This is a genomic window from Amycolatopsis sp. NPDC051061, from assembly GCF_040682935.1.
In the GTDB taxonomy this organism is placed as follows: Bacteria; Actinomycetota; Actinomycetes; order Mycobacteriales; family Pseudonocardiaceae; genus Amycolatopsis.
Genome location: NZ_JBFBBZ010000029.1, coordinates 1 through 51,024 on the forward strand (window position 1 = coordinate 1; position 51,024 = coordinate 51,024).

A 51,024-nucleotide genomic window follows, 5' to 3' on the forward strand; every position below is an offset into this window, starting at 1 on the left:
TGTGGCCTTGGTTGCGTTCAACGCACCGAAGGGGCCCTTGGGTGCGTTGAACGCAACCAAGGCCACATTGGGGCGCTCGGGACGAGCGTCAGCCCTGCTGGCCGGGCTGCTGCGGGTACTGCTGCTGCGGCGCCTGGGCCTGACCCGGGTACTGCTGCTGGCCCGGGAACTGCTGGCCCGGCGCCGGCGGCTGCTGGGCGAACTGCTGCTGCGGCTGCGGCGCGGACTTGGCGCGGCTCATCGCCACCGAACCACCGATCAGCGCGAGGCCGACGACGCCCAGCACGATGCCGAAGCCGGGCTGCATGTCGGTCGCCCAGGACAGGAGCCGGAACTCGTAGTCGAACTGCTCGAGGACGAGCGAGCCGAAGCCGAGGACGGCGAACAGGATGCCGATGCGCATCATGATCGAAGACACGGAAAACCCCCAACGGGAAACGGAAACAGGAGCCGGCCGCCCCGACGGCCCGCAATGGGACTCGAACAGTAGCGACCGGTTCCCGGGCTGTCCCCGGTTTTCCCGTTTTGTTACCTCACGTCCGCTGGAGCGAGTCCGGGCCCAGGTCGGCGAGGGTGCGGTGGCCGGAAAGTCCCATGGTCAGGTCGAAGTCGGCCAGCAGGCTCCGCAGCACGTGGCGGACGCCGTCCTCGCCCGCGTGCGCCAGGCCGTACACCCACGGGCGGCCCACCAGCACCGCCCGCGCGCCCAGCGCGATCGCCTTCAGCACGTCCGCGCCGGTGCGGATGCCCGAGTCGAAGAGCACCTCGATGCGGTCGCCGACCGCCGCGACGATGCCGGGCAGCGCTTCCAGAGCGCCGATCGCGCCGTCGACCTGGCGGCCGCCGTGGTTGGAGACGACGATGCCGTCCATTCCGGCCTCGGCCGCGCGGCGCGCGTCGGCGACGTGCTGGATGCCCTTGAGCACGATCGGGCCGTCCCAGTGCTCGCGCAGGAACGGCAGCTGGTCCCAGGTCCGGTCGGTGCCGGTGATCATGCCGATCCAGGTCAGGATCGCCGTGCCGCGGTCTTCCTCCGGCGTCTTCTCCAGCCGGGACAGGAACACGGGGTCCGTGAACGGGACGGCGAGGCCCTCACCCTGCAGGAACGGCAGGTAGGACTGGTCCAGATCGGACGGTCGCCAGGCCAGCGTCCACGTGTCGAGCGTGACGACCAGCGCCGTGAAGCCGGCCGCCTTCGCCCGGGCCAGGAGACTCGCGCAGACGTCCGGGTCGCCGGGCCAGTACAGCTGGAACCAGCGCGGGCCGTCGCCGTTGGCCGCGGCGGCGTCCTCGATGCCGGTCGAGGACGCCGTGGACAGGATGAACGGGAGCCCCACCGAGGCGGCGGCGCGGGCGGTCGCGGACTCGGCGTCGGGGTGGACGATCGACTGGACGCCGACGGGCGCGACGGCCACCGGCGCGGCCAGCCGGGTGCCGAGCACCGTGGTCGAGAGGTCGCGGTCGGTGGCGCCGGTCAGCATCCGCGGCACCACGCGCCAGCGGTCGAACGCCTCGCGGTTGGCGCGGGCGGTCGCCCCGGAGCCGGCCGAGCCCGCGACGTAGGAGAACGGACCGGGCGCCATGACCTCGCGGGCCGACGCTTCGAGCTTCGTCGCGTCGGTCGAGCACGGCGGCAGCACCCCACCGAGTCCCTGCAGGTAGAGCTCGTTCTGGTAGCTGCCGAAGCGTTCGGTCACGGCTTCCTCCTCGCGTTCGAACGCGCACTGTACTCGTCGGTAACGGCTCAGGCCGGAGCACGCCGCATCGGCTGCATCGGCGGCCCGCCGGGCGGGTGGAACGCGGGCCCGTGGTCGCGGAAGCCGAGCCGCCGGTAGAGCCGCGTGCTGTCCGGCGAGCTGGCCTCCAGGTAGGTGGGCACGCCCTCGGCGTCGGCTCGGGCGAGGCCGTGGCGCATTAGTTGCCCGCCGATGCCCCGGCCCTGGAGCCCGGGCCGGACGCCGATGAACTGCGCGTGCCAGAGCGGTCCCGCCGGTTCGACGGCGGCCATCAGGCCGAGCAGGGCACCGAGCCGGTCCGCTTCGGCCGGCTCGAGCCCTTCCACCGGCTCGTCGTCCCCGCCTGCGGGGAGCCAGATCACCGCCGCCGCGTGGTCCTCGGTCACGTCGACGTGCCCGGTCGCGAAGCCGGCTTCGAGGAGCGCGCCGAAGAACGCGGGGTGCGAGACGGCCCGGCGGCGCTCGTCGTCCGGGAACACCCAGCGGCTCATCGGGTCGTCCTGGAACGCCTCGACCAGGATCCCGATCACCGTGTCCACTTCGGACGGATCGGCGGCGCGGACGTCGCTCACGACGTCTCCACGAGTTCGTCGTCCCGGAGCGGGCCGCCGATCCCCGCGTAGACGTCCGGACGCCGGGTGCGCAGCGCCTCGGCCCGCAGGAAGCCGACGAGGCCGGCGAGCACCAGCAGCCCCGGCAGGCCCCAGCGCAGCAGCGGGATCGAGCCCGCCGGGCCGAGCAGGACGTCGAAGTTGACGATGATCAGCACCAGGATCGCGGTCAGCGTCACCGCCGCGAGCGCGGGCGCGCCGAAGCGCCGCCACCACGTCTCCCGGCCGGGACGGCGGCGGAAGAACCCGATGACCGAGAGCGAAACCGCGATCATGATGATCGTGACGCCCGTCGAGGCGGTGACGCCGGTCCAGGTGAAGAGATCGGTGAACGGGTCGCGCCCGGCCAGCGCGAAGACCGCGACGACGACGATCCCGATCGACGTCTGGACCAGCGAGCCGCCGATCGGCGCGCCGGTGCGCTTGCTGGTCCGGCTGAAGCCCTCCGGCAGCAGCCCTTCCCGGCCCAGCGCGAAGAAGTACCGCGCGACGGCGTTGTGGAGGCTCAGCAGCGCGGCGCACTGGCTGGTCAGGAAGAGCACGTACGCCGTGTCGGCGAACGCCGTGCCGAGGTACTGCCCGCCGAGCCCGAACAGCAGGCCCGGTCCCTCGGCGGTGGCGCGCTCGGCGATGTGGTCCGGACCGGTCGCGACCGCCATCCCGAGCGAGGAGACGACGTAGAGCACCGCGGTCAGGCCGATCGCGATGAACGTCGCGCGCCCGACCGTCCGGCGCGGGTCGCGGCACTCCTCGCCGTAGGTGGCGGCGCCTTCGAAGCCGACGAAAACCGCGATGGAGAAAGCGAAAACGGCCCCGACACCCGCCGTGAACAGGCTGGACGGCTCGAGCGGGACGAGCGAAACGGATCCCCCGGCCGGGTGGCTGAACATCCCGACGTTCAAGACGACGAGCACCACGACCTCGAGGCCGAGCGCGACGCCGAGCACCTTCGCGTTGAGGTCGATCCGCAGCACGCCGCCGGCACCGACGACCAGCACCATCAGCAGCCCGATCGGCCACCACGGCAGGTGCCAGCCGAACGTCGTGTTCAGCCAGGTGGACACGGAAAGTCCGAACAGGCCGAAGACGCCGGTCTGGATGGAGCTGTAGGCAAGCACCGTCACGTACGCGACGGCGGTGCCCGCGGACCGCCCGATCCCGTGCGCCACGTAGGGGTAGAAGGCACCGGCGTTCGTGATGTACCGGCTCATCGCGGCGTACCCGACGCCGAACAGCGCGAGCACCGGGGCCAGCAGGACGAACGACAGCGGCACGCCGACGCTGCCTGTTACCGCGTAGGTCGCCGAGACCCCGCCGGCGATCGCGTACAACGGGCCGGCCGCCGCGACGACGAAGAAGACGATCTGAGCGGCGCCGAGCCGCCTCTTTCCGAGGCCGCGCCCCGGTGACTGGGTACCCATGAACCTTCCCCCGCGCCGTAGGTGATCTTGGCGGCGGCGCCCCAGAGTAGGGGGTCGGCCACCGGCGACGGTACGTCCGTTCGGGGTAAACCGTGACGGCTCCGAAAGCCCGATGAAGCCGGACCGCTATCTTCGGCATCCTCACCGCGACCGCCCAGGGGGCCTTTTTCCGTCATGCGCCGGCTCACCTTGGTCGATTCCTTCTTCTTCCTCGGGCACGACGAGTTCACCGGCCGCCCGTCGCTGAGCCGGACGTCGCTGGGCATCGGTCTCGCCGGCGCCGCGTTGTGCGATCTGCTCTTCACCGACCGGATCACGGTCGAAGAGCGGAAGGTGCGCGCGATCGCGGGCCGGCCGCCGGGTATTCCGACCGCCGATCACGTGTTTTCCGAAATCGTTTCGGAAACGGGACGGCACAGCGTGCGCGACTGGGTGGACCACCTGCGCGGGGAACTGCCGTCGGTCGCCGCCGACAACCTCGTCGCGCTCGGGCTCGTCCGGCGGACCCCCGAACGGGCGCTCCTGCGGCGACGGCACCGCTACCCGCCGAAGGACCTGCTGGTGTCGACGGCGGCGCGCAGCAAGGCGCGCGCGGCCGTGTTCGGCATCGACCGGCCCGACCCGCACGCGGCGTGCCTGGCGCTGCTGGCCTGGACCGCGGGCGTCGACGACCTGTGCGAGCCGGAACTCGGCCGGGCGCAGGTGCGGGAGTGGATGGCCGACACCCACCACGCCCTGCCGCGGCGCATCTCCGACGTGATCAGCGGCGTCGCGGCGGTGGCGGCGGCCGTCGTCTACACCGGCGACCGGAAGTGACCGGCGGGTAACCTGGGCGCGTCCGCCGTCGACGTCCCCAGGAGGAGACATGCGCGCGCACGACGTGGTCCTGTTCGGCGCCACCGGGTTCACCGGCGGGCTGACGGCCGAATACCTCGCCCGCCACGCTCCCGCGGACCTGCGCTGGGCCCTGGCCGGCCGCAACCGGGGCAAGCTCGAAGCCGTCCGGGCGCGGCTCGCCGGGATCGACGACCGGTTCGCCGAGCTCGACCTGCTCGTCGCCGACTCCGGCGACCCGGCGTCGCTGCGAGCCGTCGCGGAGGCCACGAAGGTGGTGATCACGACCGTCGGCCCGTACCTCACCCAGGGCGAGCCGCTGGTGGCGGCGTGCGCCGAGGCCGGCACCGACTACGTCGACCTGACCGGCGAGCCCGAGTTCGTCGACCGCATGTACCTCGCGCACGACCGGCGGGCCCGCGAAACCGGCGCCCGCCTGGTGCACGCGTGCGGCTTCGACTCCATCCCGCACGACCTCGGCGCGTACTTCACCGTGAAGCAGCTGCCTGAGGGCGTGCCGCTGAAGATCGACGGCTACGTCCGGGCGAGCGGGATGCCCTCGGGCGGCACGTTCCTCAGCGCGCTGACCGTCATGTCCCGGCTCCCGGCGGGCGCCCGGGTCGCGCGCGAGCGGGCGGCCGCCGAGCCGCGGCCGGCCGGACGGTTCGCCCACGCGCCGCTCGGCCGCCCGCACCGGGTCGCCGAACCGGGTTGGTGGGCCGTGCCGCTGCCGACGATCGACCCCGAGGTCGTCCGCCGGTCGGCGGCCGCGTCCGAGCGCTACGGACCGGACTTCACCTACCGGCACTTCGCCGCGGTCAAGCACCTGCCGGTGCTGGCGGGCGGCGCGCTCGGGGTCGGCGCGCTGTTCGCGGCCGCCCAGGTGCCGCCGGCGCGGCGCGGGCTTTCCCGCCTGCTGGCGCCCGGCAACGGGCCGAGCCCCGAACGCCGGGCCCGGTCGTGGTTCTCGGTGCGGTTCATCGGCGAAGGCGGCGGTTCACGGGTCGTGACGGAGGTGTCCGGCGGCGACCCCGGCTACGACGAAACGGCGAAGATGCTCGCGGAATCGGCGTTGTGCCTCGCGACGGACGAGCTCCCGGAAACGGCGGGCCAGGTGACCACGGCGACCGCGATGGGCGACGTGCTGATCGACCGCCTCACGAAAGCCGGGATGCGGTTCGCCACCCTCTGACCGCCGGCGCGCCCCCGGCGTCGCGAATGACTCATTCGCGGCGCCGGAGGTCCCGAATGAGTCATTCGCGACCTCGGTTTTCACGCTTTCACAGTGCCGCAGCGTGAAAGTTTGCCGCTGTGATGAATCTTCTGCCGCTCCTCGGCCGCGGTTAGCGTCGATCGGGTTCTCCCTTCCCCCATCGCGTTTTCGCAAGGAGCGTCATGAGATTGCCCCAACGGTTCGCCGCGCTCGGCGGAGCGACGGCGGCGGGCATGGTGGTGGTCGGCATCGCCGTCGCCGCGCCCGCGCAGCCCGCCCCCGAGCCACCGCCGTCCGCCGCACAGGCCCAGGCCAACGCCACGAGCGCCGCGGCCGGGCTCGTCAACGCCCGGCCCGCCGCCCTCCACGCCGGGGCGCACGACAAGTTCGTCCAGCGTGACGTGCGTTCGGCGGCCGGGCTGTCGTACGTCGTCTACGACCGCACCTACGACGGCGTGCCCGTGGTCGGCGGCGACCTGGTCATCGCCACCGACGCCGCCGGCACCGTGAAGACCACCTCCGTCGCACAGGAACAGACGCTCGGCGACCTCGACGTCCACGGCGCGAAGCTCACCGCCGCGCAAGCCGAAGCCGTGGCACGCAAGCAGGTCCGCGGCCCGAAGAGCCTGCCCGGCGGCAAGCTCGTCGTCGTCGCCGACGGCACTGGGCGCCTCGCGTACGAGAGCAACGTCGAAGGCACCGACGAGCACGGCGAGCCGAGCAGCCTGAGCGTCTACGTCGACGCCGTGGACGGCCGGGTGCTGCGGACCGTGCAGCACGTCGCCGCGGGCACCGGCACCGGCAAGTGGAACGGGCCGTCGCCGCTGCCGCTGAACACGACCAAGTCCGGCAGCACGTACTCGATGGCCGACCCGAACACGGCCAACCTGGACTGCCGCACCTACAACTCCGACACCGTCCTCACCGGATCGGACGACAGCTGGGGCAACGGCACCGGCACGAACATCGAGACCGGCTGCGCCGACGCGCTGTTCGTCGCGCAGACCGAAAAGAAGATGCTGTCGGAGTGGGTGGGCCGCAACGGCTTCACCGGCAACGGCGGCGCGTGGAAGATCCGCGTCGGCCTCGACGACGAGAACGCGTACTACTACAGCTCCCGGCCCGCGTACGTGAACCTCGGCCACAACCCGAGCGGCGAGTGGGTCGGCTCGCTCGACATCCTCGGCCACGAGATGGGCCACGGCGTCGACGACTACTCCGGCTCCGGCGGCTTCTCCGGCGGCGGCACGCAGGAGTTCATCGCCGACACCTTCGGCACCGCGACGGAGTTCTACGCGAACGAGCCGTCCCAGTACGACCCGCCGGACTACGCGATCGGCGAGGAAGTCAACCTGGTCGGCACCGGCGCGATCCGCTACATGTACGACCCGTCGAAGGTCGGCGACCCGAGCTGCTACTCCAGCTCGACCCCGAACGCCGAGGTGCACAAGGCGGCCGGGCCCGGCGACCACTGGTTCTACCTGCTGGCCGAGGGCAGCAACCCGGCGAACGGGCAGCCGGCCAGCTCCACGTGCAACGGCAGCACGGTGGCCGGCCTCGGCATCCGCAAGGCGATCAACATCATGCACGGCGCGGTGCAGCTGAAGACGTCCGGCAGCACCTACCTGCGGTACCGGACGTGGACGCTGCAGGCCGCGAAGAACCTGTACCCGGACAGCTGCACCGAGTTCGACGCCGTGAAGGCGGCGTGGAACGCGGTGAGCGTCCCGGCGCAGTCCGGCGAGCCGACGTGCACCGGCACGCCGCCGACCACCACGACCACGCCGCCGACGACCACCCCCACCACTCCCCCGGGCGGGTGCGGTGGCCAGCTGGTGCAGAACCCGGGCTTCGAGTCGGGCAAGGCGTCGTGGACCGACCCGAACACGACGATCGGCCAGTGGGCCGGCCAGGCGCCGGCGCGCTCGGGCAGCTACGACTCCTGGCTCGGCGGCCGGGGTTCGGCGCACACGGACACGCTCACGCAATCGGTCACCATCCCCGCCGGCTGCCGGGCGAGCCTGACCTTCTGGCTGCGCGTGTGGACGGCCGAGACCGAGGACGTCGCGTACGACAAGCTCGTCGTGTCCGCCGGTTCGACGACGCTGGCGACGTACTCGAACCTCGACCGGAACTCGGCCTACGCGCAGAAGACGCTGGACCTGTCTTCGTACGCCGGCCAGACGATCACGCTGAAGTTCGCCGGGACGGAGGACCAGTCGCTGCAGACGTCGTTCGCCGTGGACGACACGGCGGTCACGGTCAGCTGATCCCCCGACGAGGCCTGCCCCCTACTTTGGTGGCAGGCCTCGTTGCGCCGGCCGCGTCCGGTATTCATGCTTACCCGAATGGAAGCGTTCTCCGCGGAAGTCGCCGCGGCGGTCCGGGAAGGACCGTTCGAGGTGGCCTTCGACCTGGTGATCCGGCACCACGGGCTGAGCCTGGAGGCCCTGCAGCGGCGGATGGCGAGCCGGGGCGCCCACGTCAGCCTCGCGACGCTGAGCTACTGGCGCCGCGGCCGGCGGCACCCCGAAGGACACCGTTCGCTGCACGCGGTGGGCGTGGCCGAAGGCTGCCTCGGCCTGCCCGCCGAGGCGTTGACCCGGCTCGTCGCGCGGCCGCGGGTGCGTTCCGCCGAGCCGTGGCCGGGTGGGGTCAGCCTGGCCAGCGCGCTCGGCTCCGAGCCGACGGAGCTCGCGTCGTGCGACGGCATCGACCTCGACGGCAACGCGCGGCTGGCGCTGGCGTCGGTGCACCAGCGGGCGACGCTGGGCGCGGACCGCACCGAGCGGTCGGTGCGCACGGAACTGGTGGTGACCAGCCGCGCGGACGGCGTCGACCGCTGGGTGTCGTTCTTCCGCCCCCAGCACGGCGGCGGCCACCAGCCGGTGCTGCGCTCGGCGCGCTGCTGCCGCCCGGGCCGCGTCCGCCGCGACGCGGATTCCGAGCTGGTGGCGCTGGAGCTGCGCTTCGACTACCCGCTGCGGGCGGGCGAGACGTACGTGTTCGACTTCGAGTTCGGCTACGACGGAACGCCCCCGGAGACGAGCTACCTGCAGTTCGGCGTGCGGGCCCCGGCCCGGCAGATCGTCCTGCAGGCGTGCTTCGACCCGGCGGCGGTACCGGCGCGGTGTTACCGCTATCACCGGCCGCACGAGGGCGGGCCGGCCGCGGACCGGCCGGAGCTGCCGGTCGGGCCGAGCTCGACGAGCCACATCGCGGTGCTCGACGCCCAGCCGGGCGTCTACGGCATGTGCTGGGAGTGGGACTGACCGATCTCGTAGTCCGCCTCGTCGAATGAACCCACCGTCGAGCGCAGCCGTCCTGTCGAGAAAGGCCAGCTGAAACTGTTGCGCCCGTTGACATCCGTGTAGTAGCTCGAACACCCGCCGGACTGGTACACCGTCCCCGGCAGCGCGGCCTGCACCTCCGCGTTGAACGCGGCCTGTGCCTCAGGACGCACCGACACCGACGCCCACCCCGAGCGCAAAGTCCGGGTCACCGCCGAAACCGTGTGCTTCACCTGAGCCTCCAGGATCATGAACGCCGACGAGTGCCCGGTCCCCAGGCTCGGCCCCAGCAGCAGGTACAGGTTCGGGAACCCGGCCACCGTCGTCCCCGCGTACGCCTGCGGGCTGCCCTTCCAGTGGTCGTCGAGGCTGCGGCCGTCGGCGTCGAAGACCCGCGAAGACACCGGCATGTCGAGGATGTGGAAGCCCGTCCCGAAGACGATCGCGTCGACCTCGGCCGCCGAACCGTCCGCGCCGAGCACCCGGCGTCCGTCGACCGCGCGCACCGCCGTCGGGTGAACGTCCACATGGGATTTGGTCAACGAAGGATAGTAGGTGTTGGACATCAGGAGCCGCTTGCAGCCGAGTGTGTAGTCCGGCGTCAACGCACCGCGCAGCGCGGGATCCCGCACCGCCAGCCGCAGGTGCGCCAGCCCGATCTTCTGCACCTGCCGCAGCAGCCACGGGTGCCGGAACCCGAACCCGAGCGTCTCCATCGCCCCGTATTCGGCACTGCGCAACGCCCGCTGCACCGCCGGGAACCGCCGCAGCAGGAACCGTTCGACGCCGGGGACGTGGTGGTCCGGCTTCGGCAGCACCCACTGGGCCGTGCGCTGGAACAGGTGCAGCCTCGCCACTTCCCCCGCGATGCGCGGGACGAACTGCACCGCCGACGCGCCGGTGCCGATCACCGCGACCCGCCGGCCCGCCAGGTCGTAGTCGTGGTTCCAGCGCGCGGAGTGGAAGACCTCGCCCGGGAAGTCGCGCAGCCCCGGCAGGTCCGGGATCAGCGGCTCGTGCCACGGCCCGGTGCCGGCGACCAGGATCCGCGCGGTGTACGGGCCGCGGGACGTCTCCAGCTCCCACAAAGAACCGGTCCACTGGGCCCGCGTCACCTCGACGCCGTAGCGGATCTTGTCCGTGACCCCGAACCGCGACGCGGTGTCCGCCAGGTACGCACGGATCTCGGCCTGTCCCGCGAACGCCCGCGTCCAGCCGGGGTTGGGCGCGAACGAGTACGAGTACAGCGCGGACGGGACGTCGCAGGCGCAGCCCGGGTAGGTGTTGTCGCGCCAGGTCCCGCCGAGCGCGCCGGCCTTCTCCAGCACGGCGAGGTCGTCGACGCCGGCCTGGCCCAGCCGGATGGCCGCACCGAGCCCGGACGCCCCGGCACCGATGACGAGGACCGCGAAGTGGCGTTGTTCCATTTTCGGAGACTAACAGTATCTCAATACCGTTGGCACCCCGATTCCGGGCCTGGCTAAAGTGGCCACCATGGCCCGACTCACCCGCGCGGAAAGCCAGGCGCGCACCCGCGAGCAGCTGATCGAGACCGCCAAGCAGCTCTTCCTGCGCGACGGCTACTCCCTGACGTCGCTGGAGAAGGTCGCGGACGAAGCCGGGTACTCGAAGGGCGCGGTGTACTCGAACTTCCGCAACAAGGACGAGCTCTGCCTCGCGGTGCTCGACCGGATCCACGACGAACAGGTCGAACTGGTCGCCGCGGCGCTGGTCGGCGCCGACGGCATCGACGGGCTGCTCGCCGCGCTCCAGACCTGGGCCGAGCGCAGCATCGGCGACGAGGCGTGGACCGCACTGGAGGTCGAGTTCGCCACGAACGCCCGGCGCAACCCGCACGTGCGCGCCGAACTGGCTACCCGCGACAAGGCCATCCGCGACACCATCGCGGGCCTGCTCACCGGGTACGCCGAGCGGTTCGGGATCACGCTCCCGATGTCGGCCGACGACGCCGCGACGGCGTTGCTCAGCCTCGGCATCGGTCTCGGCGTCCAGCGGGCGATCGACCCGACGATCCCGGTGAACGTGCTGCCGGACGTCCTGCGCATCTTCACCGGGACCCGCTGAGCACCGGCTCGAAATAGTCTGTGTTCCCTTCTCCGATTTACCTAATTGCCGAATCCGAGTCCTTTGAGGACGGAAACGCGCTGTTCAGGAACGTGAACATCTTCCGCCTCTTGTGAAGCACCTCACCCTTCGCTACCGTGGCGCTACGCCGCAGCACCACCCGATGCCCCGAAGGCGCCGTCCGAAAGGCCGACGAATTCCGGGCCTCGTCCGCCATGCCCGAAGGCCGTGCTCCCCCACGGCCGACCCCGCGGAAAGGTTTTCCCCCATGAGCAAGAAGTTGCGGCCGGTCCTCATCGGCGCACTCGGCGCGGCCTCCGTCGCCGCCCTCGTGATCACCACTCCCGCACTCTCCTCGGCAGCACCCGCGCCACTGGCCGCGAGCAGCGCGTCCGTGCTCGCCACCGGCGACCTTTCGGTCGCGGCGAAGAAGGAGATCGCGATGAAGCTGGTCTCCAGCGCGGAAAACTCCTCGCTGGACTGGAAGGCGCAGTACAAGTACATCGAGGACATCGGTGACGGCCGTGGCTACACCGCGGGCATCATCGGGTTCTGTTCCGGCACCGGCGACATGCTCGAGCTCGTCGAGGCGTACACGGACTCCGTCCCGGACAACCCGCTGGCGAAGTACCTCCCCGCGCTGCGCAAGGTGAACGGCACCGACTCGCACAGCGGGCTCGGCTCGGCGTTCGAGAGCGCGTGGAAGCAGGCCGCGGCCACCACCGCGTTCCAGAACGCCCAGAACAGCGAACGCGACCGCGTCTACTTCAACCCCACGGTGAGCCAGGGCAAGTCCGACGGCCTCAGCAACCTCGGCCAGTTCGCCTACTACGACGCCATCGTCATGCACGGCCCCGGCGACAGCTCCGACAGCTTCGGCGGCATCCGCAAGTCCGCGATGAAGAAGGCGAAGACGCCGGCCCAGGGCGGCGACGAGGCGACCTACCTCAAGGCGTTCTTCGCCGCCCGCAAGGTCATCATGAAGCAGGAGGACGCGCACTCCGACACGTCCCGCGTCGACACCGAGCAGCTGGTGTTCCTCAACGCGGGCAACTTCGACCTGCACACCCCGCTCAAGTGGAAGGTCTACGGGGATTCCTACACCATCAACTGATGAGCAGGCAGGTGGTGGCCGTCGTCGCGGAGCACGCGACGGCGGCCACCGCCGTCCTCACGGCCTGGGAGCACACCGGCGGCGACCGGATCCGGGTGCACGGCCCGATCCCCGCGTGGATCGGGCGGGACGGCGTCGGCCGGGCCAGTGAATCGACCGCGCGCACCCCGGCCGGCCGGTGGCCGCTGACCGAGGCGTTCGGCACCGAGCCCGCACGAACCCGGCTGCCCTACCGCTTAATCACCACGTCGGACTGGTGGGTGTCCGACGTCGGATCTCCTTACTACAACACGCCTTTCTCCGGCGCTCCCGGCACGTGCCCGTTCGACGAGGCCGCCGGCGAGAACCTCGGCGCGGTCGGCCCGGCCTACGCTCGCGCCGTCGTCATCGGCTACAACCGCGACCCGGTGGTCCCCGGCGCCGGCTCGGCGTTCTTCCTGCACGTCACCGACGGCGAGCCGACCGCGGGCTGCGTCGCGATCCCGAAACCCGACCTCGAAGTCCTCCTGCGCTGGCTCGATCCGGCGAAGGACCCCGTCATCGAGATCGGCTGAGCAGTTCCTCCGCCGGGCGGGTGTTGATGATCCGCTCCGGTCCGATCCCCGCCTTGATCGCGCGCTCGCAGCCGTAGCCCTGCCAGTCGAGCTGGCCCGGCGCGTGCGCGTCGCTGTCGATGGCGAACTCGCAGCCGAGCTCCGCGGCCAGGCACAGCAGCTTCATCGGCGGGTCGAGCCGCTCCGGGCGCGAGTTGATCTCGACCGCGACGCCGTTCTCGCGGCACGCGGTGAACACGGCTTCGGCGTCGAACTCCGACTCGGGACGGCCGCGCCCGACGACCAGCCGTCCGGTGCAGTGTCCCAGCACCCGGACGTGCGGGTTCCGGACCGCGGCGAGCATCCGCGGGGTCATGTCCTTCGACGGCATCCGCAGTTTCGAGTGCACGCTCGCGACGACGAAGTCCAGCTGGTCCAGCAGTTCTTCTTCCTGGTCGAGGGAGCCGTCGTCGAGGATGTCGACCTCGATGCCGTGCAGCAGCCGGAAGGGCGCCATCAGCTCGTTGGCGCGTCCGACGATCTGCATCTGCGTCCGCAGCCGCTCCGGCGAAAGCCCGTTCGCGACGGTCAGCCGCGGCGAGTGGTCGGTCAGCACCATCCACTCGTGGCCCAGGTCCCGGCCCGCGACGGCCATCTCGCCGATCGAACTGCCGCCGTCCGACCAATCGGAGTGCGTGTGGCAGTCGCCGCGCAACGCCGACCGCAGCGGCTCGCCGGAGGGCAGCTCCTTCTCGACGATCTTCTCCCGGTACGCCGGGTCCCGCCCGGCCAGCGCGTCCTCGATGACGCCGGCGGTGGCCTTCCCGATCCCGGGCAACGACGTGAGCGTGCCGTTCTCCGCCAGCTGCGCCAGCTGCTCGGCGCCGGTCTTGTCGACGGTCGCGGCCGCGTTCCGGAACGCGCGGACGCGGTAGGTCGGCTCTCCCGCGCGTTCGAGCTGGAACGCGATCTCCCGCAAGGCCCATGCCGGATCCATGGGACCTGTCTACCCCCTCCGGGGCAGTTGATGCAGCTCGACGTCCTTCAGCGTGCCGTTCTCGACGCGGGCAGTCTGGTACGTGCAGAACGGCTGGCGGCGGCGATCCGTCGGCGAGCCGGGGTTGAGCAGCCGCAGCCCCGCCGGCGTCGTCGTGTCCCACGGGATGTGGCTGTGTCCGAAGACCAGCACATCGGTGTCGGGGAACTGCGCGTCGCACCGCTGCTCGCGGCCTTGCTTCGCGCCGGTCTCGTGGATCACGGCCAGGCGGAGGCCGTCGAGGTCCGCCCGGGCGATCTCCGGGAGCCGCGCGCGCAGGTCGGCGCCGTCGTTGTTGCCGTGGACGCCGATCAGGCGCTTGCTGCGGGCTTCGAGCTCGTCCAGCAGGCCCGCTTCGACCCAGTCGCCGGCGTGCACGACGACGTCGGCCGCCACCACCTCGGCCCACACCGGCTCCGGCAGCGCGCGGGCGCGGGCCGGCAGGTGCGTGTCCGAGATGAGCAGGAGCCTCATCCGATGGCCTTGAGGACCCGCTCCAGGAACCCGCCGATGTGGTCTTTGAGGAGCGACGCGGCCCCTTCGGCGTCGCCCTTCTTGGCCGCCGCGAGCACCGCCTTGTGCTCGGTCCACTCCTTCTTCCAGCTGGGGTTGGCCTCCCAGCCGACGACGCTGATCAGCGCCGCGCGGTCCTTCAGGTCGTCCAGGATCGAGACCAGCAGCGGGTTGCCGCAGCCGCGGTAGAGGGCACGGTGGAACCGGCGGTTCAGCAGGCTGAGCGCGGCCTGGTCCTTGTCCGCGATGGCCACCGAAGCTTCCTTCAGCGCCTCCGCCGCGTCCTCGAGCAACGCGGTGTCGCGCTGCTCGACGGTCCGGCGCACGGCCTCCGGTTCCAGGACCATCCGCACGTCGTAGACGGACTTCGCGAGCTCGGCGTCGACCGTGACCACCGACGCGCCCTTGTACGGGCTGAACGTCACCAGGCCCGAGTTGGAGAGCACCTTGAGCGCCTCGCGCACCGGCGTCTTCGACACGCCGAGCCGCGCGGCCAGCTCCGCTTCGACGAGCGGCTGGCCGGACACCAGCTCGCGGGTGAGGATGCCGCGGCGGATCTCCTCCAGGACCACTTCGGTCCGGGAGGCGGGCAAGCTGAACGTCCCGGTCATGGTCGCTCCCTCGCATGCGTGTCTTCCGGGGGTTCCGGGTGGCGGAGCCCCCGGCCCGCGGCGAAGCCGCGGTTGTCTCGTGTCGAAGACCATTCAACCAGGCCCGCGAGATCATATATCAGATGCCATACTGGATCGCATGAAGGCACCCGAGGAGCTCCGCAGCCACCGGTGGTTCGGCGGCGGCGAACTGCGCGACTTCAGCCACCGCGCCCGCAGCCGTCAGCTCGGCTACAACCCGGAAGAGCACCTCGGCAAGCCGGTCATCGGCATCCTCAACACGTGGTCGGACATCAACCCCTGCCACATGCACCTGCGCGAACGCGCCGAGCAGGTCAAGCGCGGCGTCTGGCAGGCCGGCGGCTTCCCGCTCGAGTTCCCGGTGGCCACGCTCTCGGAGACCTACCAGAAGCCGACGCCGATGCTCTACCGCAACCTCCTCGCGATGGAGGCCGAGGAGATCCTGCGGTCCTACCCGATCGACGGCGCCGTCCTGATGGGCGGCTGCGACAAGACCACGCCGGCGCTGCTGATGGGTGCGGCGAGCGCCGGGCTGCCCGCGATCTTCGTGCCGGCCGGGCCGATGCTGCGCGGGCACTGGCGCAACGAGGTCCTGGGCAGCGGCACCGACATGTGGAAGTACTGGGACGACAAGCGCGCCGGGCTGATCGGCGACGCCGAAATGTCCGAACTGGAACGCGGCCTCGCGCGGTCGCCGGGGCACTGCATGACGATGGGGACGGCGTCGACGATGACGTCGGCGGCCGAGGTGCTCGGCATGACGCTGCCGGGTGCGGCGTCGATCCCCGCCGTCGACTCGGCGCACCACCGGATGGCCGCGGCGAGCGGCGCGCGGATCGTCGGCATGGTCTGGGAGGACCTGACGATCACGCAGGTCCTGGACAAGCGGGCGTACTCCGACGCGATCACCACCGTGCTGGCGCTCGGCGGGTCGACCAACGCCGTGATCCACCTGATCGCGATGGCCGGGCGCAGCGGGATCCCGGTCTCGCTGGGCGATTTCGACGCGCTCGCGCGGCGCGTGCCGGTGCTGGCGAACATCCGCCCGGGCGGCGACTGGCTGATGGAGGACTTCTACTACGCGGGCGGCCTGCCCGGGCTGCTGTCACGGCTGACCGACCTGCTGCACCTCGACCGGCCCACCGTCACCGGCCGCACGCTCGGCGCCGACCTCGCGGCCGCGTCCGTGCACAACGACGACGTCATCCGGACGCGAGACAACCCGGTGGCCACCGAGGGCGGGGTAGCCGTGCTGCACGGGAACCTGGCGCCGTCGGGTGCGGTGATCAAGCACATCGCCGCCGAACCGCACCTGCTGACGCACACCGGCCCGGCGGTGGTGTTCGAGAACCACGGCGACCTCAAGAAGCGGATCGAGGACCCCTCGATCACGGCGGATTCGGTGCTGGTGCTGCGTGGTTCCGGGCCGCTCGGGGGGCCGGGGATGCCCGAGTACGGGATGCTGCCGATCCCTTCACACCTCCTCGCCGCGGGGGTTCGCGACATGGTCCGGATCTCCGACGCGCGGATGAGCGGCACGAGCTACGGCGCGTGCGTGCTGCACGTGGCGCCGGAGTCGCACGTGGGCGGTCCGCTGGCCCTGGTCCGGGACGGCGACCTGATCACGTTGGACGTCCCTTCGCGAGTGCTGCGGCTCGAGGTGTCCGATGAGGAGCTTGCCCGGCGCCGTTCGGAGTGGGTGGCGCCGGGGCCGAGGTTCGAGCGCGGTTACGGCGCGCTCTACAGCGAGCACATCACGCAGGCGGACGAAGGCTGCGACTTCGACTTCCTCGCCCGCGCGGGCGACAACCCCGAACCCGACGCCCGCTGAGGGTCCCGAGCGCCCCAATGTGGCCTTGGTTGCGTTCAACGCACCGAAGGGGCCCTTGGGTGCGTTGAACGCACCGAAGGCCACATTGGGGCGCTCTGGCCGGAGGCCGACGCTCGCCGAGGTGTCCCGGTTGGCCGTTCCGTGACCGGTTCATCCCCCGTTAGGGCGAGTCGTACGGCTTGTCCGGGTGCCCCGTACGCTGAGCCCGTCACGGGCGCGATCCGGCGCCGCGTTGAAGGGGTGGAGAGTTGCCGTACGAACCGCGCTGGCCCGAGTCACACGGTGAGCAGACGGACGTCCTGCCGGTCGTCCGGCCCGAACCGGACCCGGCCCCCTCGCCCGCCAAGAAGCTCCTCCAGCGGATCGACCTGCGCAAGACCGGCCTGATCGCCGGCGGCGCCTTCGCCGTGCTCGTCGCGATCTACGGCATCGACCTGCTGGTCAGCCAGGGCAGCGTCCCGCGCGGCGTGACCGTCGCCGGGGTCGACGTCGGCGGGATGGACCGCGACGCCGCCGAGCAGGAGCTGCGCGGGCAGATCGAGCCGCGGCTGACGCGCCCCCTCGCCGTGACCGCCGGCGACGTCCAGGGTTCGCTCTCGCCGACCATCGCCGGGCTGAAGCTCGACTGGGCGCAGACCCTCGACCAGGCCGGCGAGCAGCCGCTGAACCCGTTCACGCGCCTGGCGTCGCTGTTCTCCAGCCGCGAGGTCGGTGTCGTCAGCCACGCCGACGACACCAAGCTCGCCGCCGCCCTCGACAGCCTCCGCGGCCAGGTCGACCGTGAACCGGCCGAAGGCACCGTGAAGTTCGAGGGCACGAACCCGGTCGCCGTCGCGCCGAAGCCCGGGCAGAAGCTCGACGTCGAGGCCGCGAAGGCCGCCGTCGTCGAGAAGTGGGCGCGCGGGGAGACCCTGGCGCTGCCGGTCACCGGCACGCCGGTCCGCACCACGGCCGAAGGCGTCCAGGCCGCGCTGGAGCAGTTCGCGCGCCCCGCCGTCTCGGGGCCGTTGGTGGTCAAGGGCGACGGCAAGAACGCCACCGTGAAGCCGGCCGCGATCGCCGCCGCGCTGACCTTCGAGCCGGCCGATGGCGGCGGCCTGACGCCGAAGATCGACAACGGCAAGATCGCCGAGGCCGCCGGGCCGCAGCTGAAGTCCACCGAGAAGGAGGGCAAGGAGGCGAGCATCGTCTTCGAGGGCGGCAAGCCCACGGTCGACCCGTCCACCGACGGCCGGACCATCGACTGGGACCCGAGCCTCAAGCCGCTGCCCGACGTCCTCAAGAAGACCGACGGCCGCGAGGTGGCCGCGGTCTACAAGGACGCCCCGGCCAAGGTGACGACCGAGCAGGCGAACCAGCTGGGCGTCAAGGAGGTCGTCGGCGAGTTCACCACCGGCGGCTTCGCGGCCGACTCCGGCACGAACATCCGCGTCGTCGCGCAGAAGGTGAACGGCGCCATCGTCAAGCCCGGGGAAACCTTCAGCCTCAACGGGTTCACCGGCCCGCGCGGCAAGCCGCAGGGTTACGTCGAGGCCGGCGTGATCGAGAACGGCGCCCCGGCGCGCGAGGTCGGCGGCGGCATCTCGCAGTTCGCGACGACGCTGTACAACGCGTCGTACTTCTCGGGCATGAAGGACGCGGGGCACAAGGAGCACAGCTACTACATCAGCCGCTACCCCGCCGCGCGCGAGGCGACGGTGTTCCAGAACCCCAACGGCGCCAGCGTCATCGACATCAAGTTCACGAACGACTCGCCGTCCGGCATCGCGATCCAGACGATCTGGACGCCGTCGTCGATCACCGTGAAGCTGTGGGGCACCAAGCGCTACACCGTCGAGTCGATCCCGGGCGGCCGGTCCAACCCGACCGACCCGCCGACCAAGCCGGGCCCGGCGGAGAACTGCCACGCCTCCAACGGCGCGCCGGGCTTCACCACGAGCGACACGCGCGTGCTCAAGGACGCCTCCTCCGGGCGCGAGGTCAGCCGCTCGACCCGCAACGTCCGCTACAACCCGCAGCCGAAAATCACCTGCGACCCCTCCTAACGGCCGTTCACGCAGCGCGTCCGCGGAGGTACCGTGGGTGCCCATGACGGCGCGTGCGGTCGGGTTCCGGGACGTCCTCGCGGTGGCCGAGTTCCGGGCGCTGTTCTCCGCCCAGCTCGTCTCGGTCACCGGTGACCAGCTGGCCCGGGTCGCGCTGTCGATCCTGGTCTACGACCGGACGAACTCGCCGGGCTGGGCGGCGCTGACGTACGCGCTGACGTTCCTGCCGGACCTCGTGGGCGGGCCGCTCCTGTCCGGGCTGGCCGACCGGCACCCGCCGCGCGCGGTGATGGTCACCTCCGACGTCCTGCGCGCGCTGGCGGTCGCCGTGATGGCGTGGCCGGGTCTCCCCCTGCCGGCGGTGGCCGCCCTGCTGATCGCCGTCCAGCTCTTCAACCCGGTGTGGAACTCCGCGCGCGCGGCGCTGCTGCCGCAGGTGCTGCCGGGCGAGACGTTCGTGCCCGGGATGGGCCTGCTGATGATGCTGGTGCAGGCGGGCCAGGTGGCCGGGTTCGCCCTCGGCGGGCTCCTGGTCGCGGCCATCGGCACCGGCGGCGCCCTGCTCGCGGACGCGGCGAGCTTCGCGGTGTCAGCGGTGTTCCTGGTCACCGGGGTCCGGTCCTGGCCACCGCGGGAGTCCTCGGGCGTCCGCTGGTGGCAGCACGTGCGGGCCGGGTTCACGGTGGTGGTCGGCGACCGGCGCCGGCTCGCGCTGGTCGCGCTGGGGTGCGTGTCGGGGATCTACATCGCGGGCGAGGCGATCGCGGCGCCGTACGCGGCGGAACTCGGCGGCGGCGCGGTGGTCGTCGGACTGCTGCTCGGGGCGTACGCGCTCGGCAACGTCATCGGGATGGCGGCGCTGTCGCGGATTCCCACCGACCGGCGCGGACGGCTGCTCGGGCCGCTGGCCGTGCTGGCGTGCGCGGCCCTGCTGGGGTGCGCTTTGCGGCCGGACCTCGGGGCCACTTTGGCGCTGCTGACGCTGTCCGGAGTGGCCAGTTCGTACAACCTCATCGCCAACACGACGTTCGTCCAGCTGACCCCGGACGCCCAGCGCGCGCAGGCGTTCGGGTTCGCGCTCACCGCGTTGCGGGTGTCGCAAGGGCTGGGTGTGGTGCTGGCCGGGCTCGCGGCCGAACGCGCGGCGCCGCACGGGGTCGTCGCCGGGGCCGGGGCGATCGGTGTGGTGGCCGCCCTCGGCGCGGCGACGTTGTGGCGACGTGCGCAACCGGAACCCCGGTGACCGGCACGAGTGCCGGTCACCGGGAACCGGTCAGGACCGCGTCCAGTCGGTGGGGCACTGCGGCAGCGGTGACGAGACGCCGGGGCGGGCCCAATCGGTGGGCAGCTCGCGGACGGTCCAGTCGGTGGGCAGTTCGCGCGCGGTCCAGTCGGTCGGCAGCTGCCGCGGGGTCCAGTCGGTCGGGATCGCGCGGGTCCAGTCGGTGGGGAGCTGCCGCGTCCAGTCGGTCGGCCGCTGCGCGCGCCGGCGGGACGGGACGATGGTGGCGTTGGGCAGGAAGTGCGCCATGATTTCTCCTGTTCGGATGGGATTTTGCACGGTGCGTGACCGGACGGTAGCCCGACCAGCCTAGTGACACACCGCGTTCATTCGATTACATTGACGTTTTTCGCGAGCGAGTTCCGTCCTGAAAAGAAGGGCGTTTCGTGGGATTGTCCGGGTCCCCAGGGCGCAAGCCCAGCTCAGAACGTCCACGATCAGGTATCCGTACGTGGGCGATGTGGAGGCTGGACACTCCCGTGTTCGGCTACGTCCTCGTCGTCGACGCACTGGCGCTGGTCGCGGTCCTCGCCACGAGCGCGCTCGTGGCGGTCACGACCCAGTCGTTGCTCTGGTGCGGCCTGATCCTGGCCGGCGAGATCGTGCACCTCGAAGCGGCGCAACGCATCGAGCGCATCCGCGAGCTCGCCGCCGACGGCCGGCCGCACATGCACCTGCAGTCGATCTGGATCTTCGCCGGGCTGCTCCTGCTGCCGCCGCCGCTGGCCACGCTCGTCATCGTCGTCAGCTACGCCCATTCCTGGGTTCGCGTGTACAAACGACGCGGCGTGATTCACCGGAAAGTGTTTTCCGGGGCGACCGTCATCCTCGCCTGTTTCGCCGCGGGCGCCGTGCTGTCCGCCGGCACCGGGCACCTGGCGCCGTACGTGCCGTACCTGGACGGGTTCGGCGGGATGACCGCGCTGCTGCTGTCCGGGATCGTCTACTTCGGACTCAACTACGTGCTGGTGATCCTCGCGATCGTGCTGAGCAACCCGGGCAAGCCGCCGCGGCAGGCGTTCGGCAACCCGTCGGACGTCCTGATCGTGCTGGCCGCGGTCGGCGTCGGCTGCGGCATCGCGCTGGTGATGACGGTCCGGCCGTGGCTGCTGCCGGTCCTCATGGTGACGCCGGTGGCGCTGCACATCGGCCTGCTGCTGCCGCAGTTCCAGGCGGCCGCGCGCACGGACTCGAAGACCGCGCTGCTCGCCCCGGAGTTCTGGGTCCAGCTGGCGCGCAACGAGCTGGCCCGCGCCGCGCAGCTGTCGTCGACGGCGGGTGTGCTGATGATCGACCTCGACCACTTCAAGGCCATCGACGACGGCAACGGCCACCTGGCGGGCGACGAGGTCCTGCGGGCGATCGCGGCGGCGATCCAGAGTTCGGTGCGCGGCGGCGACTACGTCGGCCGGTTCGGCGGCGACGAGTTCGTGGTGCTGCTCCCGGGCGCGACGAGCGCGGAGATCGTGTCCATCGCGGACCGCATCCGCGCGGCGATCGCCCGGATCGAGGTGCCGGTCCCGGTGATCCGCCCGGGCAAGCCCGAGGTGATCGACGGCTTGACGGCCTCGATCGGCGCGGCGGTCTACCCCGAAACAGCCACCGATTACACGATCCTCCTACAGGCAGCGGACGACGCGGTGTTCGCGGCGAAGGCGGCCGGGCGCGACCGCGTCGTCCTGGCGGGCCCCCACACGGAACTCATCCGCCCCGAAATCCCCGACGCCCACTAGCCCAAGGTCCGTGAAGGCCACCTTCAGGAAGTACAAGTTCCTCAAGGTGGCCTTCACGAACTTCAGGGCAGGGTGGCGAGGGAGGCGTCGAGCGTGGCTGCCGACAGCTCGTTGTCCACCATGTCGCCGGCCAGGTAAGCGCCGTAGGCCGGGAGGTCCAGGTGTGCGTGGCCGCAGAGGGCCGTGAGGATCACCTTCTCCTCGCCCGTTTCCTTGCACCGCAACGCTTCCTGGATGCAGGCGGCGAGGGCGTGCGTCGGCTCCGGCGCCGGGATGATCCCTTCCGAACGCGCGAACCGCACGCCCGCGGCGAAGCACTCCTGCTGCCCGATCGCGATCGCTTCGATCAGGCCCAGCTCGTAGATGTGCGAGATCAGCGGCGACATCCCGTGGTAGCGCAGGCCGCCCGCGTGGATCGGGTCCGGGATGAAGTCGTGGCCGAGCGTGTGCATCTTGAGCAACGGCGTCAGCCCGGCGGTGTCGCCGAAGTCGTAGGCGTACTTGCCGCGCGTCAGCGAGGGACACGCGGCCGGCTCGACCGCGCGGATCACCGGGTCCATCCGGCCGGCCAGCTTCTCGCGCAGGAACGGGAACGCGAGCCCGCCGAAGTTCGAACCGCCGCCGGTGCAGCCGACCAGCACGTCCGGGGTGTCGCCGGCCAGCTCGAACTGCTTCAACGCCTCTTCGCCGATGATCGTCTGGTGCAGCAGCACGTGGTTGAGCACGCTGCCCAGCGCGTACCGCGTGTCCGGGTCCTGCGCCGCCTGCTCGACGGCCTCGCTGATCGCGATGCCGAGGCTGCCGGGCGAGTCCGGGTGCTGCTTGAGGATCGCCCGGCCGGACTCGGTCAGCTCGGACGGGCTCGGGTGCACGGTCGCGCCGAACGTCTCCATCATCAGCTTGCGGTAGGGCTTCTGGTCGTAGGACGCCCGCACCTGCCAGACCTCGCACTCGAGCCCGTACTGGGCGCAGGCGAACGCGAGCGCGCTCCCCCACTGGCCGGCGCCGGTCTCGGTGGTCAGCCGGGTGACGCCCTCCTGCGCGTTGTAGAACGCCTGCGGCACAGCGGTGTTCGGCTTGTGCGAGCCGACCGGGCTGACGCCTTCGTACTTGTAGTAGATCCGCGCCGGAGTGCCGAGCGCCTTCTCCAGCCGGCGCGCCCGGTACAGCGGCGACGGCCGCCAGAGCCGGTAGACCTCCCGGACCTCCTCCGGGATGTCGACATAGCGATCAGTCGTCACTTCCTGGGCGATGAGCGCCTGCGGGAAGAGCGGGGCCAGGTCGTCCGGGCCGACGGGCTCGCGGGTGCCGGGGTGCAGCGGCGGCGGTGGCGGCTCGGGCAGGTCGGGGATGACGTTGTACCACTGGGTGGGGAGATCGGCTTCGTCCAGGACGTACTTGGTCTGTTCAGCCATCGCGCCTCCTTGGTCGGCACCTCAACTTAGGACGCCTCCGGCCGCGGAGCCAGTACGGTGACCGGGTGGGGAATCACGTCCTGCTCGACGCGCCGTCCAACCTCGGCTTGCGGCCGCCGGCCGGGGTGCGGTGCCCGGCTGCTACAAGACGCCCGGTGTGCTGCGCGACCTCAGCATCCTGGACCGCCTGGGTGCGTCCGACGGCGGTGTCGTGACGCCGGGCCGGTACGTGGGCACGTGGTCGCCGGGCGACGGCGTCCGCAACTCGGCGGCCATCGCCTCCTCCACGCGCGCGCCGGCGGCGCGGGTGGCGTCGATCCGGTCGTCGGGCGGCTTCCCGGTGGTCCTGGGCGGCGACTGCTCGATTTCGCTGGGCGCGATGCTCGCGCTGCGCCGGTCCGGCCGGTACGGCATCGCGTACCTGGACGGTCACGACGACTTCCACCACCCGGGCATCGCCGACCACGTCGGCGCGGCGGCGGGCGAGGACCTGGCGATCATGACCGGCCGCGGCGCCGGCGACCTCGCCGACATCGACGGGCTGCGACCGTACGTCCGCGACAGCGACGTGCTGGTGCTCGGCGTGCGGACGGCCGAGTCGTCCCACCTGCGCGCCGCGGGAATCCCCTTCGTCACTTCGGAACGCCTGATGGCGTCCGAGCCGTTGCCGTCCTCCGCGTTCGCCGGCCTGGACGGTTGCCGGATCCACGTGGACATCGACGTCCTCGACCCGGCTTACGTGTCCGCAGTGGACAGTCCCGACCCCGGCGGGCTCGACCCCGATACGCTGGTTTCGCTGCTGCGACGCCTGCTCGCCTTGCCGGGCGTGGCCGGCTTCGAGCTGACGATGTTCGATCCCGATCTCGACCCGGACGGCCGCCAGGCCGAGCTGGTCGCCGGCATCCTGGAAAGGTCTTTGCGATGACCGACCTCCCCGTCTGGCTGCCCGGGTCCGGTCACGGTCCGGGCCTGGTGCTGATCCAGGAGATCTTCGGCCTGGACGACTACCTGCGCTCGGTGGCGGCGGACCTGGCTTCCTCGGGTTACGTGGTGGCGATCCCGGAGCTGTTCCGGCGGACGGCGCCCGGCTGGTCGTCCACCCACGACGAGGCGGGAGTGGCGGCGTCGATGGAGGTGGCGTCCACTTTCGACCCGGCGCTGGGGCTGGCGGACGTCCTCGCGACGATGGCCCACCTCCGTGCGCAGCCCGCCGTTTCCGGTGGCGTGGGAGTTCTGGGGTTCTGCCTGGGCGGGTCGCTGGCGTTCGCGGCGGCGGCCGCGGGCGACCCGGACGTGGCGGTGTCGTTCTACGGCTCGGCGGTGGCGGGGCAGATCGCGGACCTGGCGAAGATCACGTGCCCGATCCAGTTCCACTTCGGCGGGCAGGACCCGTACATCCCGCGCGCGGACGTCGCGGTGGTCGAGTCCGCCGTGGCGGCCCACGCGGGTGCGGAGATCCACGTCCAGGAGGAGGCCGGGCACGCGTTCCACAACAACGTGGCCCCGATGTTCCACCACCCCGAGGCGGCCGCGCGAGCCTGGGCGTCGACGACCGGCTTCCTGCGTCGGACTCTGCCGGCGTAAAAGCGTCCCGTGCGGTGGGCGCCCACGTCGTCTACCTTCGTCACCAGCGCATTCGCTGACCTTGGAGGAACCCGCCATGCCCCACGCCGTGGATTTCGCGACCTTGTCGACCGCCGGGCTGGAGTCGTCGCCGGTCGCCGACGCCCTCGCCGGTCTGCGGGCGAACGAGGCCCGGTACTTCAAGAACAAGTACGACCACGTCTTCACGACGGAGCCCGCAAGCGACGCCGCTTCGACCGTCGACCGGGTCAGCCGGATCCTCGAGGAGGAACGCGGCATCGTCATCGCGTCGCCCCCGCTCGAAGCGACCGAGTTCGAGGTCGAGGGCATCCGGATGGCGTACGTGTTCTACGAGAGCGGCCTGTCGATCAACGTGATGTACACGATCGAGGACGGCGGGAAACGGGCGGTCGGGTTCAAGCTCTCCGACGGGATGGACGTCCCCGAGGAGCTCGGGGCGTTCAAGTTCGCCCGCCAGAAGTCGAAGCTGGCCGGCACCATCCGCGGCTCCTACTTCGTCATCAAGAACGAGTACTGAGCCCCGGCCCAACCGATCAGGAATCGAGAAGCGCCGGTCACGGCCCCGGACCTAGCGTTACCGGCATGACGAACATCGACTCCATCACCCTCGAGGTCGCCGACGCCGCGGCCGCCCAGCGCTTCTACGCCGCCGCCTTCGGCCTCACCACCCAGCTCCGCTTCCGCGAGGCGCAGCAGCCCTCCACCGGCTTCCGCGGCTACACCCTCTCCCTCACCGTGGCCCAGCCCGCCGACGTCGACTCGCTCCTCGGCAGCGCCGTCGAGGCCGGGGCCACCACGCTCAAGCCGGCCGCGAAGTCCATGTGGGGCTACGGCGGCGTCGTCCAGGCGCCCGACGGTGCCATCTGGAAGGTCGCCACGTCCGCGAAGAAGAACACCGGTCCCGCGACTCGCGCGTTCGACGCCGTCGTGCTGCTGCTCGGCGTCCAGGACATTGCCGCCAGCAAGAAGTTCTACACCGAACACGGCTTCACCGTCGGGAAGGCGTTCGGCCGCGTGTACGTCGAGTTCGACGCCGGCTCGAACCCCGTCAAGCTCGCGCTGTACCGGCGCAAGGCCCTCGCCAAGGACGCCGGCGTCGCTCCCGAAGGCACCGGTGCGCACCGGATCGCCGTCAACGCCGCCGCACCGTTCACCGACCCGGACGGGTTCGCCTGGGAAGTCGCCACGACCCAGTCACTCGACGCCTGACAAGAGGTCCGCGACGGCGGCGATCCCCGCTTCGATCGAACGTTGCGGTGTGTCGCCGAACCCCAGGACGAGCCGCGGGGCCGTCGCGGACGGCGTGCTGTGCATCCGGGCGAGGCCGTAGAGCCCCACTCCCCGTTCACCCGCCCGGGCGATCACCTGTTCCTCGTCGGCGCCCGGGGGCAGGTGCAGGATCGCGTGGAACCCGGCCGCCAGTCCGGTGACGCGCAGGCCGGGCGCGTGGGCGGCCAGCGCCGCGATGAGCGTTTCGCGCCGGGCCGCGTACTCGGCGCGGGCGCGGCGCAGGTGCCGGTCGTAGCGCCCGGATTCGATGAGCAGGGCCAGCGCGAGCTGGTCGAGGCCCGGGCTCCCGCGGTCGGTGACGTGCTTGCCGCGCGCCAACGCGGCGAGCAGCCGCCCCGGCGCGACCAGCCAGCCCAGGCGCAACGCCGGCGCCAGCGACTTGCTGACCGTGCCGAGGGACACGACGCGGTCGGGGTCGAGGCCCTGCAACGAGCCGACCGGATCGCGGTCGTAGCGGAACTCCGCGTCGTAGTCGTCCTCGATGACGACGCCGTCGTGCCGCCGCGCCCACTCGATCAGCTCCTGACGGCGGTGCCCGGCGAGCACCACGCCGGTGGGCCACTGGTGGGCCGGGGTCACGAGCACGGCCCGCGCGCCGCTGCGTTCGAGCGCGGCGACGTCGACGCCGTCCTCGTCGACCGGGACCGGCACGGCGGTCAGGCCGGCGGCGTGCGCCTGCTCGGTCGTCGACCGGACGATGCCGGGGTCCTCGACGGCGATGGTCCCGACGCCGTCGGCGGCGAGCGCGCGCAGCAGCAGCCCGAGTGCCTGGGCCATCCCACTGCAGACGACGACCTGGTCGGCCGTCGCCGCGACCGCCCGCACCCGCCGCAGGTACGCCGCCAGCACCTCCCGCAGCCGCCGGTCGCCGCTCGGGTCGCCGTAGTCGAACGCGCTGTTCGGCGCGGTGCGGCAGACCTCGCGCACGGCCCACGCCCAGTCCTCGCGCGGGGCGAGGCGCAGGTCGGGGACGCCGTGGCGGAAGTCGGCGACCTCGTGCCGGGGCCGCTCCGGCGGGCTGGGCCGCGGTGGCGCGGCCGGCCGGGCGACCGACGCCACGCGCGTCGCCGATCCCGGGCGGCTGGTCAGGTAGCCCTCGGCCTGCAGCTGGGCGTAGCAGTCCTGCACGAGCCCCCGCGACAGGCCGAGGGCGCGGCCGAGTTCGCGCGACGACGGCAGCCGCTCCCCACCCGCCAGGCGGCCGCCGCGGATCGCGTCGCGCAACTGGTCTTCCAGCTGCGAACGGAGGCCCGCGCCGCTGTCGCGGTCGATCGTGAACAACAGCTCCGGACCCAAACCGGCCCACTCCACAGCCATGGAACTGGACCTTACCGGTGACCCGGTTCGCTTCTAACGTTCTTGTCATGACCGCTGACCTGCAAATCCGGCCGAGGCTGGTATCCCGTGCCCTGCTCGTGCGCTTCGTCTCGATCTTCGGGTCGTCGATCGGCTTCTACCTGCCGCTTTCGGTGGTGCCGCTGTTCGCGAGGCAGGCGGGGTCCGACAGCGGCGCCGGCCTGGCGACGGTCGCGCTGCTGCTCGCCACCGTGGCCGCCGAACTGGTGACGCCGCGGCTGGTCGCCCGGGTCGGCTACCGGTGGGCGCTGGCCACCGGGCTGGTGCTGCTCGGCGCGCCGACGCTGCTGCTCACGGTCAGCTCGAACGTCTGGGTGATCATCGGGGTCAGCGTGGTGCGCGGGATCGGGTTCGCGATCGCCGTGGTCGCCGGTGGGGCGGTCACCGCCTTGCTGATCCCGGCGGACCGGCGCGGCGAGGGCCTCGCGCTCGTCGGGATCGTCGGCGGGATCCCGGGCCTGCTGGCGCTGCCGGCCGGCGTGTGGGCCGCGGCGCACTGGGGCTTCACCCCGGTGTTCGTGGCGACGGCGGTGGCCACCCTGCTCGCGCTGGTGTCGGTGCCCGGCCTGCCGCGCTACGACGCGACGCCGAAGGAAGACGGCGGCCACGGCGTGCTGGCGGGCCTGCGCAACCCCGTGCTGACCCGCCCGGCGACGATCTTCGCGGTGGCGGCCGCCGCGATCGGCGTCCTGGTGACCTTCCTCCCGCTCGCCGCTTCGGACCAGCCGGCCTGGGTCGCCGCGAGCGCGTTGCTCGCCCAGCCCGCGGCGGCCACCGCGGCCCGCTGGGTCGCCGGCCGGGTCGGCGACCGCCACGGCCCGGGTCTCCTGCTGGTGCCGGGCGTGGTGCTCTCCGCCGCCGGGATGGCGGCCATCGCGTTCACGAGCACGCCGGCGCTGGTGATCGGCGGGGCGGTCGTGCTCGGCGCCGGGTTCGGCGCGCTGCAGAACGCGACGCTCACGCTGATGTACGCCCGCGTGCCGGCCGGCGGCGAGAGCGCGGTGAGCGCGATCTGGAACGCGGCGTACGACCTCGGCATGGCCGCGGGCGCGCTCGGCGCGGGCCTGCTCATCGGCTCGCTGGGCTACCCGGTGACGTTCGCTCTGGCGGCCGTGGTGATCGTCCCGGCGCTCGCGCTGGTCCGCCGCGACCGCCGCCCCTGACCGGCGGCCGCCGCGGCGGTCCCCCCACGACGCGGCGGCCGCCTTCCAGCGGTCGACTGGTGATCGGCGCTCCGGCGCCCGTGCTCGTCACAAGTTCGGCAGCTCGATCACGGTGCCGTGACCGACCGGGACCGCGTCGGCCGGGACCGGCTCCGCGGACTTGGGGCTGCCCACGCAGATGTACCCGCGGTACGTCCGGCCCTTCACCCGTTCGGTCACCGGCCGGAACCGATCGGGCCGGAGACCGCGGAACCGCGTGGCGACGATGTCTTCGTACAAGCGCTCCGATACGACGACCACGACGTCTTCGGCGGTGTGCCGGGCCAGCGTTTCGCGCGCGGATTCCGCGTCGAGCAACCGGCAAGCGACGATGAGGGCGTCCCCGATCGGGCCGAAGACCCCCGCGGTCAGCGCCCCGTGGTGCATCGAAAGCCGCAGCCGCAGCCGCGGCCGGCTGCCCCGCCCGAGTTCTTCCACGACCTCGTGGGTGAAATCGGCGACGACGCGGGAAACGTCGGAATCGGCGGGCAGCACCGCCAGCTCGCCGTCCCCCCGCGGTTGCCGGAGCCATTCGTCGCGAACGAGCCCGGTCCGTTCGGCGGCCCGGTCGAGCACCTCTTTCAGCCGGATGAGGATCGCGGCCTGGTCGAGGATCCCCATTCGCGAGAATCCTTCGACGTCCACCGCGACAACGAGTCCGTAGACGAGCTGACCTTCGTGAAGCATGCGCACCTCCCCGACGAGGCCGATGTTCCTGAAGACGATTGAACAGTCGCGAGTCCGTCCGGCACCACATCCGCGGACACACGAAGACGAACTCGCCCCCGGGACACCGAAGACGCCGAGGTCCCCGTTGTGCCCCTGTTCCGGCTGCCCGCCCACACCGCAAAAGAGTGAGACAATGTGGGACACAACCGGCCGACGTGGGACACGATGCCAAGATGCCTTCCTCCCGACCCGGACCATTCGGTGACATTGACCCGTCCGGGGTCAGGACGCTCGCCCACTTGGCCGCTTTGCTCCGGCAATGCCAAGTGCGTGCCGGGAATCCGTCACTGCGCGAGATCGAGCGGGCCGGCGAGAAACGCGGACCCGCATTGCCCCGCTCCACGGTCGCCGGTGTCTTGGCCGGTCGGCGCCGGCCGCGACGCGAACTGCTCCTGGCCCTGCTCGACGCACTCGGCGTGCCCAAAGAAGACAGGGCGGCGTGGGCGGGCGCCTGGGAACGGGCCGTCGGCGGCCGGCCGGCGGAAACCGCCGACGTCGTCGCCGATCCGCCGCCCGCAGAGGTGCGGGACATCTGGCGGTTCCCGCCCGGCGAGCCGGTGATGATCACCTGTGGCCGGATCCCGGAATCGATGGTCAACAATTTCTCGGCGAGCGATCCGCGGGACCCCGACTACGTGGATCTTTTGACCTACACCGACCCCGACACACTGGTCCACCTGTTCGGCCACATTCGTGCCCTGAACCCCGAGCACGAGGTGAAATTCGCGACGACGAGCGATCTGCAGCCCACGGACTACTCAAGCCACCTGGTGGTGATCGGCGGGTCGGACTTCAACATGCTGACCCGCGACATGTTCTCCACCCTGCGCCTGCCCGTGAAGATGTCACCGCGCATCCCGGAAACGGATTGGCTCGGCCTCGAAGTCGCCGACGGGGAACGGACGCAGCGGTTCAGCCCGGTCCTCGGCGACGACTACGGGTCGCGCATCCTCCACGAGGACGTGATCCTGTTCTTCCGCGGCCTGAACCCCGTCGACCCGCGGCGCACCATCACGATCTGCGCGGGCATGTACGCCCGGGGCACCCTGGCCGCCGCCCAGTGCCTGACCGATCCGGTGCTCGGGCCGGCGAACCAGGCGTACCTGCACCGCACGGTCGGCGCCAACCTGCACTTCGGGTTCGTCGCGCGGGCGCTCGTCCTCAACGGGATGGTGGCCCCGCCGAACCTCACCAATCCCGGGCGCCGGCTCTACGAGTGGATGCGGCCGGAGTGACGGGCCCCCGGTCCTGATCGGCGCTCCGGCGCCGGAGTCGGCAGACTGGTCGGCGTGCCGGAACTGCCCGAAGTGGAGCTCGCCCGCCAGGTCCTCGCCGAGGCGCTCGGCCGGAAGATCCGGGACGTCGACGACCACGACGACTGGGTCTGCCGCCCGCACGCGCCCGGGGACCTCGCCGCCGCGTTGCGGGGCGGGCGGCTCACCGAGGCGCACCGGCGGGGCAAGACGCTCTGGTGCGAAACGGAAAACGGCGACGGGCGGCCGGGCCCGAACCTCGGCCTGCACCTCGGGATGGCCGGGCAGCTGCGGTTCGGCGACCGGAGCGGACCGCCCGGGCGGTCTCGTGACCGGGAGGAAAAGCCCGAGTGGTTCCGGTTCGGGATCACCTTCGCCGACGGCGAACGGCTGCGGCTGTTCGACACGCGCCGGCTCAGCCGGGTGCGGCTCGACCCCGACCTCGACGCGCTCGGCCCGGACGCCGGCGAGGTGTCGCGCGCGGACTTCCGCTCGCGGGTCGGCCGCGGCCGGGCGCCGGTGAAGGCGCGGCTGCTGGACCAGTCCGTGCTGGCCGGGATCGGGAACCTGCTCGCCGACGAAACCCTCTGGCAGGCGGCGGTGAGCCCGGCGCTCCCGGTGAACGAACTGGGCGACGACGACCTGACGAACCTCCACAAGGCACTCCGGACGGCGTTGCGCGCGGCGATCAGGCACGGCGGCGTCCACACGGGCGAGATCATCGGCCACCGCCGCGCCGGCGACCACTGCCCCCGCTGCGGCGCGGAGATGGCGCACGGCACCGTCGGCGGCCGGTCGACCTGGTGGTGCGCGAAGGAACAGGGTTAGCGCGGCCCGAGCCCGGTGCGGCCGTCGATCAGCTCGCGGACGACGTCGAGGTGCCCGGCGTGCCGGGCCGTCTCCTCGATCACGTGCGGGATCACCCCGCGCAGGTCGGCGATGTCATCCGCGAGCGGCGTGGGGTGACGCGGCACCGGCACGGCCGACGAGGGCGTCGCGGCGAAGATCTCGTCGGCCACGACCGCGGACCCTGACGGGCAGCAGCGCACCTTGGCGGGCGGATTTTGTCGGTGCCGTTCGGTAGCGTCGGAGACATGGCAACACTGGTCACCTTCCACGCCCACCCGGACGACGAATGCCTGCGCACCGCCGGGGTGATGGCCAAGGCCGTCGCGGAGGGGCACCGCGTCGTGCTCGTCGTCGCCACCCGCGGCGAGGTCGGCGAGGTCCCTGAGGGCTTTCTCGCCGAGGGCGAACAACTGTGGGAGCGGCGCGTGCGGGAGTCGCACGCGGCCGCGGAGATCCTCGGGGTGGAGCGCGTCGAGTTCCTCGGCTACCGCGACTCCGGGATGATGGGCGAGTCCACGAACGACGACCCGGGGTGTTTCTGGCGGGCGGACGTCGAAAAGGCGGCCGAGCAGCTGGCGGCGATCCTGCGCGAGGAGTCGGCGGACGTCCTGACGGTCTACGACGACAACGGCGACTACGGCCACCCGGACCACATCCAGGTGCACCGGGTCGGCATCCGCGCGGCGGAGCTGGCGGGCACGCCGCGCGTGTTCCAGGCGACGTTCAACCGCGAGTTCATGCAGCGCGGCTTCGAAGCGGCGGTGGAGCAGGGGCTGATGCCCCCGGAGGCGGCGCCCACCCCGCCGGAGAACGTCGAGTTCGGCAAACCGGAGGCCGAGATCACGGCGGCGGTCGACGTGGCGAAGTACGTGGGGGTGAAACGCGCGGCGATGCGCGCCCACCCCAGCCAGATCAGCGAGGACATGTTCATGCTGGCGATGCCGGATGACGCGTTCGCGTTCGCTTTCGGGACGGAGTGGTTCATCCGGGTCGGGCAGGGGCCGGGGATCACGGAGACGGACCTGATGGCCGGACTGTAGGGGCCGGGCAGCGTGCTCGGCTGGCCGACCTCCCACGGGCGTCGTCAGTCGAGCGCCGCGGTCACGTCCAGCTCCACCAGCTGGCCCGCATCATCACCGGGCGCGCAAGCGAAAACCCAGGGAGGACACGTGCGCAGGACCATCGACTGGGCCGACGGCGCCATCGTCATCATCGACCAGACCGCCCTGCCCGCCGAGTACCGGCTGCTGCACCTGCGCACCGTCGGTGAGCTCGTCGACGCCATCCAGCGCCTCGCCGTCCGCGGGGCGCCCGCTCTCGGCGCCGCCGGGGCCCTCGGGGTCGCCCTCGCCGCCCGGGCCGGCGAAAACGTCGAAGCCGACGCCGAACTGATCGCCGCCGCGCGCCCCACCGCCGTCAACCTCGCCTGGGGCGTCGAGCGCGCGATGAAGAAGCTCCCCCAGGGCACCCAAGCCGTCCTCGAAGAAGCGCTGGCCCTGCTCGCCGAAGACGAAGAGCTCAACAAGACCGCCTCGAAGCACGCCGCCGAGATCGTGCTCGCCGAATGCCCGCGCCGGCCGTTGCGGCTGCTCAGCCACTGCAACGCCGGGCACCTCGCGACCGTCGGCTGGGGCAGCGCCCTCGGCGTCGTCTGGCACCTGCACGAACGCGGGCTCGTCGAAGAAGTCCTCGTCGACGAGACGCGTCCGCTCCTCCAAGGCGCCCGGCTGACGGCGTGGGAGCTCGCGCAGGCGAAGGTCCCCTACCGCGTCCAACCCGATTCGGCCGCCGCCGCCGCGATGGCGCGCGGGATGGTCGACTGCGTGCTCGTCGGCGCCGACCGGATCGCCGCGAACGGCGACGTCGCCAACAAGATCGGCACCTACGGCCTGGCGATCGCGGCGAAGCACCACGGCGTGCCGTTCATCGTGGTCGCGCCGTCGTCCACAGTGGACAGGACGCTCGCCGACGGCGCGGGCATCGCCATCGAGGAACGTGCTGCCCGCGAGCTCACCGAATACGCGGGGGTGCCGGTCACCCCGCCGGACGCGCGGGTCTTCAACCCCGCGTTCGACGTGACACCGCACGAGCTCGTCACGGCCGTGGTCACCGAGCACGGCCGCTTCGAGCCCTGAGGAGCTAGGGACGCGGGCCGATCTCGCGGCCGCCGTCGGTCACCGTGATCGCCATCGCCGGGCACGAGTCCGCCGCGTCGAGCACCGTCTCGTCGCCGTCCACGTCCGAAACGACCGTCTGCGCCACCGCGCCGTCGAGGACGAACACCTCGGGCATCAGCGCGGCGCACATCCCCGATCCGATGCAGGTGTGTTCGTCGACTTCCACGTGCCAGCTCATGGTCACCTTCCGTGTCACCAGCCGATCGGCATCGACCGCGGTCCGCGGACGAGCATCTGCGTCTTCCACACGATATCGCCGGCCAGGTGCAGCCCCGGCAGCTCGGTGACCAACGCGCGCAGCGCCTCCTGCAGCTCGAGCCGGGCCAGCGGCGCGCCCAGGCAGTGGTGGACGCCGTGGCCGAAGCCGAGGTGGTGCTGGTCCTCGCGGTCGAACCGCAGGCCCTCCGCGTCGTCGAACTGCAGCCGGTCGCGGTTGGCCGCGCCGATGGCGACCAGCACCGGCTCCCCCGCGCGCACGAGCACGCCGCCGACCTCGACGTCTTCGGTGGCGTAGCGCGCGAACCCGGCGCCGGCGCCCAGCGGCACGAACCGCAGCAGCTCCTCGACGGCGGCCGGGATCAGGTCCGGGTCGGCGCACAGCCGCTCCCACTGCCCGGGCTGGTCGAGCAGCGCGTAGACGAAGTTGGGGATCTGGCTCGCGGTGGTCTCGTGCCCGGCGACGAGGATGCCGACGCACAGGTCGACCAGCTCCAGTTCGGTCAGCCGGTCGCGGGTGTCGCGCGCCTCGATCAGCGCCGTCATCAGGTCGTCCTGGGGCCGCGACCGGTGCTCCGCGATCAGCCCGCGCATGTAGTCGCGCAGCTCTTCGCGGTTGCGCTCGAACTCCTCGGGCGTCAGGCCGCTGGTGGACAGCGCGGCGTCGCTCCAGACGCGGAACTTGGGCCGGTCGGCGACCGGGACGCCGAGCAGCTCGCAGATCACCGCGACCGGGATGGGCAACGCGTAGCGGCCGACGAGGTCGGCGGGCGGGCCGGCGGCTTTCAGGTCCGCGATCAGCCCGGCCGCCAGGGAAACGACGCGTGGGCGCAGCAGCTCGACGCGCCGCATGGTGAAGGCCTTCGCCACCAGCGTCCGCAGCCGCGTGTGGTCCGGCGGATCCATCTGCAGGATGCCGCCGTCACGCTGCATCGGCGAGCGGCGTGGCGCGTCCTTCTCCTTCTCCATCGCCCGCGAGAACCGCCGGTCGCCGAGCACCAGCCGGGCGTCGGCGTAGCGGGTGGCCAGCCACGCCGGCTCCCCGTACGTCATCTTGACCCGGACCATGCCCTCGGCTTCGCGCGCGGCCGCGTAGGCCTCGTTGAGGTCGAGTCCCGCCTCCTCGTTGAAGGGGTACGAGAGCGGCTCGGTGCGGGCGACTGTCATGCGGAAACCCCCGTGTGTCCGATTGTAAGCGACTGCTTACAACGCTACACAGTTTCTAACCGCCTGTCACGGTCCGCCATTGCCAGGTCACTGAATAGTAGGTTACGGTGACCTAGGTGTGGATCGAGATCTTGCTGCTGTCGAAGCTGGCCCGCGAGCCGATGCACGGCTACGAACTGCGCAAGGCCGTGGAGGCGTCGACGGGCCACACCCTGTCGAACAACTCGCTCTACCCGACGCTGCGGCGCTTCGTCGACGCCGGCGCGGTGAGCCGCAGCGCGGAGGAGCAGGAGACCAAACCGCCGCGGCACGTCTACACGATCACCGATGTCGGGCAGGAGCTGCTGACCGACATGCTCGCGGACTTCCCCGGCGAGCTCGCGCTCAACGAACCGGAGTTCCTGGCCAGAGTCGGGAACTTCGGCCGGCTGAGCCGCGTCGAGCGCGCCCGCGTGCTCGACGTCCGCAAACGGGCGCTCCTCGCCGAACAGGCCCGGGTCACCGGGCTCGCCGCCGGGCAGGCCGACCCGTGGAGCCGCGCCGCGCTGCACCACGTCATCAGGAAGTTCGACGCCGAGCTGCGCTGGCTCGCCGACCTCGAAACCGAACTGAGGAGAGACGCATGACCACCACCGAAGAGACGCCTCGCCTCCCCTTCGCCCGGGCGAACGCGCTCGCCATCGCGCCGGACTACGAAGCGCTCCGCCGGCAGGCCCCGATCAGCCGGGTGCTCACACCGGCCGGCGACCCGGCGTGGCTGGTGACGTCGTACGAAGAGGCCAAGGAGATCTTCCGCGACAAGCGCTTCGGCCGTTCGCACCCCGCGCCGGAGCAGGCTTCGCGGATTTCGAACGCCGCGATCCAGGACGGTCCGAGCGGCGACTTCGAGACCGAGGAAGCCGAGCACAAGCGGATGCGCCGGATGCTCGCGCCCGCGTTCTCCGCGCCGCGGATGCGTGCCCTCGGCGACCGGATCGCCGAGCTGACCGACCGGTGCCTGGACGACTTGCAGGCGGCCCACGACGCCCACCCGGGCGAGCCGGTCGACCTGACCGACTTCCTCGCGTTCCCCTTGCCGGTGCTGGTGATCTGCGAGCTGCTCGGCGTGCCCTACGCCGACCGCGAGAAGTTCCGCGGCCTGTCCGAGCGGATCGCGATGATGGACGGCGGTGCGGACGCGCAGGCGGCCATGACCGAGTTCAAGGCCTACATGACGAAGCTGGCCGACGCGAAGCGCGCGGACCCGCAGCCGGACGTCATCTCCGACATGGTCGCGGTCCAGGCCGACGATCCGACGTTCACCGACGACGACCTCGCCCGCATGGGCGCCGGCCTGCTGTTCGCCGGCCACGAGACGACGTCGACCCGGATCGCGATGGGCACGCTGTTCCTGCTCAGCGACACCGCCCGCCGCGACCGCTTCGCCGCCGATCCCGAGGGCGAGGTGAACCAGACGATCGAGGAGATCCTGCGGCTGACGGCGACCAGCGGCACCGGCCTGCTGCGCTACGCCCACGAGGACGTCGAGGTCGCCGGGACCCGGATCATGCGCGGCGACGCCGTGCTCATCTCCAGCGACGCGGCCAACCGCGACGCGTCGGTGTTCGAGGACCCGGACGAGTTCGACCCGGCCCGCACGCCGAACGTCCACCTCGCCTTCGGCACCGGCGCCCACGTCTGCATCGGCGCCAACCTCGCGCGCACCGAGCTGCGGACGGTCTTCCCCAAGCTGTTCTCGCGGTTCCCCGGCCTGCGGCTGGCGGCCGGGATCGACGAGATCCCGGTCCGCGTCAACCGCGTCGCCGGCGGGGTCGACCGGGTCCCGGTGCGGTGGTGAGCCCGGTGAAGATCACCGCGGACACCGACGCCTGCGTCTCGTCCGGACAGTGCGTCCTGCTCGCGCCGGGAACGTTCGACCAGGACGAGGAGCTCGGCACCGTCGTCCTCCTCGCCGACGAGCCGGCCGACGGCGAGGAGGAGGCGGTCCGGCAGGCGGAGCTGACCTGCCCGGCCGCCGCGATCCGGCTCACCGGGTAGGGCCGCGTCCGGTTTGCCGGTTAGCCTGCTCGGATGGCAACACAGCCGGAACAGGCCGGCCGGCGCCGGGACTCGGCCGCGACGCAGCGGGCATTGCTGGACGCCGCCGCGAAGCTGTTCGCCGAGCGCGGCTTCGACCGGACGACCGTGCGCGACATCGCCGGTCAGGCGGGGGTCAACCAGGCGCTGCTGTTCCGCTACTTCGGCAGCAAGGACGCGCTCTTCGAGGCGGTGCTGGCCCGCGACGGGCGTGAGCAGCTGGCCACCACCCCGCCCGAACGGCTCTTCAGCGCGTCCCTGCGCAGCATGCTGGCCCCCGAGGGCCCGCGGAACCGGACGCTGGAGGCGTACCTGCGCTCGTCGGGCAGCGACGGCGCCGCGGCCGCGATCCGGCAAGAGATCGGCGAGGAGTACGCCCGGGTGCTGGCCACGCTGACCGACGAGCCGGACGCCGGGCTGCGCGCCGATCTCGCCCTCGCCTGGCTCATGGGCATCGCGCTGGTCCGCGAGGTTTCCGGCAAGGAACCGCTGGCCGGCGCCGACCCCGACGACATCTGCCGGCTCGTCCTCACCGCGACCAGGACGCTGCTGGAGCGCGCCGAATAGTCACGGCAACGCGCGACGCAGGAGCTCCGCCAGGTGCACCGGTGTCCGTCCCGACTCCTGGGCGATCTGCGTACGGCAGCTGAAGCCGTCCGACACCACCAGCGTCTCGGGTGACGTCGCGCGGATCGCCGGCAGCATCCGGTCCTCCGCGACCGCCTTCGACACCTCGTAGTGCCCACGCTCGAAGCCGAAGTTGCCCGCCAGGCCACAACATCCCGAGTCCAGCGTCGTGTTGCGCACCCCGGCCGCCGCGAGCGCCGACTCGTCCGCGCCGAAACCGAGGACCGCGTGCTGGTGGCAGTGCACCTGCGTGATCGCGTCGACGTCCAGGGCCGCGAACGGGATCGGCGCCCGTTCGAGGAGTTCCGCGAACGTGAAGGTCCGCGAAGCCAAGAGCGAGGCGCGCGAGTCGCCCGGCAGAAGCGCCGGCAGGTCGCCGCGGAACAGCGCCGTGCAGCTCGGTTCCAGCCCGGCCACCTCGTAACCCTCTTCGAGATAAGGCGTCAGCACGTCCAGCGTCCGGTTCAGGACGCGGCGCGCGACGCCGAGCTGGCCCGTCGATACCCACGTCAGTCCACAACAGACTCCGCGGTCCGGCAGGACGACGTCGTAGCCCGCCGCGGTCAGCACCTCGTGGGCGGCCTCGAGCACTGAAGGCGTCAGGTAGTTGTTGAACGAATCCGGCCACAGGACCACGCGACGCTCACCTGAAGCCCGGCGCCGCAGATCCGCCCGCGAGGACGTGAACGGCGACGGAGCGAACGACGGCAGCGCACGTTCCGGGGCGATCCCGCCCAGCCGTTTCACCAGGCCGGCCATCCGGGACCGGCCGACGAAGTTGGCGAGCCGAGGCGCCCGGGCACTGAGCCGCAGCCACAGCGGCAGCCAGCCCATCGAGTAGTGCGACGCCGGCCGCAGCCGCCGGCGGTAGTGCTGGTGCAGGAACTCCGCCTTGTACGTCGCCATGTCGACGTCCACCGGGCAGTCGGACAGACATCCCTTGCAGGACAAGCACAAGTCCAGGGCGTCGCGCACTTCCGGCGATCGCCAGCCGTCCGTGATCACCTCGCCGTTGATCATCTCGGCCAGCAGGTGCGCGCGCCCGCGCGTCGAGTGCTGCTCCTCGCGAGTGGCCCGGTAGCTCGGGCACATCACGCCGCCGCCGCTGGTGTTGCGGCACTTCCCCACCCCGACGCAACGCCGCATCGCCTGCCCGAAACTCCCGCGGTCCTCGGGATAGCCGAGAAAAACAGCATCCTCGATGGACGATGGCGCCGGGCGCACCCGCAAATCGGCGTCGACCGGCCGCGGCGCGAGGAGGATGCCGGGGTTCATCCGCCCGGCCGGATCGAAGATGGCCTTGAACCGTCCGAAGAGGTCCATCATCTCCGGGCTGTACATCCGGGACAGCAGCTCGGACCGCGCCTGGCCGTCGCCGTGCTCGCCGGACAGCGAACCGCCGTGCGACGCGACGAGGTCCGCTGCTTCTTCCACGAACCGGCGGAAGTCCGCGACGCCGGAAGAGGACAGCAGGTCGAAGTCGAGCCGCATGTGCAGGCAGCCTTCGCCGTAGTGGCCGTAGACGACGCTGCGCCGCCCGTGCGCGCGCATGAGTTCCTTGAACTCGCGCAGGTACGCGCCGAGCCGCTCGGGCGGGACGGCCGCGTCCTCCCAGCCCGGCCAGGCCTCCGAACCGTCCGCGAGCCGGGTCGCGAGGCCCGCCCCTTCCTCGCGGATGCGCCACAGCCCGCGTTGCGCGGCCGGGTCGTCCACGATCGCGAACCCCGTGAGCTCCAGCGACGCCGCCAGCGCTCGGGCCCGCGAAGCCGGATCGTCCCCGGCCAATTCGACGAACAGCCAGGCCCCGCCCGGCGGCAGGTCGCCCGCGCGGCCCGGCAGCATCGCGACGAGCTCGGCGTCGACGCCCTCGACGGTCAGCGGCGACCACGGCAGGATCGACGGCACAGCGTCGGCCGCGGCGATGTCGGACGGAAAACCCAGTACCGCGAGAACCCGCCGCGGAGGCAGCTCGGCCAGCTCGACCGTCGCTTCGAGCACCGTGACGCAGGTGCCCTCCGAGCCGACGAGCGCCTTCGCGACGTCGAAGCCGTTTTCCGGCAACAGGTGTTCGAGCCCGTAGCCGGACACGCGCCGCGGCCACGTCGAAAGTTCCTTGCGCAGCAACGCCAGGTTGTCCCGCACGAGCGCGCGCAGCTCGTCGAAGATCCGGCCCTCGGCCGGCTCGTCCCGCCCGACCCGAAGCCGCGTGCCGTCGTAGAGCAGCACGTCCAACGAGCGGACGACGTCGACCGTGCGCCCCCACGCCACCGAGTGCGAGCCGCACGCGTTGTTGCCGATCATCCCGCCGAGCGTGCAGCGGCTGTGCGTCGACGGGTCCGGCCCGAACCGCAGCCCGTGCGGCGCGGCGACCGCCTGCAGGTCGTCGAGCACCGTGCCGGGCAGCACCCGCGCGAGCCGCGTCGCGGGGTCGAGCGAGAGCACGCCGCCGACGTGGCGCGAGGTGTCGATGACCAGCCCGGGCCCGCACGCGTTGCCGGCGACGCTCGTGCCGCCGCCGCGCGCGATCACCGGCAGGTCACGGGCGCGCGCCTCGGCGACCGCGGCGACGACGTCGTCGACGGACTCCGGCAGCACCACACCCCGGGGCACGTGGCGGTAGTTGGACGCGTCCGTCGTGTACAGCGCGAGCGTGGCGGCGTCGGTGAGGATCTCCACGCCCCCATTCAAGTCGACGGCGGGCGTCCGTACCTCTCCAGCCGGGTATGTCCGAAACCACATTCCGTGTGCGATCGTGGGCGCGTGACGGCAAAGGAGCACGTCGCCGAGTACAGCGCGGTGCTGGGCGAGCTGCTGCGCGAGCGCGAAAAGCTGCTCGGCACGCTCGACCGCGTCGCCGCGCTGCACGGGACCGCGCGCCTGGTCCGGGAGACGGTCGGCGCGAAGGCCGGGTTCGTCGCGGAGCTCGACCAGCCCGGGCTCGCCGTGATCCGCTGGATGTCCGGCACCCGGACGGACTCGCTGCAGGACCTCGAAGTGCCCGTCGGCCAGGGCATCGGCGGGCGGGTGCTCGCCCTGGGCCGGCCGGTCCGGGTCACCGACTACGTCAGCTCGCCCACGATCACCCACCAGTTCGACGCCCAAGTACGCGGCGAAGGCCTCGCCGCGATGCTCGCCGTCCCGATCGTCGCGCGCGGCGAGACCGTCGCCATCGCGTACGCGGCCATGCGCGAGCCCGCCGACTTCGGCGACGACGCCGTCCGGCGGATGGAGGAGGTCGCCTGCCAGGCCGGGACGGCCCTGCAGCTGGCGAAGGTCGCCGAGACCGACCGGACGGCGGCGGTGGCCGGCGAACGCCTGCGGATGCAGAGCGCGCTGCACGACTCCGTCGGCGCGCTGCTGTTCTCGATCGGCGTCCAGGTGCGCGACCTGCACGACGACGTCCGCGAGCACCCCGGCCTGGAAGCGCGGCTGCGCCGGCTGGAAGGCGACGTCTCGGCGGCGGCCGGGGCACTGCGGGAGTCGCTGCTGGCGCTGTCGGAGTCCAGCCCGGAGCGGGCGCTGCCGGTGGAGCTGGCCGAGCACTGCCGCTCGTTCCAAGCGCGCTGCGGCGTCCCGGCCCGGTTCGTGCAGCTCGCGGCGGTGCCGCCGCTGGACGCCGAACGGACCGCGCTGCTGGTGGCCGCGGTGCGCGAAGGGCTGCTCAACGTCGAGAAGCACGCCCGGGCGTCGTCGGTGATCGTCAGCCTCCTGCCCAGCGAAGACGGCGTACAGGTGGTCGTCGCGGACGACGGCACCGGCGCGGCGGCCGTCCCCGGCACGGGCATGGGCCTGCGGACGCTGACCGGGCGCGCCCTGCGGCTCGGCGGGCGGGTCAGCCTGGTCCGGGACGACGACGACGGCTGCACCCTGCGCGCGTGGGTGCCGCTGGTGCGGCCGTGACGCCCACCAAGCCCGCGACCGTGTTCGTCGTCGACGACCACCCGGTGGTCCGCGACGGCGTGACGCTGCTGCTGCGCTCGGACCCGTGCCTGAGCGTCGTGGGCTCCGCGGAGTCCGGGCGGCTGGCGATCGAGCGGGTGGCGGCGCTGGCGCCGGATCTGATCCTGCTCGACCTGCGCCTGCCGGACATGCTCGCGCCGGAGGTCGTCACCGAGCTGCGCCGGGTGCACCCCGAGGGCAAGATCGTCGTGTTCACCGCCCACGGCGATCACCAGGGCGTGCTGGCCGCGCTGGAGTCGGGGGCGCACGGGTGCCTGCTCAAGGACGCGGCGGGCGCGCAGCTGGTGACCGAGCTGCGGCGGGTGCTGCGCGGCGAGCGCGTCGTCGACCCGCGGATCCTGCCCGACGCCGGGCAGCGGTCGGACGCGCTGGCCCGCAGCGGCCTGACCCGCCGGGAGTACGAAGTCCTGCGGCTGGCCGCCCAGGGGCAGACCAACCCGGAGATCGCCGAGTCGACGGGGCTCGCGCGCAACACCGTGAAGACCTACCTGCAGTCGGCGCTGCACAAGCTGGGCGCCCGCAACCGCGTCGAGGCCATCGGCAAGGCCAGCGAGGCCGGGCTGCTGTGAGATCCTCCGCCGGGTGACCATCGACCTGCACGCGCACAGCACGGCCTCCGACGGGACGACGCCGCCCGCTTCGCTGCCGCGACTGGCCGCCGAAGCCGGGCTGACGGTGCTCGCCCTCACCGACCACGACACCTTCGCCGGGTTGGCGGCGGCGACCGCGGCCTCCTCCGACGTCGAGATCGTCCCCGGCGTCGAGATCTCTTGCCGGCTCGACGACTTCGAGGTGCACCTGCTGGGGTTGTTCGTCGATCCCGGGCACACGGCGCTGGCGGGTGAGCTGGAGCTGATCCGCACCGACCGGGAGCGCCGCGCGGTGCGCATGGTCGAGCGGTGCCGCGAGCTGGGCGCACCGATCACCCTGGCGCAGGTCGAGGCGATCGCCGCGGGCGCGCCGCTCGGACGTCCGCACATCGCGGCGGCGCTGGCGACGGCGGGCATCACCGACGCCTTCACCTCCGACTGGATCGCCGACGGCGGCCGGGCGGACGTGCCCAAGCACGTCCTGTCCACAGTGGACGCGATCGCGCTGGTCCGCGCGGCCGGGGGTGCAGCGGTGCTGGCCCACCCGCGGTCGGTGAAGCGGCGCGCTTCGGTCTCCGACGCGCAGCTGGCCGCGCTCACTTCCGCGGGGCTCGCCGGGCTCGAGGCAGACCACCCGGAGCAGCCACCGGAGGTCCGCGCGCGGCTGCGTGAGGTGGCCGCGGAACTGGGGTTGCTCGCGACAGGATCGAGCGACTTCCACGGTGCGCGCAAGCCGGTCCGCCTCGGCGAGTGCACAACCTCGCCCGAGGTGTTCGCGGGTCTGCGGAAGGCCTCCCGAACGTCATGAAAGAGTCGTTCATGACGCTGGACGACAGGAAAGAGTCGTTCATGACGTCGCCAACCCCCGCCAAACGTCGCGAATGACTCATTCGGGACCTCCGGCGCCCCCAATGACTCATTCGCGACACCCGACTCCGCGCGCGGCCGCGACTATGCCGGAGCCACTACGTCCGGCCGAGCAGCCGTGTCCGTTTTGTAGCCTGCGGGGTCTCCACGTGGGGGTATCGGATCACCGCCGCCGATCGCAGGATGGCCGCCACTGACGGTGACTCACGTCACACGAGTGGAGGAGGCGTCTTGCGCTCTGGAGTGAGTCCGTGCTGACCGTGCGTGGCCTGCGGGTGCGGTACGGCCGGTCGACGGCCGCCCTGCACGGGGTCGACCTCGACGTCTCCGCCGACGGCGTCCTCGCCGTGCTCGGCAGCAACGGCGCCGGGAAGTCCACCCTGCTCAGAGCCGTCTCCGGCACGCTGCGCATGCACCGGGGCGCGATCGAGGAGGGCGAGATCCGCTACGACGGCCACGTGCTCGGCAAGCTCGACCCGGCCCGGATCGTCCGGCTCGGCGTCGTCTGCGTGCCGGAGGGACGGCAGGTCTTCGCCCGGATGACCGTCGAGGAGAACCTGCGCGCCGGCGGCATCGGGGCTCGCACCGCCGCCGAACGCACCGAAGCACGTGAGCGCGTCGACGAGCTGTTCCCCGTGCTGACCGAACGCGCCAAGCAGCGGGCCGGGCTGCTGTCCGGCGGCGAACAGCAGATGCTGGCCATCGGCCGGGCGCTGATGTCCGCGCCGAAGCTGCTGCTGCTCGACGAGCCGTCGCTGGGGCTGGCGCCGAAGATCGTCGAGCAGATCGCCCGGACCATCCGCGAGATCCACGAACAGGGCACGGCCGTGGTGCTGGTCGAGCAGAACGCCGTGATGGCGCTCGGCGTCGCCGACGACGCCGTCGTCCTGGAGGTCGGCCGGGTGGCGCTGGCCGGGACCGCGGCCGAGCTCGCCGCCAGCCAGGACGTCCAGCGGCTCTACCTGGGCGGCCACGCCGAGTCGCAGGAGGCCGCCGACGCCGAGGCGGAGACCGCTCGCGAACGCCTCGCGGGCCGGACCTTGACGAGGTGGGCCGGATGACGCCGCCGGAGCTGCCGGCGACAACCGAGGCTTCGCCTCGAGCCGAGGGCTTCGCCACCCGGACCCCCGAAAAGCTGTGCGTCGAGGGCGTTTCCCTGCGGTTCGGCGGGATCCGCGCCCTCGACTGCGTGAGTTTCACCGTCGCCCCCGGCTCGCTGCACGCGCTGATCGGACCGAACGGCGCCGGGAAGTCCAGCTGCTTCAACGTGATCAGCGGTCTCTACCGGGCCGACAACGGCCGCGTGCGGCTCGGCGACACCGACCTCACCGGGCTCGCGCCGCACAAGCTCGCCGGGCTCGGCGTCGGCCGGTCGTTCCAGAACGCCGCGCTGTCGGCCGGCTCGACCGTGCTGGACAACGTCATGCTGGGCCGCCACGCGCTCACCCGCGGCGGGTTCCTCGAGGTCGGGCTGCGGCTGCCGTGGACCGTCCGGGCCGAACGCCGGCACGCGGCCCGGGCCCGGGAGATCTGCGCGTTCCTCGGTCTCGGCGCGGTCGTCGACGCCCCGGTCGGCGCGCTGCCCTACGGCGTCGTCAAGCGCGTCGACCTGGCCCGCGCGCTCGCCGTCGAGCCGGTGCTGCTCCTGCTCGACGAGCCCGCGGCCGGGATGAACGCGGCCGAGACCGCAGAGCTGGCCGGCACGATCAGCGGGATCCGCGCCGAGCTGGGCATCTCGATCCTGCTCGTCGAGCACGACATGGGCCTGGTGATGGACATCGCCGACCGGGTGACGGTGCTCGACTTCGGCCGTCGCATCGCCGACGGCACCCCGGCGCAGGTCCAGGCCGACCCGGACGTCATCAAGGCCTACCTGGGCACGGAGGCGGCGTGAACACATTCCTGCAGCTGACGGTGAACGGCCTCGGCAAGGGTGCGGTGTTCGCGCTGCTCGCGCTGGGGTTCGTGATCATCTTCAAGGCCACCGAAGTGGTCAACTTCGCGCACGGCTCGCTCGTGCTCTTCGGCGGCTACCTCGTCGTCGTGACGCGGGACGCGCTGGGCTGGGTGGGCGCGTCGCTGGTCGGCATCGTTTCGGCCGGGCTGCTCGGCCTGGTCGTGGAGCGGCTGCTGCTGTCGCGCTCCCGGCACGCCGACGCGAACAGCCTCGCTCTGCTCACCATCGGCGTCGACGTGATCGTCACCGAAGAGATCGTGCGCCGGCTCGGCGTCACGCTGCCGTTCCTCGGCGGCGCCTGGGACGCGCAGCCGTTCCAGCTCGGCGGGATCACACTGTTCCGCACGCACCTGGTCGCCCTCGGTGTCGCCGCGGTGCTCATCACGGCGTTCTGGCTCGCCTTCAAGTACTCGAACTGGGGCGTGGCGATGCGGGCGCAGGCGGAGAACCGCGAAGCCGCCGCGCTGATGGGCATCCGCAGCTCCCGGGTCACCGCGACCGCGTGGCTGGTCGCCGGGCTGCTGGCCGGAGTCGCGGTCCTGTTCATCGCGACGCAGGACTTCTCCGGCGCCGGGCTTTCGCGTGGGACGCACTCGATCGCGCTGGCCGCCTTCCCCGCGGCGATCCTGGGCGGCCTCGACTCGACGGCGGGCGCGGTGGTCGGCGGCCTGGTCGTCGGCCTTGTGGAAGCGCTCTCCGCGCAGTACGTCTCGTTCGACTTCTCCAAGAGCGCGGTGTTCCTCGTGATGCTGGTGGTCCTGGTGGTGCGGCCCTCGGGGCTGTTCGGCACGAGGGAGCGAACCCGTGTCTGACAGCGCTGTGTCCGAAGTGGACAGGCCACCGGCGGTCGAAGCCGCACCTCCGAAGCGCCGTGACGCCGGGAAGCTGGTGCGCGCGGCGGCGTGGCTCGTACTGCTGGTCGTCCTGCTCGCCCTGCCGCTCTACCTCGACGCGGCGTGGCTCAAGGCCGGGCAGTACATGATGATCGGTGGAGTCGGCGCGATCGGGCTGACCCTGGTGGTCGGCCAGGCCGGGCAGCTTTCCCTGGCCCACGCGTTCTTCCTGCTCGCCGGTGGCACCGCCTACACCGTCCTTTCCGGACCGACAGGCGACGACCGTGTCATCGGCTTCGGCTTGGACCCCGGCCTGTCGCTGCTCGGCGCGATCGTCGTCTCGGGGCTGCTGGGCCTGGCCTTCGCGCCGGTGGCCGGCCGCTTGCGCGGCATCTACCTCGGCGTCGCCTCCCTGGCCCTGGTGTTCCTCGGCCTCTACTTCGGCCAGTCGGCCGAAGAGCTCACCGGCGGGACGTCGACCGGGCGGGCACCGGCGCGGTTCTCGCTGTTCGGCTTCCCCTTCACCGACGACGGCCCGGAAATCACCCTGCTCGGCGTCCCGATCCGGCAGGCCGAGCGCACGTGGTACCTGTTCCTGCTGCTCACCGTGGTGGCGTTCGTGATCGCGCGCGGCGCCGTGCGCGGCCGGGTCGGCCGGTCGTGGCGGGCGGTGCGCGACAACGAGGCCGCGGCCGCGGTGATGGGCGTCAGCGTGCTGCGCGCCAAGGCGGGCGCGTTCGCTGTCTCCTCGGCCTACGGCGGCCTGGCCGGCGCGATGACCGTGCTGTGGTTCGACATCCTCAAGCCGGACGAAAGCGAGTTCGGCACCTACGGCATCAACGTGTCCATCGCCTACCTCGCGATGGTCATCATCGGCGGGCTCGGCTCGGTCCCCGGCGCGCTGGTCGGCGCGCTGATCGTCAACGGCCTGCCGCAGGTGCTCGCCCTCTATTCGGCCGACCTGGGCTGGTTCGCCGGCACCGGCGACGGCGCGCTGACCCCGATCATGGTCAGCTCGTTCGTCTACGGCGCCGCGATCATCCTCGTCGTGCTGTTCGAGCCGGGCGGGCTCGCCGCGATCGGCCGCCGGATCACCCGTCTTCGCCGTCAACCCCCGGAGGAACCATGAAGCGAACACACCTGGCGGCGGCGCTGGCGGTCGTCCTGACGCTCGCCGGCTGCAGCACGAAAGCGAACGACTCCGGCTCGTCGGGCGCCGACAGCTCCGGCGTCAAGACCGGCAAGGGGGTGACCGCCACCGAGGTGACGCTCGGCGTGATGACCGACAAGTCCGGCGTCTTCAAGAACCTCGGCCTCGGCGTCACGCAAGGCAACGAGCTGTGGGCCAAGGACTTCAACGCCGCCGGTGGCGTCTGCGGCCGGCAGGTGAAGCTCGAAGAGGTCGACCACGGCTACAAGGCCGACACGGCGAAGACGCTGTACCCGCAGATCGAGCCGAAGGTGCTCGGGTTCGTGCAGCTGCTCGGCTCACCGGTGGTGGCCGCGCTGAAGCAGAACCTGGCGACCGACAAGGCCGTCGCCGCGCCCGCGTCCTGGTCGTCGGAGCTGCTCGACAACCCGTACGTGATGATCGTCGGCACCACCTACGACGTGGAGATGATCGACGGCCTGGCGTACCTGCAGGAGCAGGGGCAGCTCAAGGACGGCGACACGATCGGGCACGTCTACATCGACGGCGAGTACGGCAAGAACGGCCTGCGCGGCTCGCAGTTCTACGCGAAGAAGCACAACCTGACGGTCAAGGAAGTGAAGATCACCTCGACCGACAGCGACCTCACGAACGTCGTCACCGGCCTCAAGGGCGCCGGGGTGAAGGCCATCGCGCTGACCACCACGCCCGCCCAGACCGGGTCCGCGCTCGCGGCGAACAAGGCGCTCGGGCTGAACGTGCCGGTGCTGGGCAACAACCCGACGTTCGACCCGGTGCTGCTGAAGAGCCCGGCGGCGAACGCGCTGGACAAGCTGACGATCGTCGCCAGCAGCGTGCCGTTCTCGGCCGATCTGCCGAAGGCCAAGGACGTCGCGGCGAAGTTCAAGGCCGCGTACAAGGAGACGCCGAACGGCGGTGTCCCCTACGGCTACGCGGTCGGCGAGGTGTGGGGCGCGGTGCTGAAGAAGGCCTGCGACAACAAGGACCTCAGCCGCGACGGCATCGCCGCGGCGCTGAAGCAGACGACGTCGGCGAGCACCGACGACCTGGTCGCGGCGCTCGACTTCTCCAAGCCGGGGACACCGGCGACGCGCCAGGTCTACGCGGCGACTCCGGACGCCTCCGCCGAGGGCGGCGTCCGGTACGTCAAGCCGCTGTTCGAAGCACCCGAAGCTAAGGAGTACGTGGCGCCGCACCAGAAGTGAGCCGGCGCTCGGCCAGCGCGGCCGCCTCGTGCAGCGGGGTGGTCGCGTTGGCCTTCGCGGCCTTCAAGAGCTCTTCGACGGTCTTCTCGATCGTCTCGACCCGGGCCAGCGCGGCCTCGTGGTCCAGGCCCTCCGCTTCACGCGAGAGTGTGTACAGGATCCCGCCCGCGCTCGCGACGTAGTCCGGGACCCACAGGACGCCGCGGGCGGCGAGGCCGGCCGCGACGGCGTCATCGGTGAGCTGGTTGTTGGCCGGCCCGACGACCAGCGGGGTGTCCAGCGGAGTCTCCGGGCTCAGGACCCCGCCGACGGCGGCCGGGATGACGACGTCGGCCGTCAGCGTGAGCGCCTTCTCCGGCTCGGCCCAGCTCAGCCCGCGCTGCTCGGCTTCAGCGCGCTTCGCCGGGTCGATGTCGGAGACGACGACGTCCGCGCCGGCCTGCTGGAGGCTCGCGGCCAGGTGGGCGCCGACCGAGCCGTAGCCGCTGACGACCACTCTGCGCCCGGCCATGTCCGCGCTGCCGAACACCGCCGTGGCGGCGGCCCGGAGCGCGGCCAGCACGCCGACGGCGGTCGGGCCGCTGGAGGAGCCGGTGCCGCCCGCGGACTCGGGCGTGCAGAACGCGAACGCCGAGACCTCGCGCAGTACCAGCATGTCGGCCGGGCCGGTGCCGACGTCCGGACCGGCCAGGTAGGCGCCGCCGAACTCGGCGATCAGGTCGGCGTGGTCGAGCAGGACGTCCCGGCGCTCAGCGGGCGACAGGACGCGTCCGGGCTCCAGGGCGAGGACGCTCTTGCCGCCGCCGAACGCGAGCCCCGCGACGGCGCACTTCGCCGTCATCGCGGCCGAGAGGCGCAGGACGTCGTCGACGGCCTCGGTGAGGCCGGTGTACGCCTTCAGACGGCAGCCGCCGACGGCCGGGCCGAGGGCGGTCGAGTGGATCGCGACCATCGTGGTGACGCCGGAACGACGGCCACGCCGGGCGACGAGCTGTTCATGTGCGGTCATGCCGACCGAAGTTAGAGTGAACATCGACGTTGTCGACTGGTCGCCGAACTAAATTCGGTGGCACCGCGGAGGTACCCGTGCTGGACGAACTTGATTCGGCGATCGTGCGCCACCTGCAGGAGGACGCCCGGCAGACCAACCGGGACATCGCCCGGAAGGTCGGCATCGCGCCCTCGACGTGCCTCGAACGCGTCCGGCTGCTGCGGGAGCGGGGCGTCATCCGCGGCTACCACGCCGACGTCGACCTCGCGAGCCTCAACCGCGGCGTCCGGGCGCTCGTCGCGGCGCAGGTGCGGCCGCTGAGCCGGGCGGTGATCGACGAGTTCCAGCGGTCGATCGCGGAGCTGCCGGAGGTGCTTTCGGTGTACGTGACCGCGGGGAGTGACGATTTCCTGGTCGAGGTCACCACGCCGGACATCGACGCGCTGCACGCTTTCCTCGCCGACCGGCTGGCCCTGCGCCGGGAGATCGTCGGTTTCCGGACGTCGATCGTTTTCCGCCACCTGCGCAAGACGGTGCTTGAACCACTTCCACCGGGGTAACCCTGGGAAGTGCGACACGCCACCCCTAAGTGTTCCCCTGAAATACCCGGGTTCGCACCCTCAAAGGCGCAAAATGTCGGTGGTGGGCGGTCTAATGAGCACGACGGGAAGGAGGCACCGCCATGACAACGGAACTGAACCACCGTGAGCGGGCCACATTGAGAGCCGTGGCCGGGGGCCACGCCGAGATCAGCTGCAGCTGCGAGCCCGACCTGTTCATCGACGGCCTGAGCTGCTGCGACCAGTCCACCGTGCACCGTCTCGCGCGGCTCGGCCTGATCGCACCCGCCTGCCCCGGCAAGTGCGGCACCCGCGTGCCCGCCATGCTGACCGAGGCCGGCTCGCTGGCGCTGGGCGAGGTCTTCGCCGTCGCCGCGTAATCGCGTTGCCACGATTGAACGGCACTGACAGCATCACCCGATGCACGTATTCCTCGAAACCGAGCGGCTGATCTTCCGCCGGTTCACCGAGAACGACGCCGACTCGCTCTTCGCGCTCTACGACGACCCGGCCGTGATGAAGTACCTCAATGGGGGACAGCCGGCGGACCGCACCGAGATCGTCACGCTGGATCTCCCCGCGTTCCTCGGTTACTACGAGCGTTTCCCCGGTTACGGGTTCTGGGCGGCGATCGAGAAGAGCACCGGCGATTTTCTGGGGTGGTTCCATTTCCGCCCGCGCCCGCACGACCGCACCGACGAGCCCGAGCTGGGGTATCGGCTGCACCGGAAGGCGTGGGGCCAGGGCTACGGGACCGAAGGCTCGGCGGCGCTGCTCGCCAAGGGCTTCACGGAGCTGGGGGTCCGCCGCGTCACGGCGGGCACGATGGTGGTGAACAAAGCGTCGCGCCGCGTGATGGAGAAACTGGGGATGACGGTGGTCCGCACGTACTTCGAGGAGTTCCCGGAGCACGAGCGGGCATCGGGCAGCGAACACGGCGAGGTCGAGTACGCGATCACCCGCGAAGAGTGGCTGGCGCGGTCGTGAGTGTTCAGGGCGGTTCTGACCGCCCTGAACAC

The 51,024-nt window shown here is 71.7% G+C and carries 51 protein-coding genes and 1 pseudogene; 35 read left to right on the forward strand and 17 right to left on the reverse strand.

The features are described from left to right. Positions 1–88: 88 nt before the first annotated feature. From AB0N03_RS32840 to AB0N03_RS32855, 4 genes are all read right to left on the reverse strand, one after another. The gene (locus AB0N03_RS32840) at positions 89–418 is read right to left on the reverse strand and encodes a hypothetical protein (RefSeq protein ID WP_364379753.1); all 330 of its coding nucleotides are present in this window, start codon (positions 416–418) and stop codon (positions 89–91) included. A 115-nt stretch (positions 419–533) separates the two neighbouring features. Further along, entirely contained in the window at positions 534–1,697 is a 1,164-nt protein-coding gene (locus AB0N03_RS32845) for a lactate 2-monooxygenase (protein WP_364379756.1), read from the reverse strand. Between the two features lie 47 nt (positions 1,698–1,744). Beyond that, positions 1,745–2,308, reverse strand: a complete 564-nt coding sequence (locus AB0N03_RS32850; RefSeq protein WP_364379759.1) for a GNAT family N-acetyltransferase — start codon at positions 2,306–2,308, stop codon at positions 1,745–1,747. Next, positions 2,305–3,768: an APC family permease gene (locus tag AB0N03_RS32855; protein WP_364379762.1), complete on the reverse strand. Its 1,464-nt coding sequence runs from the start codon at positions 3,766–3,768 to the stop codon at positions 2,305–2,307. Before AB0N03_RS32855 ends, AB0N03_RS32850 begins: the two co-directional genes overlap by 4 nt. A gap of 174 nt (positions 3,769–3,942) precedes the next feature. Between AB0N03_RS32855 and AB0N03_RS32860 the strand changes: the two genes are divergently transcribed. The 4 genes from AB0N03_RS32860 to AB0N03_RS32875 all read left to right on the forward strand — a co-directional run bounded on the left by AB0N03_RS32860 (position 3,943) and on the right by AB0N03_RS32875 (position 9,087). Then, positions 3,943–4,584, forward strand: a complete 642-nt coding sequence (locus AB0N03_RS32860) for a GPP34 family phosphoprotein (RefSeq protein WP_364379764.1) — start codon at positions 3,943–3,945, stop codon at positions 4,582–4,584. 49 nt (positions 4,585–4,633) lie between these two features. Beyond that, positions 4,634–5,794 (forward strand): saccharopine dehydrogenase NADP-binding domain-containing protein, encoded by a 1,161-nt coding sequence (locus AB0N03_RS32865; RefSeq protein ID WP_364379767.1) that lies wholly within the window; start codon positions 4,634–4,636, stop codon positions 5,792–5,794. A 203-nt stretch (positions 5,795–5,997) separates the two neighbouring features. Next, positions 5,998–8,085, forward strand: coding sequence for a M4 family metallopeptidase (locus tag AB0N03_RS32870; protein ID WP_364379770.1), 2,088 nt, complete (start codon positions 5,998–6,000; stop codon positions 8,083–8,085). A gap of 78 nt (positions 8,086–8,163) precedes the next feature. Continuing rightward, positions 8,164–9,087: a hypothetical protein gene (locus tag AB0N03_RS32875; RefSeq protein ID WP_364379773.1), complete on the forward strand. Its 924-nt coding sequence runs from the start codon at positions 8,164–8,166 to the stop codon at positions 9,085–9,087. Here AB0N03_RS32875 and AB0N03_RS32880 read toward each other — a convergent pair. Continuing rightward, positions 9,060–10,532 (reverse strand): NAD(P)/FAD-dependent oxidoreductase, encoded by a 1,473-nt coding sequence (locus AB0N03_RS32880; RefSeq protein ID WP_364379776.1) that lies wholly within the window; start codon positions 10,530–10,532, stop codon positions 9,060–9,062. The genes AB0N03_RS32875 and AB0N03_RS32880 overlap by 28 nt on opposite strands. A gap of 67 nt (positions 10,533–10,599) precedes the next feature. Between AB0N03_RS32880 and AB0N03_RS32885 the strand changes: the two genes are divergently transcribed. From AB0N03_RS32885 to AB0N03_RS32895, 3 genes are all read left to right on the forward strand, one after another. After that, complete coding sequence (locus AB0N03_RS32885) at positions 10,600–11,190, forward strand: TetR/AcrR family transcriptional regulator (RefSeq protein WP_364379778.1); 591 nt, start codon at positions 10,600–10,602, stop codon at positions 11,188–11,190. 268 nt (positions 11,191–11,458) lie between these two features. Continuing rightward, the gene (locus AB0N03_RS32890; RefSeq protein WP_364379781.1) at positions 11,459–12,304 is read left to right on the forward strand and encodes a chitosanase; all 846 of its coding nucleotides are present in this window, start codon (positions 11,459–11,461) and stop codon (positions 12,302–12,304) included. Beyond that, positions 12,304–12,858 carry a L,D-transpeptidase family protein gene (locus AB0N03_RS32895; RefSeq protein WP_364379784.1) on the forward strand — a complete coding sequence of 185 codons (555 nt, stop codon included), beginning with the start codon at positions 12,304–12,306 and terminating at the stop codon, positions 12,856–12,858. The genes AB0N03_RS32890 and AB0N03_RS32895 overlap by 1 nt, the downstream gene beginning before the upstream one ends. Here the strand turns inward: AB0N03_RS32895 and AB0N03_RS32900 are convergent. The 3 genes from AB0N03_RS32900 to AB0N03_RS32910 are packed head-to-tail and all read right to left on the reverse strand — an operon-like array spanning position 12,842 to position 14,997. After that, entirely contained in the window at positions 12,842–13,834 is a 993-nt protein-coding gene (locus tag AB0N03_RS32900) for a PHP domain-containing protein (protein ID WP_364379787.1), read from the reverse strand. The genes AB0N03_RS32895 and AB0N03_RS32900 overlap by 17 nt on opposite strands. Before the next feature lie 9 nt (positions 13,835–13,843). Further along, positions 13,844–14,347, reverse strand: a complete 504-nt coding sequence (locus AB0N03_RS32905; protein ID WP_364379790.1) for a YfcE family phosphodiesterase — start codon at positions 14,345–14,347, stop codon at positions 13,844–13,846. Continuing rightward, positions 14,344–14,997, reverse strand: coding sequence for a GntR family transcriptional regulator (locus AB0N03_RS32910; protein WP_364379793.1), 654 nt, complete (start codon positions 14,995–14,997; stop codon positions 14,344–14,346). The genes AB0N03_RS32905 and AB0N03_RS32910 overlap by 4 nt, the downstream gene beginning before the upstream one ends. A gap of 139 nt (positions 14,998–15,136) precedes the next feature. On the opposite strand from AB0N03_RS32910, the gene araD reads away from it, so the two are divergent. From araD to AB0N03_RS32925, 3 genes are all read left to right on the forward strand, one after another. Beyond that, the gene (gene araD / locus AB0N03_RS32915) at positions 15,137–16,849 is read left to right on the forward strand and encodes an L-arabinonate dehydratase (protein WP_364379796.1); all 1,713 of its coding nucleotides are present in this window, start codon (positions 15,137–15,139) and stop codon (positions 16,847–16,849) included. Between the two features lie 248 nt (positions 16,850–17,097). Next, a complete protein-coding gene (locus AB0N03_RS32920; RefSeq protein WP_364379799.1) occupies positions 17,098–18,894 on the forward strand; it encodes a VanW family protein in 1,797 nt (598 codons plus the stop codon). A 43-nt stretch (positions 18,895–18,937) separates the two neighbouring features. Continuing rightward, entirely contained in the window at positions 18,938–20,137 is a 1,200-nt protein-coding gene (locus AB0N03_RS32925) for an MFS transporter (protein ID WP_364379802.1), read from the forward strand. 30 nt (positions 20,138–20,167) lie between these two features. Here the strand turns inward: AB0N03_RS32925 and AB0N03_RS32930 are convergent, their stop codons facing one another. Beyond that, positions 20,168–20,425 carry a hypothetical protein gene (locus tag AB0N03_RS32930; RefSeq protein ID WP_364379805.1) on the reverse strand — a complete coding sequence of 86 codons (258 nt, stop codon included), beginning with the start codon at positions 20,423–20,425 and terminating at the stop codon, positions 20,168–20,170. Between the two features lie 209 nt (positions 20,426–20,634). Between AB0N03_RS32930 and AB0N03_RS32935 the strand changes: the two genes are divergently transcribed. Then, positions 20,635–21,909: a diguanylate cyclase gene (locus tag AB0N03_RS32935; protein WP_364379808.1), complete on the forward strand. Its 1,275-nt coding sequence runs from the start codon at positions 20,635–20,637 to the stop codon at positions 21,907–21,909. Positions 21,910–21,971: 62 nt separating this feature from the next. Here AB0N03_RS32935 and AB0N03_RS32940 read toward each other — a convergent pair whose 3' ends face one another. Beyond that, entirely contained in the window at positions 21,972–23,324 is a 1,353-nt protein-coding gene (locus AB0N03_RS32940) for a TrpB-like pyridoxal phosphate-dependent enzyme (RefSeq protein ID WP_364379811.1), read from the reverse strand. A gap of 130 nt (positions 23,325–23,454) precedes the next feature. Between AB0N03_RS32940 and AB0N03_RS32945 the strand changes: the two genes are divergently transcribed. The 4 genes from AB0N03_RS32945 to AB0N03_RS32960 all read left to right on the forward strand — a co-directional run bounded on the left by AB0N03_RS32945 (position 23,455) and on the right by AB0N03_RS32960 (position 26,138). Further along, positions 23,455–24,249 carry an arginase family protein gene (locus tag AB0N03_RS32945; protein ID WP_364379814.1) on the forward strand — a complete coding sequence of 265 codons (795 nt, stop codon included), beginning with the start codon at positions 23,455–23,457 and terminating at the stop codon, positions 24,247–24,249. Then, positions 24,246–24,908 carry a dienelactone hydrolase family protein gene (locus tag AB0N03_RS32950; RefSeq protein WP_364379816.1) on the forward strand — a complete coding sequence of 221 codons (663 nt, stop codon included), beginning with the start codon at positions 24,246–24,248 and terminating at the stop codon, positions 24,906–24,908. The genes AB0N03_RS32945 and AB0N03_RS32950 overlap by 4 nt, the downstream gene beginning before the upstream one ends. A gap of 76 nt (positions 24,909–24,984) precedes the next feature. Then, a complete protein-coding gene (locus AB0N03_RS32955; protein WP_364379819.1) occupies positions 24,985–25,446 on the forward strand; it encodes a phage tail protein in 462 nt (153 codons plus the stop codon). 65 nt (positions 25,447–25,511) lie between these two features. Then, a complete protein-coding gene (locus AB0N03_RS32960; RefSeq protein ID WP_364379822.1) occupies positions 25,512–26,138 on the forward strand; it encodes a glyoxalase in 627 nt (208 codons plus the stop codon). Here the strand turns inward: AB0N03_RS32960 and AB0N03_RS32965 are convergent. Further along, positions 26,124–27,536, reverse strand: a complete 1,413-nt coding sequence (locus AB0N03_RS32965; RefSeq protein WP_364379825.1) for a PLP-dependent aminotransferase family protein — start codon at positions 27,534–27,536, stop codon at positions 26,124–26,126. The genes AB0N03_RS32960 and AB0N03_RS32965 overlap by 15 nt on opposite strands. 47 nt (positions 27,537–27,583) lie before the next feature. On the opposite strand from AB0N03_RS32965, the gene AB0N03_RS32970 reads away from it, so the two are divergent. After that, on the forward strand, positions 27,584–28,738 hold the full coding sequence (locus tag AB0N03_RS32970) for an MFS transporter (protein WP_364379828.1): 1,155 nt from the start codon (positions 27,584–27,586) through the stop codon (positions 28,736–28,738). An 87-nt stretch (positions 28,739–28,825) separates the two neighbouring features. Here the strand turns inward: AB0N03_RS32970 and AB0N03_RS32975 are convergent, their stop codons facing one another. Further along, a complete protein-coding gene (locus AB0N03_RS32975; protein ID WP_364379831.1) occupies positions 28,826–29,464 on the reverse strand; it encodes a hypothetical protein in 639 nt (212 codons plus the stop codon). Between the two features lie 371 nt (positions 29,465–29,835). Here AB0N03_RS32975 and AB0N03_RS32980 point away from each other — a divergent pair, with 371 nt between their 5' ends. After that, the gene (locus tag AB0N03_RS32980) at positions 29,836–30,741 is read left to right on the forward strand and encodes a hypothetical protein (RefSeq protein WP_364379834.1); all 906 of its coding nucleotides are present in this window, start codon (positions 29,836–29,838) and stop codon (positions 30,739–30,741) included. A gap of 54 nt (positions 30,742–30,795) precedes the next feature. After that, positions 30,796–31,587 (forward strand): DNA-formamidopyrimidine glycosylase family protein, encoded by a 792-nt coding sequence (locus AB0N03_RS32985; protein ID WP_364379837.1) that lies wholly within the window; start codon positions 30,796–30,798, stop codon positions 31,585–31,587. Here AB0N03_RS32985 and AB0N03_RS32990 read toward each other — a convergent pair. Further along, positions 31,584–31,775, reverse strand: a pseudogene (locus tag AB0N03_RS32990) (DUF664 domain-containing protein); the annotation flags it as partial. The gene AB0N03_RS32985 and the pseudogene AB0N03_RS32990 sit on opposite strands and share 4 nt — an antisense overlap. Before the next feature lie 78 nt (positions 31,776–31,853). Between AB0N03_RS32990 and AB0N03_RS32995 the strand changes: the two are divergent. Together AB0N03_RS32995 and mtnA are read left to right on the forward strand one after the other, a co-directional pair. Continuing rightward, entirely contained in the window at positions 31,854–32,648 is a 795-nt protein-coding gene (locus AB0N03_RS32995; RefSeq protein WP_364379840.1) for a PIG-L family deacetylase, read from the forward strand. A gap of 129 nt (positions 32,649–32,777) precedes the next feature. Then, entirely contained in the window at positions 32,778–33,743 is a 966-nt protein-coding gene (gene mtnA / locus AB0N03_RS33000; protein WP_364379843.1) for an S-methyl-5-thioribose-1-phosphate isomerase, read from the forward strand. Positions 33,744–33,747: 4 nt separating this feature from the next. Here mtnA and AB0N03_RS33005 read toward each other — a convergent pair whose 3' ends face one another. Together AB0N03_RS33005 and AB0N03_RS33010 are read right to left on the reverse strand one after the other, a co-directional pair. Continuing rightward, positions 33,748–33,963 (reverse strand): ferredoxin, encoded by a 216-nt coding sequence (locus AB0N03_RS33005; RefSeq protein ID WP_285475693.1) that lies wholly within the window; start codon positions 33,961–33,963, stop codon positions 33,748–33,750. Between the two features lie 14 nt (positions 33,964–33,977). Further along, the gene (locus AB0N03_RS33010) at positions 33,978–35,168 is read right to left on the reverse strand and encodes a cytochrome P450 (protein ID WP_364379847.1); all 1,191 of its coding nucleotides are present in this window, start codon (positions 35,166–35,168) and stop codon (positions 33,978–33,980) included. 116 nt (positions 35,169–35,284) lie between these two features. On the opposite strand from AB0N03_RS33010, the gene AB0N03_RS33015 reads away from it, so the two are divergent. From AB0N03_RS33015 to AB0N03_RS33030, 4 genes are read left to right on the forward strand one after another with little or no spacing between them, the layout of a single operon-like run. Beyond that, positions 35,285–35,794 (forward strand): PadR family transcriptional regulator, encoded by a 510-nt coding sequence (locus AB0N03_RS33015; protein ID WP_364379850.1) that lies wholly within the window; start codon positions 35,285–35,287, stop codon positions 35,792–35,794. Then, a complete protein-coding gene (locus AB0N03_RS33020; protein WP_364379853.1) occupies positions 35,791–37,005 on the forward strand; it encodes a cytochrome P450 in 1,215 nt (404 codons plus the stop codon). Before AB0N03_RS33015 ends, AB0N03_RS33020 begins: the two co-directional genes overlap by 4 nt. A 5-nt stretch (positions 37,006–37,010) precedes the next feature. Further along, entirely contained in the window at positions 37,011–37,205 is a 195-nt protein-coding gene (locus AB0N03_RS33025; RefSeq protein WP_364379855.1) for a ferredoxin, read from the forward strand. A gap of 33 nt (positions 37,206–37,238) precedes the next feature. Next, the gene (locus tag AB0N03_RS33030; RefSeq protein ID WP_364379858.1) at positions 37,239–37,811 is read left to right on the forward strand and encodes a TetR family transcriptional regulator; all 573 of its coding nucleotides are present in this window, start codon (positions 37,239–37,241) and stop codon (positions 37,809–37,811) included. Here the strand turns inward: AB0N03_RS33030 and AB0N03_RS33035 are convergent, their stop codons facing one another. Beyond that, positions 37,812–40,547, reverse strand: coding sequence for an FAD-binding and (Fe-S)-binding domain-containing protein (locus tag AB0N03_RS33035; protein WP_364379861.1), 2,736 nt, complete (start codon positions 40,545–40,547; stop codon positions 37,812–37,814). A gap of 84 nt (positions 40,548–40,631) precedes the next feature. On the opposite strand from AB0N03_RS33035, the gene AB0N03_RS33040 reads away from it, so the two are divergent. The 8 genes from AB0N03_RS33040 to AB0N03_RS33075 all read left to right on the forward strand — a co-directional run bounded on the left by AB0N03_RS33040 (position 40,632) and on the right by AB0N03_RS33075 (position 48,454). After that, positions 40,632–41,771 (forward strand): GAF domain-containing protein, encoded by a 1,140-nt coding sequence (locus AB0N03_RS33040; RefSeq protein WP_364379863.1) that lies wholly within the window; start codon positions 40,632–40,634, stop codon positions 41,769–41,771. After that, positions 41,768–42,400: a response regulator transcription factor gene (locus AB0N03_RS33045; RefSeq protein ID WP_364380079.1), complete on the forward strand. Its 633-nt coding sequence runs from the start codon at positions 41,768–41,770 to the stop codon at positions 42,398–42,400. The genes AB0N03_RS33040 and AB0N03_RS33045 overlap by 4 nt, the downstream gene beginning before the upstream one ends. Before the next feature lie 13 nt (positions 42,401–42,413). After that, positions 42,414–43,229 carry a PHP domain-containing protein gene (locus tag AB0N03_RS33050; RefSeq protein WP_364379866.1) on the forward strand — a complete coding sequence of 272 codons (816 nt, stop codon included), beginning with the start codon at positions 42,414–42,416 and terminating at the stop codon, positions 43,227–43,229. Between the two features lie 310 nt (positions 43,230–43,539). Next, the gene (locus AB0N03_RS33055) at positions 43,540–44,349 is read left to right on the forward strand and encodes an ABC transporter ATP-binding protein (RefSeq protein ID WP_364379869.1); all 810 of its coding nucleotides are present in this window, start codon (positions 43,540–43,542) and stop codon (positions 44,347–44,349) included. After that, positions 44,337–45,182, forward strand: a complete 846-nt coding sequence (locus AB0N03_RS33060; protein ID WP_364379872.1) for an ABC transporter ATP-binding protein — start codon at positions 44,337–44,339, stop codon at positions 45,180–45,182. The genes AB0N03_RS33055 and AB0N03_RS33060 overlap by 13 nt, the downstream gene beginning before the upstream one ends. Further along, entirely contained in the window at positions 45,179–46,057 is an 879-nt protein-coding gene (locus tag AB0N03_RS33065; protein ID WP_364379875.1) for a branched-chain amino acid ABC transporter permease, read from the forward strand. The genes AB0N03_RS33060 and AB0N03_RS33065 overlap by 4 nt, the downstream gene beginning before the upstream one ends. A 16-nt stretch (positions 46,058–46,073) precedes the next feature. Further along, on the forward strand, positions 46,074–47,207 hold the full coding sequence (locus tag AB0N03_RS33070) for a branched-chain amino acid ABC transporter permease (RefSeq protein WP_364380082.1): 1,134 nt from the start codon (positions 46,074–46,076) through the stop codon (positions 47,205–47,207). Further along, the gene (locus AB0N03_RS33075; RefSeq protein ID WP_364379878.1) at positions 47,204–48,454 is read left to right on the forward strand and encodes an ABC transporter substrate-binding protein; all 1,251 of its coding nucleotides are present in this window, start codon (positions 47,204–47,206) and stop codon (positions 48,452–48,454) included. Before AB0N03_RS33070 ends, AB0N03_RS33075 begins: the two co-directional genes overlap by 4 nt. Here AB0N03_RS33075 and AB0N03_RS33080 read toward each other — a convergent pair. Beyond that, positions 48,423–49,463 (reverse strand): Glu/Leu/Phe/Val dehydrogenase dimerization domain-containing protein, encoded by a 1,041-nt coding sequence (locus AB0N03_RS33080; protein ID WP_364379880.1) that lies wholly within the window; start codon positions 49,461–49,463, stop codon positions 48,423–48,425. The two genes, AB0N03_RS33075 and AB0N03_RS33080, sit on opposite strands and share 32 nt — an antisense overlap. A gap of 80 nt (positions 49,464–49,543) precedes the next feature. On the opposite strand from AB0N03_RS33080, the gene AB0N03_RS33085 reads away from it, so the two are divergent. The 3 genes from AB0N03_RS33085 (at position 49,544) to AB0N03_RS33095 (ending at position 50,992) form a co-directional block, all read left to right on the forward strand. Next, positions 49,544–50,005 carry an Lrp/AsnC family transcriptional regulator gene (locus tag AB0N03_RS33085; RefSeq protein ID WP_364380085.1) on the forward strand — a complete coding sequence of 154 codons (462 nt, stop codon included), beginning with the start codon at positions 49,544–49,546 and terminating at the stop codon, positions 50,003–50,005. Positions 50,006–50,127: 122 nt separating this feature from the next. After that, positions 50,128–50,385: a hypothetical protein gene (locus AB0N03_RS33090; RefSeq protein ID WP_364379883.1), complete on the forward strand. Its 258-nt coding sequence runs from the start codon at positions 50,128–50,130 to the stop codon at positions 50,383–50,385. 40 nt (positions 50,386–50,425) lie between these two features. Further along, positions 50,426–50,992, forward strand: coding sequence for a GNAT family N-acetyltransferase (locus AB0N03_RS33095; RefSeq protein ID WP_364379886.1), 567 nt, complete (start codon positions 50,426–50,428; stop codon positions 50,990–50,992). The last annotated feature ends 32 nt before the right edge of the window (positions 50,993–51,024 follow it).

Excerpts from the sequence above, each read along its gene's own strand:
- AB0N03_RS32925 (WP_364379802.1), top strand. The coding sequence starts at position 18,938 with ATGACGGCGCGTGCGGTCGGGTTCCGGGACGTCCTCGCGGTGGCCGAG.
- AB0N03_RS32900 (WP_364379787.1), bottom strand. The coding sequence starts at position 13,834 with ATGGATCCGGCATGGGCCTTGCGGGAGATCGCGTTCCAGCTCGAACGC.
- AB0N03_RS33090 (WP_364379883.1), top strand. The coding sequence starts at position 50,128 with ATGACAACGGAACTGAACCACCGTGAGCGGGCCACATTGAGAGCCGTG.
- AB0N03_RS32890 (WP_364379781.1), top strand. The coding sequence starts at position 11,459 with ATGAGCAAGAAGTTGCGGCCGGTCCTCATCGGCGCACTCGGCGCGGCC.
- AB0N03_RS32875 (WP_364379773.1), top strand. The coding sequence starts at position 8,164 with ATGGAAGCGTTCTCCGCGGAAGTCGCCGCGGCGGTCCGGGAAGGACCG.
- AB0N03_RS32950 (WP_364379816.1), top strand. The coding sequence starts at position 24,246 with ATGACCGACCTCCCCGTCTGGCTGCCCGGGTCCGGTCACGGTCCGGGC.
- AB0N03_RS33075 (WP_364379878.1), top strand. The coding sequence starts at position 47,204 with ATGAAGCGAACACACCTGGCGGCGGCGCTGGCGGTCGTCCTGACGCTC.
- AB0N03_RS32935 (WP_364379808.1), top strand. The coding sequence starts at position 20,635 with ATGTGGAGGCTGGACACTCCCGTGTTCGGCTACGTCCTCGTCGTCGAC.
- AB0N03_RS32965 (WP_364379825.1), bottom strand. The coding sequence starts at position 27,536 with ATGGCTGTGGAGTGGGCCGGTTTGGGTCCGGAGCTGTTGTTCACGATC.
- AB0N03_RS33095 (WP_364379886.1), top strand. The coding sequence starts at position 50,426 with ATGCACGTATTCCTCGAAACCGAGCGGCTGATCTTCCGCCGGTTCACC.
- AB0N03_RS33080 (WP_364379880.1), bottom strand. The coding sequence starts at position 49,463 with ATGACCGCACATGAACAGCTCGTCGCCCGGCGTGGCCGTCGTTCCGGC.
- AB0N03_RS32885 (WP_364379778.1), top strand. The coding sequence starts at position 10,600 with ATGGCCCGACTCACCCGCGCGGAAAGCCAGGCGCGCACCCGCGAGCAG.
- AB0N03_RS32955 (WP_364379819.1), top strand. The coding sequence starts at position 24,985 with ATGCCCCACGCCGTGGATTTCGCGACCTTGTCGACCGCCGGGCTGGAG.
- AB0N03_RS32905 (WP_364379790.1), bottom strand. The coding sequence starts at position 14,347 with ATGAGGCTCCTGCTCATCTCGGACACGCACCTGCCGGCCCGCGCCCGC.
- AB0N03_RS33005 (WP_285475693.1), bottom strand. The coding sequence starts at position 33,963 with ATGAGCTGGCACGTGGAAGTCGACGAACACACCTGCATCGGATCGGGG.
- AB0N03_RS32860 (WP_364379764.1), top strand. The coding sequence starts at position 3,943 with ATGCGCCGGCTCACCTTGGTCGATTCCTTCTTCTTCCTCGGGCACGAC.
- AB0N03_RS32895 (WP_364379784.1), top strand. The coding sequence starts at position 12,304 with ATGAGCAGGCAGGTGGTGGCCGTCGTCGCGGAGCACGCGACGGCGGCC.
- AB0N03_RS32975 (WP_364379831.1), bottom strand. The coding sequence starts at position 29,464 with ATGCTTCACGAAGGTCAGCTCGTCTACGGACTCGTTGTCGCGGTGGAC.
- AB0N03_RS32865 (WP_364379767.1), top strand. The coding sequence starts at position 4,634 with ATGCGCGCGCACGACGTGGTCCTGTTCGGCGCCACCGGGTTCACCGGC.
- AB0N03_RS33030 (WP_364379858.1), top strand. The coding sequence starts at position 37,239 with ATGGCAACACAGCCGGAACAGGCCGGCCGGCGCCGGGACTCGGCCGCG.
- AB0N03_RS32910 (WP_364379793.1), bottom strand. The coding sequence starts at position 14,997 with ATGACCGGGACGTTCAGCTTGCCCGCCTCCCGGACCGAAGTGGTCCTG.
- AB0N03_RS32880 (WP_364379776.1), bottom strand. The coding sequence starts at position 10,532 with ATGGAACAACGCCACTTCGCGGTCCTCGTCATCGGTGCCGGGGCGTCC.
- AB0N03_RS32970 (WP_364379828.1), top strand. The coding sequence starts at position 27,584 with ATGACCGCTGACCTGCAAATCCGGCCGAGGCTGGTATCCCGTGCCCTG.
- AB0N03_RS33020 (WP_364379853.1), top strand. The coding sequence starts at position 35,791 with ATGACCACCACCGAAGAGACGCCTCGCCTCCCCTTCGCCCGGGCGAAC.
- AB0N03_RS32995 (WP_364379840.1), top strand. The coding sequence starts at position 31,854 with ATGGCAACACTGGTCACCTTCCACGCCCACCCGGACGACGAATGCCTG.
- AB0N03_RS32960 (WP_364379822.1), top strand. The coding sequence starts at position 25,512 with ATGACGAACATCGACTCCATCACCCTCGAGGTCGCCGACGCCGCGGCC.
- AB0N03_RS33010 (WP_364379847.1), bottom strand. The coding sequence starts at position 35,168 with ATGACAGTCGCCCGCACCGAGCCGCTCTCGTACCCCTTCAACGAGGAG.
- AB0N03_RS32855 (WP_364379762.1), bottom strand. The coding sequence starts at position 3,768 with ATGGGTACCCAGTCACCGGGGCGCGGCCTCGGAAAGAGGCGGCTCGGC.
- araD (WP_364379796.1), top strand. The coding sequence starts at position 15,137 with ATGAAGGCACCCGAGGAGCTCCGCAGCCACCGGTGGTTCGGCGGCGGC.
- AB0N03_RS32940 (WP_364379811.1), bottom strand. The coding sequence starts at position 23,324 with ATGGCTGAACAGACCAAGTACGTCCTGGACGAAGCCGATCTCCCCACC.
- AB0N03_RS32870 (WP_364379770.1), top strand. The coding sequence starts at position 5,998 with ATGAGATTGCCCCAACGGTTCGCCGCGCTCGGCGGAGCGACGGCGGCG.
- AB0N03_RS32930 (WP_364379805.1), bottom strand. The coding sequence starts at position 20,425 with ATGGCGCACTTCCTGCCCAACGCCACCATCGTCCCGTCCCGCCGGCGC.